General features: G+C 64.5%; 60 protein-coding genes (2 of these 60 running past the window's edge). 16 read left to right on the forward strand and 44 right to left on the reverse strand.

Going from position 1 to position 55,209, the window contains the following annotated elements; translation table 11 throughout:
- Positions 1-3,224 carry the 5' portion of a DUF3971 domain-containing protein gene (locus KVT37_RS22940; RefSeq protein ID WP_217577284.1) on the reverse strand. 178 nt of this gene lie to the left of the window's left edge, so the window shows 3,224 of its 3,402 coding nt (coding positions 1-3,224); its start codon is at positions 3,222-3,224; the stop codon falls past the left edge of the window.
- A 95-nt stretch (positions 3,225-3,319) separates the two neighbouring features.
- On the opposite strand from KVT37_RS22940, the gene KVT37_RS22945 reads away from it, so the two are divergent.
- Both KVT37_RS22945 and KVT37_RS22950 read left to right on the forward strand, forming a co-directional pair.
- A complete protein-coding gene (locus tag KVT37_RS22945; protein WP_217577286.1) occupies positions 3,320-3,787 on the forward strand; it encodes a peroxiredoxin in 468 nt (155 codons plus the stop codon).
- Between the two features lie 130 nt (positions 3,788-3,917).
- Positions 3,918-5,198 (forward strand): M23 family metallopeptidase, encoded by a 1,281-nt coding sequence (locus KVT37_RS22950; protein WP_217577288.1) that lies wholly within the window; start codon positions 3,918-3,920, stop codon positions 5,196-5,198.
- Between the two features lie 33 nt (positions 5,199-5,231).
- Here KVT37_RS22950 and KVT37_RS22955 read toward each other — a convergent pair whose 3' ends face one another.
- Together KVT37_RS22955 and KVT37_RS22960 are read right to left on the reverse strand one after the other, a co-directional pair.
- On the reverse strand, positions 5,232-6,458 hold the full coding sequence (locus KVT37_RS22955) for a M20 family metallopeptidase (protein WP_217577290.1): 1,227 nt from the start codon (positions 6,456-6,458) through the stop codon (positions 5,232-5,234).
- Complete coding sequence (locus tag KVT37_RS22960; RefSeq protein ID WP_217577292.1) at positions 6,445-7,623, reverse strand: M24 family metallopeptidase; 1,179 nt, start codon at positions 7,621-7,623, stop codon at positions 6,445-6,447. The genes KVT37_RS22955 and KVT37_RS22960 overlap by 14 nt, the downstream gene beginning before the upstream one ends.
- 260 nt (positions 7,624-7,883) lie before the next feature.
- Here KVT37_RS22960 and KVT37_RS22965 point away from each other — a divergent pair, with 260 nt between their 5' ends.
- The 12 genes from KVT37_RS22965 to KVT37_RS33830 all read left to right on the forward strand — a co-directional run bounded on the left by KVT37_RS22965 (position 7,884) and on the right by KVT37_RS33830 (position 19,051).
- Positions 7,884-9,320 carry an FAD-binding oxidoreductase gene (locus KVT37_RS22965; RefSeq protein ID WP_254634204.1) on the forward strand — a complete coding sequence of 479 codons (1,437 nt, stop codon included), beginning with the start codon at positions 7,884-7,886 and terminating at the stop codon, positions 9,318-9,320.
- Complete coding sequence (locus KVT37_RS22970; RefSeq protein ID WP_217577294.1) at positions 9,317-10,051, forward strand: FadR/GntR family transcriptional regulator; 735 nt, start codon at positions 9,317-9,319, stop codon at positions 10,049-10,051. Before KVT37_RS22965 ends, KVT37_RS22970 begins: the two co-directional genes overlap by 4 nt.
- Positions 10,052-10,053: 2 nt before the next feature.
- Positions 10,054-10,488 (forward strand): VOC family protein, encoded by a 435-nt coding sequence (locus tag KVT37_RS22975; RefSeq protein WP_217577295.1) that lies wholly within the window; start codon positions 10,054-10,056, stop codon positions 10,486-10,488.
- Between the two features lie 67 nt (positions 10,489-10,555).
- On the forward strand, positions 10,556-11,608 hold the full coding sequence (locus tag KVT37_RS22980; protein ID WP_217577296.1) for an ABC transporter substrate-binding protein: 1,053 nt from the start codon (positions 10,556-10,558) through the stop codon (positions 11,606-11,608).
- A gap of 100 nt (positions 11,609-11,708) precedes the next feature.
- Entirely contained in the window at positions 11,709-12,479 is a 771-nt protein-coding gene (locus KVT37_RS22985) for an ABC transporter ATP-binding protein (protein WP_217577297.1), read from the forward strand.
- Positions 12,476-13,231: an ABC transporter permease gene (locus KVT37_RS22990; RefSeq protein ID WP_217577298.1), complete on the forward strand. Its 756-nt coding sequence runs from the start codon at positions 12,476-12,478 to the stop codon at positions 13,229-13,231. Before KVT37_RS22985 ends, KVT37_RS22990 begins: the two co-directional genes overlap by 4 nt.
- Positions 13,232-13,469: 238 nt before the next feature.
- Positions 13,470-14,636 (forward strand): ROK family transcriptional regulator, encoded by a 1,167-nt coding sequence (locus KVT37_RS22995; protein WP_217577299.1) that lies wholly within the window; start codon positions 13,470-13,472, stop codon positions 14,634-14,636.
- Positions 14,633-15,397: an ATP-binding cassette domain-containing protein gene (locus KVT37_RS23000; protein ID WP_217577300.1), complete on the forward strand. Its 765-nt coding sequence runs from the start codon at positions 14,633-14,635 to the stop codon at positions 15,395-15,397. The genes KVT37_RS22995 and KVT37_RS23000 overlap by 4 nt, the downstream gene beginning before the upstream one ends.
- Positions 15,398-15,438: 41 nt before the next feature.
- A complete protein-coding gene (locus tag KVT37_RS23005; RefSeq protein ID WP_217577301.1) occupies positions 15,439-16,479 on the forward strand; it encodes a sugar ABC transporter substrate-binding protein in 1,041 nt (346 codons plus the stop codon).
- Between the two features lie 110 nt (positions 16,480-16,589).
- Positions 16,590-17,585, forward strand: a complete 996-nt coding sequence (locus tag KVT37_RS23010) for an ABC transporter permease (protein ID WP_217577302.1) — start codon at positions 16,590-16,592, stop codon at positions 17,583-17,585.
- Positions 17,586-17,598: 13 nt separating this feature from the next.
- Positions 17,599-18,369: an SDR family NAD(P)-dependent oxidoreductase gene (locus KVT37_RS23015; RefSeq protein ID WP_217577303.1), complete on the forward strand. Its 771-nt coding sequence runs from the start codon at positions 17,599-17,601 to the stop codon at positions 18,367-18,369.
- 421 nt (positions 18,370-18,790) lie between these two features.
- Complete coding sequence (locus KVT37_RS33830; protein ID WP_306797008.1) at positions 18,791-19,051, forward strand: hypothetical protein; 261 nt, start codon at positions 18,791-18,793, stop codon at positions 19,049-19,051.
- A 249-nt stretch (positions 19,052-19,300) separates the two neighbouring features.
- On the opposite strand, the gene KVT37_RS23025 is transcribed toward KVT37_RS33830, so the two are convergent.
- Positions 19,301-19,597 carry a hypothetical protein gene (locus tag KVT37_RS23025; protein ID WP_217577304.1) on the reverse strand — a complete coding sequence of 99 codons (297 nt, stop codon included), beginning with the start codon at positions 19,595-19,597 and terminating at the stop codon, positions 19,301-19,303.
- Between the two features lie 57 nt (positions 19,598-19,654).
- On the opposite strand from KVT37_RS23025, the gene KVT37_RS23030 reads away from it, so the two are divergent.
- The gene (locus KVT37_RS23030) at positions 19,655-19,942 is read left to right on the forward strand and encodes a hypothetical protein (protein ID WP_217577305.1); all 288 of its coding nucleotides are present in this window, start codon (positions 19,655-19,657) and stop codon (positions 19,940-19,942) included.
- A gap of 237 nt (positions 19,943-20,179) precedes the next feature.
- Here KVT37_RS23030 and KVT37_RS23035 read toward each other — a convergent pair whose 3' ends face one another.
- The 13 genes from KVT37_RS23035 to KVT37_RS23095 form a co-directional block, all read right to left on the reverse strand.
- Positions 20,180-20,710, reverse strand: coding sequence for a hypothetical protein (locus KVT37_RS23035; RefSeq protein ID WP_217577306.1), 531 nt, complete (start codon positions 20,708-20,710; stop codon positions 20,180-20,182).
- Positions 20,707-21,033, reverse strand: coding sequence for a hypothetical protein (locus KVT37_RS23040; RefSeq protein WP_217577307.1), 327 nt, complete (start codon positions 21,031-21,033; stop codon positions 20,707-20,709). The genes KVT37_RS23035 and KVT37_RS23040 overlap by 4 nt, the downstream gene beginning before the upstream one ends.
- 41 nt (positions 21,034-21,074) lie before the next feature.
- The gene (locus tag KVT37_RS23045) at positions 21,075-21,269 is read right to left on the reverse strand and encodes a hypothetical protein (RefSeq protein ID WP_217577308.1); all 195 of its coding nucleotides are present in this window, start codon (positions 21,267-21,269) and stop codon (positions 21,075-21,077) included.
- Positions 21,259-21,633, reverse strand: coding sequence for a hypothetical protein (locus KVT37_RS23050; protein ID WP_217577309.1), 375 nt, complete (start codon positions 21,631-21,633; stop codon positions 21,259-21,261). The genes KVT37_RS23045 and KVT37_RS23050 overlap by 11 nt, the downstream gene beginning before the upstream one ends.
- A 142-nt stretch (positions 21,634-21,775) precedes the next feature.
- Entirely contained in the window at positions 21,776-22,123 is a 348-nt protein-coding gene (locus tag KVT37_RS23055) for a hypothetical protein (RefSeq protein WP_217577310.1), read from the reverse strand.
- Complete coding sequence (locus tag KVT37_RS23060) at positions 22,123-22,614, reverse strand: carboxypeptidase (RefSeq protein WP_217577311.1); 492 nt, start codon at positions 22,612-22,614, stop codon at positions 22,123-22,125. Before KVT37_RS23060 ends, KVT37_RS23055 begins: the two co-directional genes overlap by 1 nt.
- Before the next feature lie 43 nt (positions 22,615-22,657).
- Positions 22,658-23,311, reverse strand: a complete 654-nt coding sequence (locus tag KVT37_RS23065) for a hypothetical protein (protein ID WP_217577312.1) — start codon at positions 23,309-23,311, stop codon at positions 22,658-22,660.
- Positions 23,308-24,204 (reverse strand): hypothetical protein, encoded by an 897-nt coding sequence (locus KVT37_RS23070; RefSeq protein WP_217577313.1) that lies wholly within the window; start codon positions 24,202-24,204, stop codon positions 23,308-23,310. Before KVT37_RS23070 ends, KVT37_RS23065 begins: the two co-directional genes overlap by 4 nt.
- A complete protein-coding gene (locus KVT37_RS23075) occupies positions 24,204-24,767 on the reverse strand; it encodes a hypothetical protein (protein WP_217577314.1) in 564 nt (187 codons plus the stop codon). The genes KVT37_RS23070 and KVT37_RS23075 overlap by 1 nt, the downstream gene beginning before the upstream one ends.
- 9 nt (positions 24,768-24,776) lie before the next feature.
- The gene (locus KVT37_RS23080) at positions 24,777-25,226 is read right to left on the reverse strand and encodes a hypothetical protein (RefSeq protein WP_217577315.1); all 450 of its coding nucleotides are present in this window, start codon (positions 25,224-25,226) and stop codon (positions 24,777-24,779) included.
- Between the two features lie 86 nt (positions 25,227-25,312).
- On the reverse strand, positions 25,313-27,079 hold the full coding sequence (locus KVT37_RS23085; protein WP_217577316.1) for a hypothetical protein: 1,767 nt from the start codon (positions 27,077-27,079) through the stop codon (positions 25,313-25,315).
- 3 nt (positions 27,080-27,082) lie between these two features.
- Complete coding sequence (locus KVT37_RS23090; RefSeq protein ID WP_217577317.1) at positions 27,083-27,523, reverse strand: hypothetical protein; 441 nt, start codon at positions 27,521-27,523, stop codon at positions 27,083-27,085.
- Entirely contained in the window at positions 27,520-30,612 is a 3,093-nt protein-coding gene (locus KVT37_RS23095) for a hypothetical protein (RefSeq protein ID WP_217577318.1), read from the reverse strand. Before KVT37_RS23095 ends, KVT37_RS23090 begins: the two co-directional genes overlap by 4 nt.
- 42 nt (positions 30,613-30,654) lie before the next feature.
- Here KVT37_RS23095 and KVT37_RS23100 point away from each other — a divergent pair, with 42 nt between their 5' ends.
- Positions 30,655-30,978 (forward strand): hypothetical protein, encoded by a 324-nt coding sequence (locus tag KVT37_RS23100; RefSeq protein WP_217577319.1) that lies wholly within the window; start codon positions 30,655-30,657, stop codon positions 30,976-30,978.
- Here KVT37_RS23100 and KVT37_RS23105 read toward each other — a convergent pair.
- From KVT37_RS23105 to KVT37_RS23240, 27 genes are all read right to left on the reverse strand, one after another.
- Positions 30,975-31,586: a DUF6441 family protein gene (locus KVT37_RS23105; RefSeq protein ID WP_217577320.1), complete on the reverse strand. Its 612-nt coding sequence runs from the start codon at positions 31,584-31,586 to the stop codon at positions 30,975-30,977. The genes KVT37_RS23100 and KVT37_RS23105 overlap by 4 nt on opposite strands.
- Positions 31,583-31,783, reverse strand: coding sequence for a hypothetical protein (locus KVT37_RS23110; RefSeq protein WP_217577321.1), 201 nt, complete (start codon positions 31,781-31,783; stop codon positions 31,583-31,585). Before KVT37_RS23110 ends, KVT37_RS23105 begins: the two co-directional genes overlap by 4 nt.
- A 2-nt stretch (positions 31,784-31,785) precedes the next feature.
- Complete coding sequence (locus KVT37_RS23115) at positions 31,786-32,178, reverse strand: hypothetical protein (RefSeq protein ID WP_217577322.1); 393 nt, start codon at positions 32,176-32,178, stop codon at positions 31,786-31,788.
- 3 nt (positions 32,179-32,181) lie between these two features.
- A complete protein-coding gene (locus tag KVT37_RS23120; RefSeq protein ID WP_217577323.1) occupies positions 32,182-32,697 on the reverse strand; it encodes a hypothetical protein in 516 nt (171 codons plus the stop codon).
- Between the two features lie 59 nt (positions 32,698-32,756).
- Positions 32,757-33,206, reverse strand: coding sequence for a hypothetical protein (locus tag KVT37_RS23125; RefSeq protein ID WP_217577324.1), 450 nt, complete (start codon positions 33,204-33,206; stop codon positions 32,757-32,759).
- The gene (locus KVT37_RS23130; RefSeq protein ID WP_217577325.1) at positions 33,206-33,556 is read right to left on the reverse strand and encodes a hypothetical protein; all 351 of its coding nucleotides are present in this window, start codon (positions 33,554-33,556) and stop codon (positions 33,206-33,208) included. The genes KVT37_RS23125 and KVT37_RS23130 overlap by 1 nt, the downstream gene beginning before the upstream one ends.
- On the reverse strand, positions 33,553-33,882 hold the full coding sequence (locus KVT37_RS23135) for a hypothetical protein (protein ID WP_217577326.1): 330 nt from the start codon (positions 33,880-33,882) through the stop codon (positions 33,553-33,555). The genes KVT37_RS23130 and KVT37_RS23135 overlap by 4 nt, the downstream gene beginning before the upstream one ends.
- The gene (locus KVT37_RS23140; RefSeq protein WP_217577327.1) at positions 33,879-34,085 is read right to left on the reverse strand and encodes a hypothetical protein; all 207 of its coding nucleotides are present in this window, start codon (positions 34,083-34,085) and stop codon (positions 33,879-33,881) included. The genes KVT37_RS23135 and KVT37_RS23140 overlap by 4 nt, the downstream gene beginning before the upstream one ends.
- Positions 34,082-35,869 (reverse strand): hypothetical protein, encoded by a 1,788-nt coding sequence (locus KVT37_RS23145; RefSeq protein WP_217577328.1) that lies wholly within the window; start codon positions 35,867-35,869, stop codon positions 34,082-34,084. Before KVT37_RS23145 ends, KVT37_RS23140 begins: the two co-directional genes overlap by 4 nt.
- The gene (locus tag KVT37_RS23150; RefSeq protein WP_368860636.1) at positions 35,866-36,810 is read right to left on the reverse strand and encodes a glycine-rich domain-containing protein; all 945 of its coding nucleotides are present in this window, start codon (positions 36,808-36,810) and stop codon (positions 35,866-35,868) included. Before KVT37_RS23150 ends, KVT37_RS23145 begins: the two co-directional genes overlap by 4 nt.
- 55 nt (positions 36,811-36,865) lie before the next feature.
- A complete protein-coding gene (locus KVT37_RS23155) occupies positions 36,866-37,015 on the reverse strand; it encodes a hypothetical protein (RefSeq protein WP_217577330.1) in 150 nt (49 codons plus the stop codon).
- A 722-nt stretch (positions 37,016-37,737) separates the two neighbouring features.
- A complete protein-coding gene (locus KVT37_RS23160) occupies positions 37,738-38,397 on the reverse strand; it encodes an FkbM family methyltransferase (protein WP_217577331.1) in 660 nt (219 codons plus the stop codon).
- A complete protein-coding gene (locus KVT37_RS23165; RefSeq protein WP_217577332.1) occupies positions 38,397-38,726 on the reverse strand; it encodes a DUF6527 family protein in 330 nt (109 codons plus the stop codon). Before KVT37_RS23165 ends, KVT37_RS23160 begins: the two co-directional genes overlap by 1 nt.
- Positions 38,723-41,617: a methyltransferase domain-containing protein gene (locus tag KVT37_RS23170; protein ID WP_217577333.1), complete on the reverse strand. Its 2,895-nt coding sequence runs from the start codon at positions 41,615-41,617 to the stop codon at positions 38,723-38,725. Before KVT37_RS23170 ends, KVT37_RS23165 begins: the two co-directional genes overlap by 4 nt.
- Positions 41,618-41,633: 16 nt before the next feature.
- On the reverse strand, positions 41,634-41,984 hold the full coding sequence (locus KVT37_RS23175) for a DUF2190 family protein (protein WP_217577334.1): 351 nt from the start codon (positions 41,982-41,984) through the stop codon (positions 41,634-41,636).
- 87 nt (positions 41,985-42,071) lie between these two features.
- Positions 42,072-44,105, reverse strand: a complete 2,034-nt coding sequence (locus tag KVT37_RS23180) for a ClpP-like prohead protease/major capsid protein fusion protein (protein ID WP_217577335.1) — start codon at positions 44,103-44,105, stop codon at positions 42,072-42,074.
- Positions 44,095-45,657 (reverse strand): phage portal protein, encoded by a 1,563-nt coding sequence (locus tag KVT37_RS23185; RefSeq protein ID WP_217577336.1) that lies wholly within the window; start codon positions 45,655-45,657, stop codon positions 44,095-44,097. Before KVT37_RS23185 ends, KVT37_RS23180 begins: the two co-directional genes overlap by 11 nt.
- A gap of 2 nt (positions 45,658-45,659) precedes the next feature.
- Positions 45,660-46,427 carry a hypothetical protein gene (locus KVT37_RS23190; RefSeq protein WP_217577337.1) on the reverse strand — a complete coding sequence of 256 codons (768 nt, stop codon included), beginning with the start codon at positions 46,425-46,427 and terminating at the stop codon, positions 45,660-45,662.
- A 6-nt stretch (positions 46,428-46,433) separates the two neighbouring features.
- Positions 46,434-46,631 (reverse strand): phage head-tail joining protein, encoded by a 198-nt coding sequence (locus KVT37_RS23195; protein ID WP_217577338.1) that lies wholly within the window; start codon positions 46,629-46,631, stop codon positions 46,434-46,436.
- Positions 46,632-46,635: 4 nt separating this feature from the next.
- On the reverse strand, positions 46,636-48,609 hold the full coding sequence (locus tag KVT37_RS23200; RefSeq protein WP_217577339.1) for a terminase gpA endonuclease subunit: 1,974 nt from the start codon (positions 48,607-48,609) through the stop codon (positions 46,636-46,638).
- A gap of 8 nt (positions 48,610-48,617) precedes the next feature.
- Positions 48,618-49,220: a winged helix-turn-helix domain-containing protein gene (locus KVT37_RS23205; RefSeq protein WP_217577340.1), complete on the reverse strand. Its 603-nt coding sequence runs from the start codon at positions 49,218-49,220 to the stop codon at positions 48,618-48,620.
- A gap of 271 nt (positions 49,221-49,491) precedes the next feature.
- A complete protein-coding gene (locus tag KVT37_RS23210) occupies positions 49,492-50,490 on the reverse strand; it encodes a hypothetical protein (protein ID WP_217577341.1) in 999 nt (332 codons plus the stop codon).
- Positions 50,491-50,826: 336 nt separating this feature from the next.
- Entirely contained in the window at positions 50,827-51,771 is a 945-nt protein-coding gene (locus tag KVT37_RS33510) for a DNA cytosine methyltransferase (protein WP_254634205.1), read from the reverse strand.
- On the reverse strand, positions 51,771-53,648 hold the full coding sequence (locus KVT37_RS23225) for a phage/plasmid primase, P4 family (RefSeq protein WP_217577342.1): 1,878 nt from the start codon (positions 53,646-53,648) through the stop codon (positions 51,771-51,773). The genes KVT37_RS33510 and KVT37_RS23225 overlap by 1 nt, the downstream gene beginning before the upstream one ends.
- Before the next feature lie 3 nt (positions 53,649-53,651).
- Complete coding sequence (locus KVT37_RS23230) at positions 53,652-53,951, reverse strand: hypothetical protein (protein ID WP_217577343.1); 300 nt, start codon at positions 53,949-53,951, stop codon at positions 53,652-53,654.
- Positions 53,952-54,293, reverse strand: a complete 342-nt coding sequence (locus tag KVT37_RS23235) for a transcriptional regulator (RefSeq protein ID WP_217577344.1) — start codon at positions 54,291-54,293, stop codon at positions 53,952-53,954.
- Positions 54,293-55,209, reverse strand: the 3' portion of a protein-coding gene (locus KVT37_RS23240) for a DNA methyltransferase (RefSeq protein WP_217577345.1). 103 nt of this gene lie beyond the right edge of the window; only the last 917 of its 1,020 coding nucleotides appear in the window; the start codon falls outside the window, past its right edge; it ends in the stop codon at positions 54,293-54,295. The genes KVT37_RS23235 and KVT37_RS23240 overlap by 1 nt, the downstream gene beginning before the upstream one ends.

Consider the following 55,209-nt stretch of genomic DNA (forward strand, 5'->3'; position numbering starts at 1 on the left):
AGCCCGTAGACCGGCATGAAGGTGCCGGTCATATCCATATTGTTGTTCGGATCGTAGAGCGTGCCCTGGAAGGTCGTGCCGATGCGCGGGCCGCGCAGCAGGCCGTTCGCCAGTTTCAGGTAGCCGGAACCCTTGTCGATTTCGGCGAAACCGCGCTCGAACTTCATCCTGGACGTATCGATGTTGCTTTTGACGGCCTCGTTCAGGCTGCGTGTATCGCCGGCCGGCGTCGTCGACACGATCGAGGCCAGCTTGGGCTCGTTGACCACATAGAAATTGCTGGCGTCTACCTGTCCCTTCATCGGCCCGTCGGCGGCGCCGGAGAGCGACAGGGTGATCGCGCCGCCTTCCATATGCTCGTAGACGTTGAGGAAACGCAGGATCGCGCCGGCATCGGCAGACTTCACCCTCAGCACGCGGCCGCCTTCGCCGGTGGTGTTGCTGATCGCGATCGCGGCGCCCGAGCTTGCCGCGGCGGTGACGTCGAGCCCGTTCACGCGCGATCCGGCGGCGCTGTATTCGAGCTTCAGGTTGGAAAGCACCTCGTCATGGAAACCGGTCAGCGACGCCACATCGGCGCTCACCGAGATGGCATCACTGCCGGCGCCCTTCGTGGCGGTGTCGACATCGGAGGTGAACTGCTTGATCAGCGAGCGGGCGTCGAGCGACGCGCCGCCGACATCGACCGCATAGCTCTTGCCGGAGCGCTTGACCGAGACTGCGATGTCATCGCCCCTGTTCAACGCGACTTTGCTGAAGCGGGCGGCTGACAACGCGCCGTTGACCAGCGTCACGCTGCCTTCGATCGAAAAGCTTTTTCCGTCGAGATCGAAATCCGTCAATGTGGTGGTGCTGCCAGACTTCGCCATGTCGAAAGTGACCTTGGCGGGAATGCCGGCGCCCTTGCTCCAGCCTGCCCAGGGAATGTCGAGCCTGGCGCTGGTCAGGTCGGCCGAGACCTGCTGGGCGCCCTCGCCGCTCTTGTCGATCGCCACCTTGATGGTTCCCGAAAGCAGGTCCGACAGGCCGGGCATGCTGGCATTGCGCGTCTTGTCGTCGAGAATAAGCGTAACCTTGCGGCTGCGCGCCGGCCCGTCATCGGCGAGCGGCTCGACCAGGTCGAGTTCCGCCGGAATGCCGTTGAGCTTGGCCTCGGCCGAAATCACCGCTTGCTTCGGGCCCACGGTGATGGAGCCGTCGGCCTCGGTCACCGTCTGGTCTTCGAACGGCTTGGCGAGAGACAGGTCCTTGTAGTCGAGCGACACCAGCCAATCGAGCGTCGAGGTGTCCATGCCCCTTGTCAGCGGAATGTCCGCCCTGACATGGCCGGTGACGGTGCCGGACAGGTCTTCCGGCGCCAGTCCGACATGGCGCATGGCATTGATCGGCTCATAGGAGGCAAGCTCGGCGATCGCCGGCGCCTCACCCGCGACATCGATGTCGAGCCCGCCGACCACGATCGGCCGGTTCGCGTTCTTGATCGTCAGCGTGCCGCCGCTTGCCGCCACGGTCCGGCCGCTCGGCATATAGACGGTGCCCGAGGAAAGCGCGATGTCGACATCGTTGCCGTGGAACGCGACGACGCCGACGGCGTCGCGGATCGGCGGAATGCGGCCGGCGGTATCGAAACGCGAGCCGTCGATCTGGAAGCGGCCGAACACTTCGTCGCCGGAAAGCGGCACGCCGTTGCCCAGGCGGCCCGGCGCGACCTGGAACTGCAGATTGGCATCGGTCACGGTGCCGCCGAACAGATTGCCCAGCACCCAAAGCCGCGCGTTGCGGGCCGAGAACCAAGGCCACAATTGCTTGACATGCGAGACCGGCATGTCGTGGACGTTGAGCGACAGCGACACACCGGGAGGGCCGTTGTCGATGAAGGCGACCGTCGCCGCGCCAAGCACCTCGCCCGATCCGCCGGACCGTACGCCGATCTGCTCGGCGACAAGCTTGCGGCTCTTCGGCTGGTAGACGCCGGCGATACGCGCCAGGAACTGAAGCGCCGGTTCCGGTGATTCCGAAGGCGCCAGCGTCGAGCCGTCGCTGGTGAGGTCATAGCGATAGGCGGGCTCTTGCCCCGCGACCGCCGGTTTCGGGCCGATCGATCCGGCAAAGTCGAAGCTGGAGCGGCCGGTCTTGATCAGCAGCCGGTCGACCGAGATCTTGTTCGAACCGGCCACAAGCGTGGCGTCGGCATCGACGTCGGCCGGCATCAGGCCGCGTTCGTCCAGGTCGAGCACCGAACCGGTCAGCGACAGCGAGGCCGCCAGGCGGGACGGGTTGTCGCCGGACGCTTCCGAGCCCGAAAGCTTCAGCGCGATCGAACCCAGCTTCGCGCCCCCGGCCGTCGGCGAAGCCCCGGTCGAACTCTCCTCACCGGAGGCGCCGGCAATCGCGAGGCTGGCGTCCAGCGACGCGATCCGCCTCGCCGTCGCATCGCGGGTCGCCGTGGCGGTCAAAGTCGCGTGCCGGCCGTCGACATCGGCGTCGTAGGAGAACTGCATGCTTCCCGTGCCGGTCTGCGCGACGGTGGCCGAGGTGACGGTCACCCGCTTGACCGGCCCTGTACCCGGCAGTTCGAACGCGACATTGCGCAGATCGACCTGGCGCATGGAGTCCTCGCGCACGGCATCCAGCGCGTCGTTGACGCCGACGAACACCGCCGCCGACACTTTCTCCGGATCGATCAGGCCGTCCCCGTTGCGCAGCGCCGCCGTCCAGTCACCACCGCCGGAGGGCATGGCGGCCACAACGATATGCGCGTCGGAAAATCTGGCGCTGGTCAGCCGGACATCGCCTGAAAGCAGCGGAAGCAGGCGCATGCCGAAACGCACGCGCCCGATATCGGCCATCGGCTTGCCGTCGGCTGTCTTCAGGCTGACATCGCTGACCTGCAGGGCGACGAAGCTCGATCCGTCGAGCGTCAGCCGCGCCGCGCCGACCGTGACGTCGACGTCGACGCCGGCCAGCTTCTCGATGGCCGTCTCCGCCTCGGCCCGCAGCCGTTCCGTGCCGATGCCCGAGGCGCCAAGGATATAGACGCCGGCCGCCGCCAGAAGCAGCAGCGCGCAAAGCCCGGCAAACACGCGCCCAACGAAGCGGAAGCGGCGGCGCACCGCTGCCCGGCCGAGCGGCGGCACGCCGCACGCGGACGGAAGCCTCGCCAGGTCGGTGATCTCGTCACGCCTGAACCTGATCTTCTCGTGCTGCGGTTCTTCCTGATCCAAGCAATATTCCGTTGTGACGAACTCGTCGTGGACGAATCCCCGCTTCACGTTATATCGATGATTTCCCGCGCGTAACCGCAAACAAGGGCATCGACATGGCTGATCTCGACGTGGGCGACGCAGCACCCCAATTCGATCTTCCGCGTGACGGCGGCGGCTCTATCAGCCTCGCCGCGCTCCGGGGCAAGCCCGTTGTACTCTACTTCTATCCGCAGGACGACACCACGAGTTGCACCAATGAGGCAATCGGCTTCTCACAGTTGAAACCGGAGTTCGAGAAGGCCGGCGCCGTGGTGATCGGGCTGTCGCCGGATAGCGTGAAGAAACATGACAAATTCAAGGCGAAACACGATCTTACCGTCGATCTCGTCGCCGACGAGGAGCGAAAGGTGATCGAGGCCTATCATTTGTGGGTCGAGAAGACGATGTACGGGCGCAAATATATGGGTGTCGAGCGCGCCACCTTCCTGATCGGCAAGGATGGCCGTATCGCCCGTATCTGGCATCAGGTTCGCGTCAAAGGCCATGCCGAAGAGGTGCTCGAGGCCGTGCGCGCGCTCTGAGACGGACGGACAACCGATCACGCGCAACACGCGAATTGGTTACGCAGACATTGCGGCCGGCAAAACTTTGTTAACCCTAATAATGTGTAATTCGGAGCTGTCGTTGGTGTCGTAACGAAAGCTCGGTCCCGTGAAATCAACCGGTCAGTCAGCGGTCTTCGGCAGGCGCAAGGAGCCCCACACGGTCATCATCGCCCGGGGCAACGAAATTAGGCACTTCACGATCCGACCCTGGCTCGCCGCCTTCATCGGCTCGGCGCTGGCGGCGATCGCCATCGGCTACCTGCTCGCCACCTCCTACCTCGTGCTGCGCGACGACCTGATCGGCGCCACCACGGCCAGACAGGCGCGCATGCAGCAGGCCTATGAGGACCGTATCTCCGCGCTGCGCGCCCAGGTTGACCGCATCACCAGCCGCCAGCTTCTCGACCAGCAATTGATGGAGACCAAGGTCAGCGAGCTGTTGGCCAGGCAGACCCAGCTCAGCGAGCGCCACGGGCGGCTCGGCCCGATTCTCGAGCGCGCCGAGAACGAGGTCGGCGACGCGCCTGCAACGAATGCGGCGGCACCTAAGCGTGACGAACACGCGGAGGTCACCGGCAGCCTTTCGCAGGCGCCGACCTATTCCGTCGCATCCTTGAGCGCTGGCGATACGAGACCCTTCTCGCTCTGGTCGACAAGGTCCGATCCGCTTGACGGCGAAACGGCCGCCGACCGCGCCGACAAGCTGTTCGTCTCGATCAATGCGTCGCTGAAATCCATCGAGAACCAGCAGTTGTCGCGCATCACCACACTTGCCGACAACGCCTATAAGAATGCGGATGGCATCGTGCAGGCGCTGGAAGCAGCGGGCCTGCCGGTCGACAGCGAACTCAACAAGAGCGATGTCGGCGGCCCCCTGGTTCCGCTTGATCCCTCGCTGGTTTTCGACAGCAAGGTCAAGGAGTTGGACGAAGCGCTCGACGCACTCGACGAGGTCAAGAAAGAGGCGCGCAAGCTGCCGCTCACCAATCCCGCCCCTGGTCGCACGGTGACGAGCCCGTTCGGTGTGCGCACCGACCCCATCCTTGGCACCGCCGCCCTGCATACGGGAATGGATTTCCGTGCGCCGATCGGCATGCCGGCCAAGGTCACCGCCGCCGGTGTGGTTACCAGAGCGGGCTGGGCCGGCGGCTACGGCCGCATGGTCGAGGTCGACCATGGCAACGGCTTCGCGACACGCTACGGCCACTTGAGTGAGATCGATGTCGCCGTCGGCCAGAAGCTTGCCGCCGGCGACGTGATCGGCAAGACCGGCAGCAGCGGCCGCTCGACGGGACCGCACCTCCACTACGAAGTGCGCCACGATGGCGAGGCGGTCGACCCGCTGCGCTTCCTGACCGTCGGCAAGAAAGTCGCGCAATATCTTTGACCGATCGATCCAAAGCCGGCGCCCGCGAGCTCGCTAAGCGCCAGGATTCTCCTGCCCGGCCAGATACATCGTTGCCGCCGAAACCACAGTAAGGACACCGTTCTTCAATGCGGCCTCGTCGACGCGAAATCTCGCGTGGTGGAGCGGATAGACCGATCCGACCTCTTCGTTGCGGATGCCGAGCCGGAAATAGACCGACGGGCGTTTCTCGCTGTAATAACCGAAATCGTCGGCAATGCTCCATCCGGGCATGGTGAGCGCGTTGTCCGCGCCGATGCTGGCCCTGGCGCCGGCAAGGATCAGCGCGGTCATCTGGGCGTCGTTGACGACGCCAGGTTCGCCGCGGTGGATCTCGACTTGCACGCTCGCGCCATGGCTTGCGGCTATCCCTTCCAACACCCCGCGAAGCCGGCGCCAGGCGCGCTCGCGGGTGGCGTCGCTGCCGCTCCGGATAGTGCCTTTCAACGCCACCTTGCCCGCCGTCACATTATAGGCATTGCCGCCGTTGATCGTGGTCACCGAGATGACCAGCGGGTCGTAGGGGTCGGTCTCGCGCGAAACGATCTTCTGCAATTCGCCCACCATGGAACAGGCCACTGTCAGCGCATCGATACCCTCGTAGGGTTTTGCGGCATGCGCCGCCGAGCCGGTGACCAGCACATCGAACGTGTCGCACGCCAAAGTGTAAGGACCGGACCCGACGGCGACCTTGCCGGACGGGGTATACGGATCGACATGAACGCAGATCGCGGCATCGACGTCGTCGAGAAGTCCCTCCTCGACCACCCGCCTGCCGCCTGACGGTTCATCTTCCTCGGCCGGCTGGAAGATGAGGCGGACGGTACCGCCGAAACTGTCGCGCGAGCGATTGAGATGCGCGGCCACCGCGAAGCCCATCGCGGCATGCGCATCATGGCCGCAGGCATGCATCACGCCTGGATTTTCCGACGTATAGTCGACGCCGGATTCTTCCTCGATCGGCAAGGCGTCGATATCGGCTCGGATAGCCACCTTACGGTTCGACGGCCTGCCGGTGCCGACGATGTCCACGGCAAGGCCATAGCCTGCGACATCGCGGATCTCGGCGATGCCTTCGCTGGCGAGCATTTCGCGCAAATAACGCTGCGTGCCCGCCTCGCGGTTCGAAAGCTCCGGATGGCGATGCAGATGACGGCGGATCTCGATTATCCGATCGAGAATCCCGGCATCGATCCCGGGCGCGGTATCGCTTGCTGAAGACGGCCGGTCAGGATTTGACATGGATATCCCGCGGGAACTTCGTCAGCGTCTCGTTGCCGGTCTCGGTCACCAGAATGGTCTCGCTGATCTCGATGCCCCAGCCGTCCATCCACATGCCCAGGATGGAATGAAGGACATTGCCGGGTTGGAGCACTGTTTTGTCGCCGGGCCGCAGGCTGATCGTATGCTCGCCCCAATCGGGCGGATAGGCAACGCCGATCGAATAGCCGATGCGCGATTCCTTCTTCAGCCCGTAACGCGCGATGACCTTGCGCCATGCCGCTTCGACCGCTTCGGCCGTGGCGCCAGGCCGCACCGTGTCGAGCACGGCATCCATGCCTTCGATCACCGCCTTCGCGGTGTCCGCGACGCGGGTCGGCGTCTGGCCGAGCTGCATCGTCCTGGCGAGCCCGGCGGCATAGCGGCGGCAGACGCCGGCCAGCTCAAGGGCGATCGTTTCGTCCTTCCCGAACCGCCGGTCGCTCCACATGATGTGCGGCGCCGAAGCATTTTCGCCGCCGAGGATCGTCGGCGGCAGCGCGGTGATGTCGCCGGCGAAATCCGGACTGCCGGCGATCTGCGCCGCCTGGATGGCAGCGATCGCGTCGCATTCGCGCACGCCCGGCGCAATGACGTCGTAGGCGCGCGCGACTGCCGCTTCGGCCAGTTTCGAGGCCTTGCGCAGATAGGCGATTTCCGGCGCCGATTTCACCGCGCGGATCCAGTTCACGAGCAGATCGGCGTCGTGCCATTTCGCATTGGGCAGTCCGGCAACCAGCCGGGCATGGGCCTTCGGCGAGAAATAATAGGCTTCGAGCTCAATGCCGATCTGACGGTTACCCCAGCCCTTGGCGACGATCCAGGCCGCGATCCAGTCCATCGGATGCCGGTCGGCGCGCTGAACGTGATCCTCCGGGAAGCCGACCACGTTTTCGGGCTTCATCCACGCCGTCAGCAAGCCGCCGGCCGCATCCATGGCGCGGCCGATCCAGACCGGCTCGGCATCCTCGATGGGAACAAGCACCACCTGGGGCGTGTAGAACGACCAGCCGTCATAGCCGGTGATATAGTGCTGATTGGCGACGTCGTTGACGATCAGGAGCTCGATGCCGCGTCTGGCCATCTCGGCGCGGATCTTTGCGAGCCGCTGCCCGTATTCTTCGCGGGCAAAAGGCAGTTCAATCATCTTTTCTCCTCGCCGGATCGATATGGTCGGGGACAAGCCGAAGCTCCCCTTTGTCGTCCACCTTTGCGGCGGTTTCGACCGACCGGCAATCGGCCAGAGCCATGCATAGGCAGGGCCTAATACCGGCCTCCTTGGGCAGCATCGTCAACTTGCCCGCCCCGTTTCGAGAGATCGGCGACTTTGTCCACCGATCATGGAAGCCGTTGACTCAAGTTAAGTTGTAGGATGATATGTATCACCCGATATCCAGACACGATCTTATGACCATCCATCGCCTCTCACCGGAAACCCTCAGCGCAATGGAAGGCGCCGTCGGACGAAACGGCATTGCCGTCGAAGCGGCCGGCATGGCGAAATATCTGGGCGACTGGGCCGGTGATTATCGTGGCAACGCGCTTGCCGTGCTGCGGCCCGGCTCGGTCGGCGAGGTCCAGGCCCTGATGCGCCTGTGCAGTGGGCTCGGGCTCGGCGTCATCCCGCAGGGCGGCAACACCGGACTGGTCTCAGGCGCGATCGACAGCGCTGGCGCCGGTTTGGTCGTCCTTAGCCTTGAGCGACTGAACAGCATCCGGCAAATCGACACCGAGAACTTCACATTGCGCGCCGATGCCGGCTGCGTGCTGCAAACGATCAAGGACGCATGCGAGGCGCAGGATTGCCTGTTCCCGCTGGCGCTCGGCGCGCAAGGCAGCTGCCAGATCGGCGGCAACGCAGCGAGCAATGCCGGCGGCGTCAACGTGCTGCGCTATGGCATGGCGCGCGACCTGATCCTCGGGCTGGAGGTCGTGCTTGCGGATGGCGAACTGTGGAACGGCTTCTCCGGCCTGCGCAAGAACAACAGCGGCTACGACTTGAAGCAGCTCTTCATCGGCTCGGAAGGCACGCTGGGTATCGTCACCGGTGTCGAGGTGAAGCTGTTTCCAAAGCCGGCTCAGATAGAGACAGCCTATCTCGGCCTCGCTTCTTTCGAAGCTGCCATCCAGTTGTTCAACCGCGCGCGTCGGGCCTGCTCCGATTTGATCTCGGCCTTCGAGATCATCGGCGCCGAATGCATCGAGCTTGCCCGGCTGATCGATCCCGGCATGGCGGCGCCGGTCTCGGCTCCCGTGCAAGTGCTTGTCGAATTGTCCTCCGGACCGGGCATCGATCTCGACGGCCTGTTGGCCGGCTTCCTCGCCGATGCCATGGAGAAAGGCCTGGTGACCGACGCGGTTCTCGCTGCAAGCAGCGTGCAGGCAAGGAGTTTCTGGGCGATCCGCGAAGGCCTGGTCGAAGGCCAGGCCAGGCGCGGCTACCATGTGCGCACCGACCTGTCGGTGAGGATTTCCGACATCCCGGCTCTGATCGAGCAAGCCCGCCGCTTCGTCGCGAATGAGCATCCCGGCTGGATTCCGCTGGCCTACGGCCACGCCGGCGACGGCAACATTCATTTCAACGTGCTGCCGCCGTCACATCTGGCCGATGCCGAGGCCCGCACTCGCGGCGCTGCGATCACTGCCGGGCTCTACGACACAGCCGTCGGCCTCGGCGGCTCGATCAGCGCCGAGCACGGTATCGGACGCAGCCGCGCCCACGAATTCTGGGCCGGGCTCTCGCCGGCGCATCGCCGCATGGTCGCGGCGCTGAAGAACGCCCTCGACCCCAACGACTTGATGAATCCCGGCTGCCTGTTGCCCGCGACGGAGACCTTTCCATGAAGCAAAGACTGGCCGCCATCGGCACCGTAGAGACCCTGCCGCATCGGGTCGCCGCCTTCCTCAGCCGCGAGATCGAATCCGGCGAACTGAATACCGGCGCGCGCCTGCCGACAGAGCAGGAGCTTTCCGAAAAATTCGGCGTCAGCCGCAACGTGGTGCGCGAGGCGATCGCCCAGTTGAGGGCCGACGGCATGATCGAGGCACGGCAAGGCATCGGCGCCTTCGTGCTGGCGCCCGAGCAGCGGGCGGCGATCCGCATCGACCGCGAGGCGCTCAAGGACACACACAACATGGAGCGGCTGTTCGAGCTGCGCTGCATCCTCGAGGCCGAATCGGCGGCGCTCGCCGCAACGCGGCGTGGGAAAGAACATCTCGATTCGATCAAGGCGGCGCTCGACCGCATGGGCGGAGAGGAGCGCTGGGAAGAAGGCAGTATCGACGCCGACCTGCTCTTCCACCGTGAAATCGCGCGCGCCACCGGCAACAGCTACATCCACACCTTCATTTCCTTCGTCTGCGAGCAGATCCGCCAGTCGATCCACTACGCCCGCCTGACCAACCCGCTGCACGACCTCGTCGAAATCAATGTCGGCGAGCATGTGCGCATCTATGACGCGCTGGTGGCGGGCGATCCGGAAGCTGCGGAAGCGGCGATGCGGGCACATATCATCGGCGCCGCCAACCGCGTCGGCGTCAAGCTGCCACTTTCGAAAACCGGCGGAGCGAAATAGCCATGCCGGCAAGCATCACCCGCATCTCCGACGTCTGCCTGCTGGTCGAAAGCATCGAGAGGACCGTCGACTTCTACGTTGAAAAGCTCGGCTTCCGCCTGCGCCGCCGCGCCGAAGGCTTTGCCGATTTCCATGGCCAGGGCGTGACGCTTGCCGCCTGGGAGCTCGACCACATCAACCGCCATACCGGCGTCTCCAACCTGAAGTCGCCGCGCCATGCGCACAAGGTCTGCGTCGCCGTGCAACTCGACACGCCGGCCGACATCGACCGGCTGTATGGCGAACTGAGCGCCAGGGGCGTTCCCTTCTACGGCCCGCCGCAAGACTGTGTCTGGAACGCGCGCTGCGCCTATTTCACCGACCCGGACGACACACTTTGGGAGCTTTACGCCTGGCTCGACGGCGGCCCTGGCGACTATCACGACGAACAGCCGTAGACGACGCCGCACTGGCAAGGAGCGGCGCCTGAAGAAGAGACGAGAAAGTCTGCAACAGGAGCGAAAAATGAGTGGGAACAGGGACTTCGCATTGAATCGTCGCGCTTTCGTGAAAGGCGGCATGGCAGCCGTGGCCGCTGTGTCTGCCGGCATGCAGCTGGTGCTGACGCCCGGCGCGAAAGCTGCCGGCAAGGTCGTCATCCAATATGACTGGCTGATGTCCAACGGCCAGATCGGCGACATCGCCGCCGTCGCCAATGGCTACTTCAAGGATGCCGGGCTCGACGTCGAGTTCAGCCCGGGTGGCCCGAACGCCTCGACCGTGCCGCCAGTCGTCTCGGGCTCGGCGCAGCTCGGCCAGTTTTCCGAAACGCCGCAGCTCTATGCCGCGCGCGCCAGCGGCGTGCCGGTGAAGATCATCGCCTGCGGCTTCCGTACCGGCCCCTACGCGCTGACCTCCAAGCCGGTCAAGCCGATCCGCGGCGTCGCCGATCTCAAGGGCAAGAAGATCGGCATCCAGCCGACGGCGCGCTTCGTCATCGACGAGATCCTGGCCAAGAACGGCATCGACCCGTCGGAAGTCACCATCGTCAATGTCGGCTTCGACAAGGCGCCCCTGGTGCGCGGCGATGTCGACGCCATCGGCGGCTGGATCACCAACACCCAGGCGCTGAGCGTCGTCGGCGACGACCGCATCGACCTTCTGACGCGCGATCTCGGGTTGAGCTCCTACGCCGATGTCTATTTCGCCACCGATGCCGCGATCGAGAAGGACGCCGACACGCTGGCCAAATTCATCGGCGCCGTCGGCAAGGGGTGGGGCTGGGTGCATGCCAACCCGCAGGAGGCGGTCAAGAAGATGGTCGCCGCCTATCCGGAAATGGATCTCGGCTGGGAGGAAAAGACCGTCAACCTGGTGCTGAAGCTTTCCTTCGACGGCGCGACCGCCAAGGATGGCTGGGGCACGTTCGATCCCGCCTCGATCGAGGAGCAATTGGCGCTGCTCGATAAGGTTGGCCAGTACCCGAACGGACGCCCGGCCGCCAAGGATGTCTACACCACCAAGATCCTGGAACTCTCGGCAGCCGACCGTCCCAAGCTCGACGCACCCGCGGCCTAGAGCATGATCCCAAAAAGTGGGAATCGGTTTTTGGAAAAGACCATGCTCCAACAAAGAATTAGATCGGCATGACGATTAAACCAAACGGCATGCCGATCTAATGGCGGCGATCGAAGCCCGCGCGCTGGATGTCGGCTATGGCGGCCGGCATGCGGCCGTCAAAGTGCTGGCCGGCCTCGACCTGACCGTCGCGGCCGGTTCCTTCCTGTCGATCCTGGGACCGTCAGGCTGCGGCAAGTCGACCTTGCTTCGGGTGGTGGCGGACCTGCTCGACCCGCTTGGCGGCTCGATCAGCGTGCTGGGCGAGACGCCGCACGCGGTGCGTTCGCGCCGCGATGTCGGCTTCGTCTTCCAGGATTCGACCCTCCTTCCCTGGCGCACGGTGCGCGACAACGTGCGCCTGCCGCTTGGCGTCGGTCAGCGTAGCCTGACCCGCAAGATCGAGGACCGCAGCACGGAGTTGCTGGAACTGATGGGACTCGGCGGCCTCAGTGAACGCCTGCCGCATCAGCTTTCCGGCGGCCAACGCCAGCGTGTCGCAATCGCGCGCGCCCTGCTTGGCGAACCAAAACTGCTGCTGATGGACGAGCCCTTCGGCGCGCTGGACGAGATCACCCGCGACCGGTTGAACGACGAGCTTCTGGCGCTCTGGCGGCGCACCGGCACGACCATCCTTTTCGTCACCCATTCGATCGCCGAGGCCGCCTATCTCGGCGAACGCGTCATCGTGCTGGCCGCCAATCCGGGACGCGTGGTCAAGGACCTCGACATGCGGTCCCTCAAGCAGGAAGGCAATCGCTGCAGGCGCGAGGATGCCGCAATCGTCGCTGCCATGGCCGAATTGCGCGCGGCGCTGGAGCGCGCGACGTGAGGCAGACGCCGCTCTCCCCGCAAATGACGATCGCGCTGCCGGTTCTTGGCGCGGCTTCGATCCTGATTGCCTGGCAATATATTCTGCCGCTGCTTGGCGTGCCGGCCTATATCGTGCCGACGCCGACGGCGATCTTCGGCGTCTTCCAGAGGAGCTTCGCGCTTCTCATCGACAATCTGAGACCGACCTTGATCGAGGCGCTGGCCGGCTTCGTGATCGGCAATCTGGCCGCCGTGCTGCTCGCCGTGCTCTTCGTCCACAGCCGCATCTTGCAGGCTGCCTATTTTCCGATCGTGCTGTTCTTCAACACCATTCCGATCCTGGCGCTGTCGCCGATCATCATCCTGATATTCGGTATCGGCATGACGCCGAAGATCGTCATCGCGGCGGTGATCTGCTTCTTCCCGACGCTGGTGAACATGATCCGCGGCCTCGATTCGGCCAGCGACAACGAGCATGAGCTGTTCAGGGTGCTGTCGGCGACGCGCTCGGAGATTTTCTGGGGCCTGCGCCTGCCGCGCGCGCTGCCGATGCTGTTCTCCTCGCTGCGCATCGCGTCGGCCACCGCCGTCATCGGCGCGATCGTCGGCGAATGGATCGGCTCGGACAAGGGGCTCGGCGCGCTGATCATCCAGGCGACCTTCAACTACCAGTCCGACCGCCTCTACGCGGCGATCGTGCTGTCGTCGTCGCTGTCGATCGCGCTGTTCTGCATCGTCGTCCTGATCGAGCGGCGTGTGATCCGCTATTAGGAAAAGTGCGCAGCACATACACCCAGAAATGTTCAAAAACAAAGGCTTGGAACGGTTAGCGACTCCATGAATCGCAGAACGCTCAAGCTCTCCCACTGACTCCAAGCGCTCAAGGCTTGGCGTTGCGAAACGGTGCTCGCGGCCGGCACTTTGTTGCAGCGCATCCCAAATATTTTTGAATTCCATTTGACTGAATAAATCTTCTCTGCAAGTCTCGCCTCATCTGGGAGCGCAAGGCATGGCATTGCGGGGGACCAATCAGGAGTTCGGGCGGCCGTACAACCGGCGCATCGTGCTCGAATCCATCCGGCGCTTCGGCCCGATCGCTCGCGGTGAGATTGCCGAGAGCGTCGGCCTCACCGTCCAGACCGTGTCGACCATCGTTCGCGAACTGGAGGAGCAGGGCTATATCCTCTCGGTTCGCGAGGAGCCGAAGGGCCGCGGCCTGCCGCCGGCGACGCTGCGCATCAATCCGGAAGGCGGTTATGCCGTCGGCATCCACCTCACCCCGCTCGGCATCGATGCGGCACTGATCAACCTCAGCGGCGACGTCGTCGAGAGCACGCACCGAGAGGCGCCCAACGCTGCCCCGGACGAAGCTTTTGAAGCGATCGGCGCCATGGTTGCCGAAATGACGGGGCGCCGCACGGGCGGCCGCGTCATCGGCATCGGCATGGCGCTTCCGGGGCCGTTCGGCGTCGAACCCATGAGCTTCGTCGGGCCTACCACCATGGCCGGCTGGCAGGACGTTCCGCTGCGCGAGCGGCTGACGGCAGCCACCGGCCTGCCGGCCTTCTTCGAGAACGACATGGCCGCCGCCGCGATGGGCGAACGCCTCTACGGCCTCGGCGCCAAGCATTCCGAATATTACTATCTCTATTTCGGCGTCGGGCTCGGCGGCGCCATGCTGCATGACGGCAGCGTGTTGCGCGGCGCTTGGGGCAATGCCGGCGAGATCGGCCATATTCCGGTCGTTCCGGGCGGTGAGCCATGCCCGTGCGGCAATCGCGGCTGCCTCGAACGCTACATCTCTCTGGACGCGCGCAGCCGCTGGAGCGGCGACGATGCCGGCTGGGTGGCCGAAGTCGCGCCGGTCTTCCGCAATGCGATCGCAATCATCGAGAACCTCTTCGATCCTGAAACGATCGTTCTCGGCGGATTGGCCTCGCCTGCCCTGCTCGAACGATTGGTTGCATCGGCGGAGCCGCTGCTCAACTCGGTTTCCGAGCGCAAGGATCGTGCAACGCCCCGCATCATGGTTGCGCAAGGCGGTCAGCACGCGGTGTTGCGTGGGGCGGCGGCACTTGCCGTTTCGGGTGTGCTCTCCCCGCGCTTCGGCCAGATCTTCACCGCCAAGCGACAGCGCGAGGGCGACCTTCTGAAAGGCGGAGACGTCGCGGCATGAGCGAACCCCTGCTGGTCCTCGACAACGTCACCAAGAACTACGGCGCCATCCAGGCGCTGCGCGGCATCAGCTTTTCGATCGGGCGCGGCGAGGTCGTGGCGCTGCTCGGCGACAACGGCGCCGGCAAGTCGACGCTGGTCAAGATCATCGCCGGCGGGCTCGAACCGACCTCCGGCCGCATGCTCTTCGAAGGCAAGGAATTCCTCGCCAGGTCTCCGGCCGAGGCCAAGGCCGCCGGCATCGAGACCGTCTATCAGGACCTCTCGCTCTGCACCAATGTCGATGTGGTGGCCAACTTCTTCATGGGCCGCGAAATCACGCGCAAGGTGCTGGGTGTTCCGGTGCTCGACGAGCGCGCCATGGAAGCGGTGGTTGGCAAGGCGCTGGCCAATGCCGGCACGCACATTCCCTCGCTCCGCACCAAGGTCGAGCATCTCTCGGGCGGCCAGCGGCAGGCGATCGAGCTCAACCGCTTCGTCCATTGGGGCGGCAAGCTGGTGCTGCTCGACGAGCCTTTCGCCGCGCTCGGCGTCGAGCAGACCCGCCGTGGCCTCGACATGATCCGCCAGGTGGCGAGCCAGGGCATCGGCGTCGTCATCATCACCCACATCATGCAGCAGGCCTTCCAGGTCGCCGACCGGATCGTGGTGATCCGCCAGGGCGTCGTGGCGGGCGATGTTGCCCGCAACAAGACAAGTCCCGACGCGGTGATCAACATGATCACCGGGGAGACGCTCGCCGGTGCCGGACCGGCAGGCTGAACGACACAATGAGGGGTCCGGCGAGAAGAGGAGCGAACGACATGAAGCGACTGCTATGTTCTGTCTTCGGTATCCTGGCACTGGCCATTGCCACGCTAACGCCGGCATTCGCCAAGTCCAAGGGTACCGTCTACTATCTTGTCCCGACATTGCTCGACGAATTCCAGACCGGCTCGGTGAGCGCGCTGGAGCTGTTCCTGAAACAGGTCGGCTACGAAATGAAGACGCTGAACGCGGACAACAAGACCGACGCCCAGCAATCGCAGATGAATGACGTGATCGCGCTGAAGCCCAAGGCGATCATCCTCGCCGCGGTCGATTTCAACGCGTTGAAGCCATCTGTTGAAGCCGCCCGCGCGGCCGGCATCCCGGTGGTCGAGTTCGACCGCCAGATCACCGCCACGCCGTCCGATTTCACCTCGGTCGCCGGCACGGTCGAGATCGGCCACATCGCGGCGGACCAGGCCGAGGCGCTGCTGAAGGCCAAGAACGGCGCGGTCAAAGGCAAGGTCCTGCAGGTGCTCGGCGATCCTGGCGACCCCTATACGCTCGATATCCAGAAGGGTTTCGAGGAGAAGATGAAGGCGTTTCCGGACGTCAAGATCATCTCGCTGCCGGCCATGCAGTGGGAGGCGAGCAATGCCGGCACCATCGTCGCCGACCAGATGCTGGCCAATCCCGACATCGACCTGATCTTCAGCCATGCCGCGCATCTTTCCGTCGCCGCCGTCGCTTCGCTGGAGGCTGCCGGCAAGAAGCCGGGCGACGTGATGCTGATGAGCTCGAACGGCGCGCCGGTCGGCCTCGACCTGATCCGAAAGGGCTGGCTGAACGTCGAGGTCGAGCAGCCGCTTTACGCGCAGGCCGCCGCCGTCGCCATGTTCATGGACAAGGTCGCCGGCAAGCAGGAGATCAAGCCCGGCGACTATGACGTGCTCGGCCTGAAATCGGTGGTGACCAAGGAAGCCTGGGGCCCGAACATCAAGATCCCGGGCGCCGCGATCACCAAGGCGAACGTCGACAATCCCGCCTTCTGGGGTAACCAGAAGCCGCCGACGGATACGGTGAAGTCGGTCGAATAGGCTTTCTCCGCAGAGCTTCGGGCCTCGGCCCGGAGCCTCCCGGCGCGTCCGCAGGCAGCGGCCGCGCCTCGTCCTGACGTTAATCTGATCGGCCCCAACCGGATCATCCGATGAGCCCACGCACCCGCTATAGTCTCGAGCTCGTGCTCGACAATCTCGTCTGGTTCATGCTGGTCTTCGTGCTGGCGGTGTTCTCGATCTTCATTCCCAACTTCGCCCAGCTCGGCATCTTCGCCAACATCATCGAGGCGTCCAGCGTGCTGGGCGTCATGTCGATCGGCCTGGCGCTGGTCATCATCGCCGGCCATATGGACCTGTCGGTCGAATCGGTCGCCGCGCTCAGCGCCATGGCGGTCGGCATCATGTTCTGCTCGTCCGGCATAGGCCTCGGCCTGCAATTGCATCCCGACTGGCTGATGGTGCCGGTGTCGCTCGCAGTCGCGCTTGCGGTTGGCGCCGTCATCGGCGTCATCAACGGCTTCCTCATCGTCAGGCTGAAGATGAGCGCCTTCATCATCACGCTTGCCTCCTACATCTGGGTGCGCGGCCTCGTGCTGGTGGTCTCGGGCGGGCGCTCGGCGCAGGATCTGGCGCCCGCGATCCGCTGGTTCGGCATCCAGCGCCTCGCCGGCCTGCCGCTCACCGCATGGATTGCCATCGGCTGCTTCGTGGTCTTCTCGCTGATTCTGGCCAAGACGCCGTTCGGCCGGCATCTGGTGATGATCGGCGGCAACGAGACCGCGACGTTCCGCGCCGGCATCCGCGTCAACCGCAACCTGATCATCGCCTTCGTGCTCGCCGGCGCCATTGCCGGGCTGGCCGGCTGGCTGCTTGCCATCCGCACCTCCGGCGCCACCGCCAATCTCGGCGTCGGCCTGCTCTTCAATGCCTTCGCCGCCGTCGTCATCGGCGGCGTCAGCCTGAAGGGCGGCGTCGGCACCTTGCCCGGCGTCTATGCCGGCGTGCTGCTTCTGTCGGCCATCAACACCGCCATCAACCTGATGGGCCTGCCGGCCAACTTCACCCAGGTCATCCACGGCCTCTTGGTGCTGGCGGCCGTGCTGCTCGACGCTTTCAAGCAAACCATTCGCCAAAGGCTGGCATGACAGGACGGCTCGCATGACTGGACGTATCGAAGGCAAGGTGGCGGCGATCGTCGGCGCCGCGCGCGGCATCGGCAAGGGCATTGCCCAACGCTTTGCCGAGGAAGGCGCCAAACTGGTGCTCGCCGACAGCGAGGCAGAAGCCGGCAAGGCGAGCGCCGACGAGCTCGGCGCCGCTTTCATCCATACCGACATCTCGAAGATGGCCGACGCGGAAGCCGTCGTGGCCCTGGCGCTGAAACGCTACGGCCGCCTCGACATCATCGTCCAGAATGCCGGCATCTACCCTTGGCAGCTCATCGAGAACACCAGTCCGGACGATTGGGACCGCGTCATGGCGGTCAATTTGCGCGGCAGCTTCAACACCGCCCGCGCCGCGCTTCCGCCGATGAAGGCGCGGCAGAGCGGCCGCATGCTCTTCACCTCCTCTATCACCGGGCCGCAGGTGAGCAGTCCCGGCCACGGCCACTATTCGGCCAGCAAAGCCGGCATCAACGGCTTCATCCGCGCCGCGGCGCTGGAGTTTTCCGGCTATGGCATCACCGTCAACGGCGTCGAGCCCGGCAACATCCTGACCGAAGGCATGAAGCTGCATCGCGATGCCGCCTTCATCAAGAGCATGGAGGATGCCGTGCCGCTCGGACGCCTCGGCACGCCCCGCGACGTCGCCAACGCCTTCCTGTTCCTGGCCTCTGACGACGCCAGCTACATCACCGGCACGACGATTGTCGTCGATGGCGGCCAGCTCCTGCCGGAAGGCCAGGATTTCCGCCTGACGCCGCCGTGATTCGCCACGGCTTCGACGACGGCCTTTCCCTGCAGGCGAGGTTGGCGACGGCCGCTCTTGCAATGGCCGGCTCGTTCATCGCCTATTCAAGCGGGCTGCGATAGGATGTCGCTTGCTTGAATCGCATGGAGGACAAATCGTGTCAAAAACCCCAACTGCCTTGATCCGAATGGCGTTTACAGTCATTTGCCTCGTTGGCCTGGCTGCGGTCGCCAGCGCCCTTTTCCCCGCTACCGCCTCGGCTCAACAGCTGCGGCGATGTGCGAGTGAAGGCGGCATCTGCCGCTTGCCCTACCCGACGCAAGTGGTTTACGGCGCCCGGGGCCGAACGACTTCCCGGTTTTTCGACCGCCGGGCCGTGCCTTGCTCAAATCGCGTTTTTGGTGACCCTGCCCCGGGCCGCGAAAAGGCTTGCTATTTCGTGGCGCGCGGTGGTGGCGACTATGGCGATGACAACGACTATGGCGACAACGATTACGGCCAGCGGCCGGACCGTGGCGAATGGGTCGCCTGCGCCAGGGAAGGCGAGTTCTGCGATTTCCGCGGCCGTGCGGTGGTCCGATTCGGCGCACGTGGCCAGTACACGCAGGACGTCTTCAGGAACGGTGTCGAGTGCAGCAACGACGCCTTCGGCGAAGACCCGGCGCCGGATGTCCAGAAGCGCTGCTACGTGAGGCAGTAGTCGGCTACAATGGTGGGGCGGTCGTTTGATCGCCCTACTTCCCACGCTCGGCCAATTCGGCGCCATGAACGACGAGATTGAGTTGCTTGGGACCCTCGGATTGGACCGGCATCTTGGATCATGGTGGGCGATGACGGGCTCGAACCGCCGACATCTTCGGTGTAAACGAGCGTTCAAACCCCGGAAACCGCGCAATTCCGGGCTTTTTCATGCCGTCTGCGCCCGCCTATTCCCGCCGAAACTGGGCGCTTATGGGTCGTATCTCGGCGGTTTCTGGGCGCTGCCCTTGCGCCATGCAGGCACGATGTCGCCGCGCGGGCTGGTGTCCGGCGTGTAGATCAGGCCGACGTCGATGCCGCCGCATCGGGCGCATTTGAGTTTCGGCCGCACATCCCATTCCATCGCCGGCGCGTCGGGACCGAAGCGGGCGCGCTGCTCGGCCAGGTCGAGCTTGCGGCTATGGTTGCAGGCCGGGTTGTGGCAAAACGCCGTCACCGTCATGCGGGCGTCGATGAGGCTCTGCCAGGTCCAGTGCTTGCCGATCATGCCGCGCTATCTAGCGCACGGCCTTGACGCGCGCCAGCGCCGCGCCAGAATCAAACTATGGCAAGGGGCATCAAGGTCGGCGATCAGGTCGCGATCACGGCGACGGTGCGCCGGCGCGTGACCGAGGATCACATCAGCCTGTCGGTTCCGTCCTACGGCTTTCCCTATTCGATCCGGGACAGCAAGTCGAAGGTGAAGAAGGGTCAGCCCTGGGAGCTCACAGGCGATGTCGTGCATGTCGACGAAGGCCGGGCGACCGTCAATCTCGGCGTTCCGGTCACGGTCGACGCGGACAAGCTCCGCCTGGTGATCTCCTACAAGCCGCCGGTCGACAAGCCGACCTGAACATTTATGCGTCGCCACGTTCGCGAAAAATAATGCAGCTCCAGTCCGAGTTCCGCTCTTCCTCGAACATCCGGCACCGGCCCACGTTCGGATTTGCGGACTGCTCCCAGTGCTCGCAGTTCAGGCAGCAGGCGCCGGGCGGGTGGTAGTGCGGGATCAGCGCTGCGTTGGGGACGGCAGGCAGCGCCGTTTCAAGGCGAGACATCGGCTGCAGGACTTTCGCTGAGCGCTCGGAAACTACGGATCAGGTGTCAACGGTGCTACCGATGCCGGCGCCGGCGTGATCATGAAGCGGATCGGCGGAGCATCCACAACGATCGGATAAGCCAGCTTCTGCAGCATGCCGCATGTATAGGTGAAGCGCGCGTCGTATCGTGCCGGGCCGACGGACGCCGCCAACGGAACCGTGATGGATCTGTGGTAGGTCTCGCGTCCTTCCGGCGGATAGCCTTCGATCAAGGCCTGCCTCCCCACGGTGTAGGTCGAGGGGACGTGAATGTTTCCGTCGACATCGGTGATGTAGCGCTCGACGGAAGCCGTGCAGAGCCTATTCTGGACGACCGTATAGCGGACGTCGAGCACGCCGCCCTGTGGAACTTCTGGGGTCAAGGCTTCGGCATTCTCGAAGACCGTCGGCGGGTCCCGGTCCAGCGCTGAAGAGATCATGCTGGCAAGGCCAACCCCGGCAAGGCCGGCGATGACGAACACAATGCCGGCCGCCATGTCGACCTTGCGCCAGAAGGCGTCCCACGACCGCCTGAAGATCACTGCTTGCCCCCGGAGGTGAAGTAAGACATCACCTGGTTGATCGCCACCAGGGTGCCCGCCACCAACAGCAATATCTTGGTCGCGAACTTGGCGATCCATGACACCTTGGTCCAGAGCTCGACGATCTGGAACCCCGCCTGGAACTTGTCCTTTTCGAGCGCGAGAAACTTGTCGAGACGATCGCGCTTTTCCTTCGGCAGGTGTCCGGCCCAGATCAACGCCATTCGTTCTTCCGTGGTCAATCTGTCGAGCCATCCGATGGTCTCCGGGTCCAGATCGAGGAGCCGGCGCGGCAATTGTCGCTCATTGTCGTCATGCTCCATCAATCGTTCACCCCGCCCCATGCACTGCTGCTGCGATGCTGCTATTTCACCAGCGCCTTGATGGTTGCCGCCTTGGCGTGGTTCTTCCGCCGGCAGTCGCCGAGCGTAGCCCGGTCCTTCGCCCAAAGCCGATTGGTCTCATCGGGCACCAGGTCGCGGTCAGGGATGTCCGCGACCGTTCCGCACTCCGCCAGCACCGACGGATCGACATGCGGCTTCGGCGGCTCAACGACCAATGGTGTTGAGCTGTGTTGACACCCCGCGAGGAGTGGAAACGCAAGCAGGCTGGCCTTCAGAAGGTTTCGCATTGGCCCTCTCTTTCGCAAGCTCGTCCTCGAGCGCGGTTATCTTCACGGCGTCGGTATCCTGCTGGTCGATATAGTCCTTGGCCGCGGCGTCGATGTCGGCCTGCCTGGTCTTCGCCTCCGCCTCCTGCGCGATGCGGGCCAGGCGCATCCTGTCCTGCCAGTCGGCGCGCTCATGAGCTTCACCGACCGCATAGCCCTGATTGAATTTGTGGGCGCTCCAGCCCCAGACAGCCCCGCCAGCGATCGCGGCGGCACCGCCGTAGACAATCAGGCTGGCGGCAAGCGTCTGCACGCCCAGCAGCCTCGCTACGAGCGCTATCATGCCCACACCATGTAGAGACCGAGCGCCAGGATCAGCAGCACGACGAATGGCGCGGCCCAAGCCCAGGCGGCCTTAAGCCGATCGGCGAGGTAGATCACCCAGGTCTTGCCCATCACGGTTGTTCTCCAGGTGGCGGTGGCATTGCCGGGCCGGTCGGCATCTCCGGCGGGACGACGGTGCGGGCCTGATAAACCTCTGTCGAGATCCCGCCGCCCATGCCGCCCATCTGGCCACCGATGTTGGTCAGGCTGCCCTTGTCGTCCCATACGGCGCCGAAGACGTAGGAGCCGATGACGGACGCCATCAGCAGCAGCAGGCCGTTCACCGCGGTTTCGGAAAGCTGGATCGGCCGGCCAAGGATCGAGAGGTAGGTCACCATCCCGCCGCACCAGAGCAGCGTGGCAATGATGATCCTGCGCCTCATCGTCCATGAGGAGCCGAGCGGGTTGCGCCTCGACATCAGTCGACCCATTCAGCCTTCAGCGCTTCGTCATAGTGCTGCGCGATGACGGCGATCTCCTGCGCCCTGTCCACGCCGTTGATGATGCGGCGGGCATTGACGAAGTCGGAATGCTGCAGGTCGATGAAGTCGTTGAGGTCGCGGCCGGTGAACCAGCCTTCCCGCATGCCGGTGACGGCGATCTTCGCCGCAATGGCAGGATTCAGCGCCAGCGCCGGGTTCTGATGCACCGGCGAGCCGGTCTCGGCCTCGGCGCGCTGGTAGTTCTTCTCCCAGGTGAGCTGGACGAAGCCGCGCCCATACCAGGGGTAATAGCGAAGGTTGTTGCGGCGCCAGTTCTCCGAGAGCCAGTAGGCCTCGACCACCGGCTGCATGGTGTGCGCGGTCTCCCAGAAGGCCGTTGCCAGCACATAGGCGCACTGGTTTCGCAGCAGGCCCTGCGCGCGGCACTCGTTGATGAGCATGCGGGTGCAGCCAAGGTTCAGATCCATGGCGGTTCCTTCCGTGATCGGGGATGTTGCTGATTTTTGGAGATCAGGCCGTCAGCGCCGGCAGTCCGCCTGCCCCGACCGGCGGGATCAGATCGAACGTGCGGATATAAACGGCGTCGTAGCTTTCGCGCGGCGACGGCAGGCCGCCCCAGGTCGCGACGACCATGGGATTGAGCGTGGTGTTGGCCGATCCGTCGATGCTGGCATCGCTGCCGTCGGTCGACACGGCAAGCAGCAGATTTGTGCGGGTGAAGGCCGCCTTATGAACGCCGCTGCGAAACTCGCCGTCATTGGAGGCATTGCGGATCGAAAAGCCGATGTCGCCCGCCTGCATCGATGTATAGACGTCGAGATAGATCGAGTGGTTGATGACATCCTCGTCGCAGACGAAGACCAGTTCGGCAAGCGTGCCGATGGTCACCTTCTCGAACTCGACGATCACCGTCCAGCCGGCGACGACCATGTCGGCGAGCAGATCGCCCAGCATCAGCACCGAACCGTCGGTGTCGTTGTCGAGGATCTCCAGCCCATTTACCCCGACACGCTCCGGCTTGTCGCAGATATCGGACAGCGCGACCGGCGACCCGTTCTTGAGATAGGTCCCGGTCAGGAAGTTCAGGCTCCACGAATTGGTGATCGCGGGACCGGAATCGGAGGTCCGGCGGCCAAGAGGCTGCGCAGCAACGCCGGGAATCATGCGGTTGTGTCCTCGCGTTCGGTCAGTATCCACAGGCTGCCAGGCGTGACGGGCGCCACCGTGTCGGCATCGGGCACGAAGGCGGCGCCGATGCCGCGATAGGTCTTGCCCTTGCGGGTAACGCGCACGCCGGAAACATCGATCGCCAGCGGCGAAAAGACGTAGTCCATGAAATCGCCGGCCTCGGTCCAGTTCTGGGTGACGCCGTATTTGCAGTAGTAGATGCCGAGCGAATAGGGATCGCGGCCGATCGTGCCGTCATTGCCGCCGAAGAAGCCGGTGCCCTGCAGCGGCGCATCGGTGAAGGTCGTGCCGCGCATCTGCAGCGTGGCGCTGGCAACGCTGTGGAATTTCTCGCTCGGATCGCGCGTCGGCACCGAGATCGGCAGCGCCTCGCCGCCGACCGGCTGATATTCGGCGCGCGGCCACCAGCTGAAGATCGAATGGCTGGTGACCAGCGCGCATAGCACCACGGTCCAGGGTGCCAGCGAATAGGCATGCGGCAACTCCGGCAGGCCGGTCACTTCGTCCAGTGTCGTCTCGTGCCAGGTGTCGTCGTTCTTGCGCAGCCTGTAGCAGCCATAGCCATGGCCGGGCGTCTCTCGTCCGGCATATTCATACTGGAAGCCGGTGATGAAGTTCACCGCGTTGGGCGTCTCGGGGTCGGCGTTGAGGGGCGATTCCTCGGCGACCGCCGTCCAGTCCCACGGCTGCTCACCACTGACCGTCTCACCATCGGCATGGCCGGGATAGGGATAGTCCTTCACCACCGAGCGCCGCACGATGTCGAGCCGCAGCGCGATGTAGCGGTCGGCGTTCCAATGCACCTCGACGATGCGACGGAACGGGTCATGGATGACTGGCCGCGCGACGGAACCGTAGGCGTCGGCCATCAGGCGGTGACGTCCTCAGCCGGACGACCGATTAGATCCCAGACGCCGTCCTCGACGAATTTCGCCCAGACGACCGAGCCGCGGCCGCCGGTGCGGTTGAGAAAGCCTTCCAGCCCATTGACGATGACGTCGGTCGAATCGGGGAAGATCAGCGCGCCATTCCCGACCTGTCGGAAGGCCACCTCGAAGCCGGCGCTCGCCGTCACCGGCAGGATGATCGTCACGTCGTCCGAACCGTCATAGCGCCAGTAGCGGTTGAAATCGCTGCTGCCGACCACATAGACGCCGTCGGTCGGCACATCGAGCACGCCCGGCACCGAAGGCCGGAAATTCGCCTGCGGCAGGGTGAAGGGGCCGAAGAACGAACCATCCTCCAGCCAGATCGTCATCTGGGTGCCGTCGACCTCGATGTTCGAGATGTTGAGCGGCGCCGGAATGTCGGCGATGATGGCGGCAATGCGCTGGGCGAGCTCCCAGATATTGCCGTCGCCCTCGGTCGAGAGCAGGCGGGAGCCTTTGCCGGCACCCCACGGGCCGTCAGTGCGGAAGGTCAGCGCGGCCATTCGCGGTTCCTATTTCGAGAGTTCTTTGGCTGATTTGAAATTCAGCGCGATGTAACGGCCATCGTCGCGACCGATGAAGATGACGCGCAGCACGTTGTCATCCATGACGTACTGCTCGGGATCATCCGGATTTTCGACCCGGTTCGTCTCCCACGACCGACAGTATTCGTCATACTCGACGATGTGGACTTCCTTCGGCTCGTCGTCCGGGTTGTTGTCGTCGGGCGGGAAGTTGTAGTGGACGCCGGGATTGGTCTTCTTTTCCGGCTGGGTCACGGTGAAGCTGGACGGACCCCCGATCGAGAAATCGGCATCGCCGGAATTGTCGACCGGCGGCACGCGCGCCAATGCTTCCTGCAGCACGCGCTCACCCGCCGACGGCCGCGTGATCGATTCGAACTTGATGACGCCGCGACCGCGGCGCAGATCGATGACGATGTTGGTACCAAGCGAGACCATTTAATCTGCCTCACGCGCCGCAGGCGCTCCGGCGGGGCGGCGCAAAGGCGCCGACGCCCGGTCGGGCTTGCGGACAGTCGTCCGTTTCATGCAGCCTCCAGATCGATCGTCTTGGGAACCATCAGTTGCGAGACCGTGACCGGATAATTGGTCAGGAATGGCGGATCGTCGCGGCCGATGGTGAGCTTCTTCAGGTCGCCGTCGAGACGGGTATAGACCTGGTTGAGCGCATTGACCGCGGCCGAGATGTCCGGCTTGAAGGCGTCGACCACCGATTGCTGCACCGGCACGCCATTGTAGACGACCATGCTCTCCACCATGTCGAAGGGCAGCATCTGGAAGAAGTCGACGCCGTCGTCGACCGGCTGGATCGCGCCGAAATCCTCATAGGTGATCTCGCCGGCCACCGGCATGAAGGTCTGCCCCTCATGCACCTGGTAATCGTCCTCGATATAATCGTCGTCGATATAGACCGGCTCGCCGGGAACCGTCGTCACCGTGTTGCCCTTGCCGACGCTGCAGCCGATGGTGATGGTTGCGGTGTGCGAACGCGCCACGCCGTTGAACTCGTAGCCGACGATCTTGCCGGCCGCCTGGCCGCCGGGAATGCGCGGATCGGCGCAACGCGCATTCTTGCGCAAGGTGACGTCGAGCCCATCACGGAACGGCACGGTGAAGCCGATCTGGATGGCGCGGGAACGCTCAAGGATATTGCCGCGCGCGAGAGCAATCGCATAGCCGAGGCTCTGCAATCCCCGCGCCGTCGGGAAATAGGCCCGCCGGCGCACGTCGCCGATCGGCATGGCGCCGCCGGGATTGTCGGTGTTGGCGGGATCGCAGGGCTCGTCGGCACTGCCGGATATCTTGATGGACAGGATCTCGTCGTCGCCGGCGTCGGCCAGCAGCGCCTGGCAGTCGGCTTCCAGCCTGAAGGTCAGCACCTCGGTCTTCGGCCGCGACACGTCATAGGCGGCGATCAGCGTCGGCTTCATCGACCAGACCGGGAAGCTGGCCGTGGCATTGTCGAGGATGACCTGATGGAAATCCTCCGGCAGGACGGAGCCATCGGCGCGCAGGATGACGCAGGCGCCCCATTTCCAGCCGCCGCCGATCGAGCCGTCAGGCGATGGCCATTTCTTCATAAACCCGTCGCCGGTCAGCGAGCGGATCATGTATTTCGAGCCGCTGCCGGCGGTCTGGAACGCCTTCAGCACCACCGGACTGATGTCGAGCGAGCCGGCCGCCACCTGGTCCCAGTTGACCGTCACTTCCATGTCGACGCGCCGCAGCGGCGGCTGGCCGATCGCGATCGACAGCGAATCCTTCAGAAAGCCGGTGTCGAAGTCGATCGTCCCATCCTCGCCATCCAGCATGTCGGAAACGGTGACGGAATGGTCGACTGGGTCGACATGGTAGCGCACCGTCATCGCCTCGATCACCGCGTCGGGATCGTCGCGGCTGTCGGGCTTCAGGAACATCGGATCGTAGGCGATCGGGTCGGCCTTCAGCGTCTCGGCCAGCGCTGCCTTGGTTGCGTCGTAGCCAGGCGGGCGGGCATCGAACTGCAGGGTGACCTGGTTGCCGAGCAGATCGGTCGGAATGCCGACCAGGCGGCCGCGGAACAAAAGCCGGGTGCCAGCCGTCGGATTGGCGTCGTCGCGCCAAGAAAACAGCAGCCATTGCTTACGCCCGGAGGCAAGCAGGCCGACGCGCGGATTCTTCACCGTCAGGTCGAGCGTGGCAAACTCGCCCTCCTGCTGCGCCAGCTTGTAGGAGACGACCAGCAGATCCTCGACCTCGTGCTCTGGACCGAACACGACATCGGCGCTGTCGACGAAGGCGAAATAGAACATGAGCTATTTCTCAATCAGATCGAGAGACCAGTTGCAGGCGGCACCCCATTCGTCGAAGCCGAGGCGGTAATCCGCCACAAGCATGGTCAGTCGTGGCCGATAGAAGGTGAATGCCCCTTCCGTGCGCGTCGCCGGATCATCTGTGGTTTCCGCCACGTCACGAGATGGAGAACCACCGGCCGTCATGAAGACGAACTCGGTTGCACAGTCGACAGTCAGTTCCATCCCCCGGATGACACCATCCAGCGCCGGCATTCCCTGGTCGGTGCATGTGATGCTCAGCTTGTATTTTTCGGGCTCGCCGACCGACAGGTCGATGAGCACATTGTTGACCGTGCGCGCGAGCTGAGCGTCACCGTCGAGCGAGAAATCCTCGGTGATGCCGCGCGCCGAATAAGGCGGGACGCCGATCGGCTCAATTCGGAGAAGGGTAAGTTCGCTCATGTGCCGCGCCTCGGAGCTCGGCCGGCGCTGACGCGCGCGCCGCGCAAGGAAACGGTCTGCAGCGTCTGCAGGGCATGTTCGCTTAGCCCGACTGCATCGACGACAACTTCCCGGCCGCCATCGAAGTGGAGATGAATGGGTGTCGTGGTCGGTGCCTGCGCCGCTGCCGCAACTACGCTGGTAGCAAGACCGCCTGCAGCCATGCGCGGGATCACCATCGATTGGCTGAAGCGCTGAGCAAGCCCGCCCATGTTGAAACCGCGCAGGCTCTTGAGCGACGGAATGAAGCCATTGTTGAGCGCATTGAGGAAGCCGACGCCTAGACGCCTGACCGCAGCAGCCTGCATGACGAACTCGCCGTTGGATAGCCAGGCAAGGATGCTGTCCGACTTCGGCCCTCCGGGACCGACGACATGACCGCCTTCGGCGAAGCCGCCATGCGAGCCGCCGCTGTCGCTAGCCGATCCGGCCTGCGCGCGCAGCTGCTGCGCCTGCGCGACGGCCGCCTGTAGCGCCGAGATGATCGAGGCGATTTCGCCCCTGATCTGCGCGGCAAGGCTACTGATGACCGACGACAGGTTGCCAAAGCCACCTTGGACGAGCGCACCAAGGCCAGAGAAAATGCCCGAGAAAACACCAGGCAATGCCTGGAACGGTTGTGCGAGGTTTGTTGCCGCCTGTTCTGCGCCGCTGGTATCGATCCCGGAAAGAGCGCTGTTGAGGCCGCCTACTGCTTCTGTCGCGGCATCCGGCATCCTCTGCACGTCTGTGACGACGCCGTCGACAGCATCGGATACAGCCGAATTCAGACCGCCTCCAACATCATCAGACGGATTGAGCGCCGCCTTAAGGCCGGTCGCCGCTTCATCGGCCGCAGGCGCGATCTTCTTGACATCGTTGACGACGCTGTCCACGGCTGCCGATGTCGCCTGTGGCTGAATAGCATCGGGCACCGATTTGACCGAATTGGCGACTTCCTGCGCCACCGTACGGACGTGGTCGCCAGCCGCCTGCGCGCTCGTGGCTACACCGTCAAGAGCGGCTTTCGACTGGTCCGCCCTCCTCGCAACGCCATCAATGACGTCAAAAGTTTCCTTGGAGATGCCGCCTCCGGCGCCGCCCCCGCGGAAGACCTGTATCGTGTGATCGAGGCTTTGGACCTTGCCTGCGGTCTGGTCGACGGCATTGCCAAGCTTGTTGACGCCATCGGCGCCCTGTGTGGCGGTCTGCCGAATGTCCTCGATGTTGCCGACGACTTTGCCGTCGAGTGTCTTCTGTATGTCGTCCAACTCGCGCGTCCGCTGGGCGAGCGTGATGTTCGCCCTCATGAGCGCTTCGGTCTGCGTATCGATGTCGGCTCCTAATGGCGCCGCGAACTCGCCGCCAGCTTTCATGGCGTCGACAATCTGCTGCTGCTGCGCGACCTGCGCTTTGGCGTCCTCCAACGCTGCCTTGGCGGAATTCAGATGCGCTTGCGCTAGGCGCTTCAGATTCTCCTCGGCGCCGGGAACACCGGCTTTCACGGCGTCAATTGCCGCTTTCAGTTGATCAAGCGCATTCTTGTGGGCATTGGTCGAGTTGATCCATGCGTCGCGCTTGGCCCGCTCATGGTCGAAGACTGCGACGAGAGCTTCTGCCGAAAGAACGATCCCGGCAATGACGCGGCCGAGCGGCGTCGCCAATGCGGCGCGGCTGAGCAGTGAAATCGCATTGATGGCAACGAATGCCGCGTCTTTTAGAAGCGTGAGCCCGCCGACCATCCGCAGAATAGCAACGGATAACACGACCTCGCCCGTGGTCAAGTTAGTGCCAAAAATGCCGTTGATGGCCTTGATGGTCTGATCGGCAGCTGCGCGAAGTTTCGACATCGCCGGAATGACGACATTGCTCGCGACATGGGCAAAGTCTTCCCCGAAGCCCTTGATGCCATCGCGCCACGCGATGATCCAACGATTGGAAGTCACCTCCGAATCCCGCCCGGAAAGAGCGGCGAAAAATTCCCGCACCAACACAGTTGCCTGCGCCAGTCCGGCCCTCGCAAAGTCGAGGATTGCTTCCTTGTTGCGCAGGACGACGTCGCGGAAGGCATTGAAGCCGGCCGTGAAGGACGGCACAAAGATCAGGCCGAGCTGGCGTAATACACCGCCTGCCGCCTGCTTCAATTCGTTGAGGGCATCGTTGAACTTCGCAGCCTGCTTGATCTGCTCATCGGTAAATACGATGCCGAGCTCGGCGGCTTTCTTCTTGAACTCCTCGATACCTGCCGCACCCTGGTCGAGCAAAGGAATCAGCTTCGCACCGGCCTCGCCGAAGAGCTTAAGAGCGATCTGCGACTTTCGCGCACCGTCCGGCATTTTCTGGAAGGCGTTCGCGACTTCGATCAGAAGTTGCTCATTGGTCTTCAACGTGCCGTTCGAATTCTTGACCTTAATCCCGAGCTCGTCGAACCCGGTCTTGGCCTGTGTCGTGCCTGCTTTGACTTTTGAGGCGGCGGCACCGAAACGGGTTACCTCAACGCCGATATCCTTGAAGGCCTGGACCGTGTAACCGGCGCCCTGAGTGATGTCGGCATTGGCTTCCTTGACCGACTGACCGAATTCCTTCACCGACTTGCCGGCGCCGCCGAGCTTGCCAGATGCCTTCACCGTCTCGTCAGCAGTCTTTATGACCTGCTTGTTGAACGTGTCGAAGGCGGTGCTCACCTGGTTCTGGGTGACGCCGACGCCTTCCGCTGCGAACGCCCATTCCTGGTAGGCTTTCGCCGAAAGTCCTGCCGCCTGCGCGGCCTTGCCGGCCTCGTCGGCCGCTTCCGCGCCGGACTTGGCCAGCAACAGCAGCGTCGCGCCGACACCGTCTGCCGCGACCTTCAGTAGCCCGAGCGCCACGACGGAGCGCTTGGCGAAATTACCTATGTCGCCGATCAAGATCGAAAGGTCGTTACCCAGACCGCCGAACTCGACCTTCTTGGCCGCGTCCTGGATCTGCTCCATGGCCTTTTCGCCGGTCTCTCCGAGCTTCTTCAGCTCTTCGGTCATGGCTTCGCCGCCGAGCAATTTGATCAGGACGGCAATTGCGTTGCGTTCGGCCAAGTTGCACCTTACTTTGCTAGACCATAGACGGGGAGAAGAGCCATGAACCTGCGAAATTTATTTGCGGGTGCGACAATATTGATATTGATCGGGTCGGCGGCGCCTTGTGCGTCTGCCGACACAACAAACCCAGCCTTACTGAAGGTTCAACTGGCAAATATCCGTGCATCTATCGTCGAAAAGGACGAAAAGACTAAACGCATTGCTCATGTAGACGCGGAGCTTGCACTGCTTGCCGTCGGCGAGGTCGAGCTAGAGTTGAAAAAGTTGGCTATAGACGATTCCGCGGATCAGAACGCAGCCGTGGACGCCGCTATCATCAACATGCGAACAGCAGTGAAACAATTCCTTGGGGCGTTGCCTTAACTGTCCCCATTGAACACGCCGGCGAAAATTTCCGGCATCTGATCCGCGACCTTGGCGGCGACCTCACGGATGCCGAACCGGTCACGCAACGTGACGCTGTCGATGCCGACGAACATCGGCACGGTGCGCAACTGGATGCCGCCGCGCTTGCCCTTCTGGCCGGTCCTGATCTTCGCGGCCAGCAAAGGCGGCTTGCCTTCCTGGCGGATCGTGAACAGCTTGCCGACATGCTTGGCATAGAGCGCCGGCGTGATGCGCTGCCTGCCGATCCGCTCCGGCGCATCCTTCAGCGGCAACCACAGCATCGGATGGCCGAAGATCGATCCGCCTTCCTCGAAAATCTCGGAATAGGCGATCTTGTGATAGAGCAGCACCGTCGGCTGCGGCGACACACCCTTTTGCGGATAGACGATCGTCGTCAGCGTGTTCTGCCATTTGCGGCTGAAACCGGCCGCGGCGATGTTGGCGCGACCTTGCTGCTTGGCCATGTCGGCGGCGATGTTCGCCGCCTTCATCGCCCCGATCGACAGATCGTGGGTTGCGCCAGCCATCGCCTTGTCGAATTGCCCGGCCGCCGCCTCGACGAAGACCTTGAGGCTGCTGGTCATTCGCGCAAATCCTCGATCTGCTTCGACACGTCCCTCAAATCACCACGCGCGGCGTTCATGCCGATGACGAGCTGATCTGCCATTTCATGTCGGCGGTCCAGTTCGCCATAATGCAGCCATCCCGCCATCTGGCGTGGCGTGTAGTGCATGATCGCATCGGATGAGTGGCCAAGGCGCTTCAAGCGCGCCGCGGCCATTGCTAGGCTGTCTCCGGCCCTGACGTTGCGGCGCTGTCTCTGCCGGTCAGCCTGGCCAGCGCCTCGAGGAAAGGGCCGGCTGGGCTCGGCACTGTCAGGAGCAGGATGCGTGAGATCAGTAGAGCGCGCTCGCCGGGCGAGAGGTTCGCCGCGTTTGCCTCGTTGAGACGCGGGACAGCCGCCGCGATCAGCGCCGCCTGCACGGTCTTGGACAGCGCGCCGATCGCTGCTGGGTTGAGCTTGGTCTTCGACTTCATGTCGAAGAGCGTCCCCATTTCCGGGAACCGGAAGACGATCTGCGCGATGTCTGCATACTCGACGCCATGCACTTCCACCTCATGGCCGCGCACCATCTCGGTGAAGGTGAGCGGCGCGATATCGATGAAGTCGGTCATGCATCAAGCCTGCTGACGGACAGTGAAGCGACCGTAGCGGCCATCCTTCTTGTTGACGTCGGCGACCAGCGGGATCTGGGCAAAGTCGTCGTTATCGGCCATCAGGTTGAAATCGCCCGACGGGCTGATCGTGACGTTGCCTTCGAAGTCGATCATCGGACCGATCGTGTTGACGGCGGTCAGCTTGATGTCGACGGTGAGGTTCGGCTGGGTCAGCGGATCGATGATCTCATCGCCGGCGGTGTTGGTGTCGACATCGGCCAGCATGAACATGGCGATATTGCGCGCCGTGTTCTCGTCGAGCGTCGCCTTGATCGAGGCGGCGACCTGGGTGACGGCGGTGAAGTCCTTGCCGCGCAGACCGCCGGATGCCGAGAAGTGCTCCTTCTTGGTGACGGTCGGCGTGTAGACGAAATCGACGAGATTGCCGGCGCTGACATAGGCGATGTCATCGGCCTTCTTGATTTCGACCGTCGCGGCCGGGATGCGGTAGTTGCCGGTATCGGGAGATGCAGGCATAGGTCTGTCCTTTCGGGAAAGTGCCCGTTCCAATCACGCAGGGGTTGGGCGGTTGAAAATCAGAGAGCGGCGGGGTCGAGGTAATACGGAATGGCGAAGGCCACGCCCATTTCGCCAAGCATCGAGCGGCCCCAGGCAAGAGAGGTCTGGGTCGAGTGCAGCCAGGGGCCGATCCGGTTGGTGGTCAGTGCAGCAAGGTCGGAATCGGTGGCCACGGCCTTGATGAGTTTCGCCCGAAGGCCGTTGAGCACCGTGCCGACATTCTTGGCCTCTTCCGGAAGGACGATCAGCATCTGCGGTGTCATGAGCATGCGACGCGGGCCGCGTGCGCCGCGGCTCTTCGGATCGTTCTCGTCACCCTGCTCGTCACCGTCGAGCACCAGGATCGCCGGCAGATTGGCTTCCGGCGGCCTCATGTTGTTGCGATAGACCGTCTTGATTCCATCGGCGGTCTTGAACGTCTCGGCAATCGCCACCAGGCGCTGCAGGATCGCTTCGCGGGCATCCATCAGCGTGCCTCGGTCAGGATTAGCAGGATCTCGCCGCCCGCCTCGCCGCTCGGCGCCGGACGGAAGGCGTGGTTTTCAACCGTCCAGGTCTTGCCGTTCATGGTCAGCTGCGCGCCGGCAAGCGCTGCCCTGTCGATGCTGTCGAGATCGGCGGCGCGCACGGCGGCGGCCGGCGAGATCGTCTCGACCTCGGCGCTGAAGCGACCGCCACCGCCGCCGGTCACGATGCCAGCCGTCTTGTCGATCGTCCTCAGTTCGATCGGCATATCACCGCAGGCCACGACAAGCACGGCGTCGACCGCGATCGGCGAGGCATAGAGCGCGTCGTAGTGGATGTCCCAGATGCTCATGAGCCGCGCCTCGTCTTGGGCGTGAAGGCGAATTCCCAATGGCCGATGCGATCCGCGCCGGCATCGGCATCGACATGGGCGAAATATTGTGTGCCGGCGGTGAGATCGAGCGTGTCCTTCAGGATGCCGCGGTAGTTGCCTTCAGGCTCGGTGCCGTCGGTCGACGTCAGCGTCAGCGGCCAGGTCTGGCCGGAGACGTTCGTGCCCGCCCCGTCCTTCACCGTCACCGTCACCGTGGCGTCGCCGATGAATTCGCCCTCCACTGCGCTTTTCAGCCCGAGCACCTCGATCAGGTTGGTGTTGGCGACATAGACGATGCAGTTCATTGCGCGTCAGTCCTGACTTTGGCCGAGAGAAGCGGCGATGCGTCGATGTCGGCGGAGATGGCCGTTTCCATTTCCACAGCGCCTGCCAGGGCCGGCCGGATGCGGATTTCACCGAGGACGAGAGTGGCCACGGGCGGCAACACTGCCTCGGCCCAGCTATGGCCCCAGGATGATCCCCACGAGCCGCCCCAGACGTCGCTCATGCCGGGCGCCACTCGTTGCCAGTCGTGCCGGCCCCCTGGACCGTCACGCCGTTGACCTTCTTGATGTCGGCCGACACAACGTCACCAGCATGGGCAAGCGGGTTGCCCTGGTCGTCCAGCACCCAGAGCTTGCCGCCGGTCATCACCAGGCTGTCGGTCACGTCCCGGATCGCCGCGATTCCGGCATTGTCGGGGTCGACCGTGGCGAAGCCGGTCGCCGTCGCCCAATGGGCGTCGCCATAGCTGGCGAGGCTGGTGAAGCTGGCCGAAATCCCTGACGACAGCGATGCGATCGCCGCCAGCGTGGCGTCATCGGCACCGGCAAGCGCGGTGGCGAGTTCGGCGTTGGTCGGCAGGTCGGAGACATCCGCCGTCGCCCACGCGCTGTCGCCATGGCTCTGGACGGCAGTCAGCGCCGCCGATGTCGCCAGCGAAGCGATTTGCGTGTCGAGGTTGGCGGATGCCAGCCCGAGCGCCGAACGTGTCCCGGCGGCGTCGAGCGGCGCTGTATAGCTGAACGTCGCCATGCGGCTCGAAATGTCGGCATCGAGATGGTCGAGCAGACCAGCGCGGGTATTCGTGAGGCGACCGAGCAGCGTCGCGGTTCCGGCCGTGTCGGAACCATCATAGGTCGACCGGCTGGACACGTCGGCATCCAGATGCGCCATACGCGTGTCGCCAAGCGCGGTCAGGCCGGCGCCGTTGGCGCCGATGCGGGCATAGGCATCGCCGGTCATGGCAGGGGCCGCCGAGCCTTTCCAATCGACCACGTTGACATCGACATGGTTCGCGACGGTGAAGGTGATTTGATCGGTCTTGGCCTTGATCGCGGCAACTTCCGTGTCGATGTAACCGGCAAGCGCGCCGAGCTGCGTGTCGAGATTGGCCGAGGCCAGACCGACGGCAGCGCGCACGCCGGCGGCATCAAGCGTCGAAAGCCCGCTCTGGATCTCGGTCACCGCCGAGGCCGCGAGCTCCGCCGAACCGATGGCATCGGTGGCAATTGCCGCATTGTCGATGGCGCCAGCCGCAAAGCTGCCTGAAGTGATGCCGCCTGTCGCGACGCTGCCGACCGATCCAGTGACATTGCCGCCGACATTGCCGGTCACCGAGCCGACCGATCCCGTCACGCTGGCGATGGTGACATCGCTGGCGACCTTGGCGTCGGTGATGGCGTCGGCGGCAATGGCTGCGGCATTGATCGCGCCGGTGGCAAAGGTCGCGGCATCGATCGCACCATCGGCGATCTTCGCCGCCGTGATCGCATCTGCGGCGATCGCCGTTGCGGTCAGCACGCCCGCCGCCATGGCGCCGACGCTTGCATCAATCCGGCCTGAAACCAGCGCGGCAGGCAGCACAGCCTTGACGGCGGCGATATCGGCCGCGATCGAGGCACCGGCTGGCGCCCCAACCCTCGAGAAGACAGGAGCAATGGCCAGCGTGAAGGTCGCCAGCACCTTCAGCACGGTCTGGCTGTTGACGGTCTCGGTGTCGGGATTGAGCACCACGGAGTAGCTGGCGCCGGCAACCCAGAAGGAGGCATCGCCCGTGTCGTTCGAGGTGTCGATCACCAGGCAGTGCAGGCCGGTGATGGAATCGAAGGGCGACGTCATCGTCAGCCCGTTGGTCGTGGTCTTCTGCGCCGCGTTGCCGTTCTTGTAGATCTTGACGTCGTCGGCCTCGAAACCGCTCGACGGCGCGACCGGCGCGCCGTTGCCGTCATGCGTGGTGAACAGCACCGTGACGGACGCAAAGTCCTCAGGGAAATCGCCGATATAGTTCATCCGACCAATCCCTGACTGTCGACCAATTGCACCGGCCCGCCGCTACCCGACACGTTGCCGTAGCTGATCACGATGATCTCGCCGCGCGCGCCTGCCCCGCCATTGCCGGCATTGACACCGTTGACCGTCGTGCCACCTCCGCCGCCGCCGCCGCCGGGTGCGCCGCCGTCACCGCCGTTTTCCGGTGTCGTGGCGCTGGAATTGCCGCCTCCGCCGCCCGATCCGGGATAGCCCCAGCCGCGAAGGCCGGCGGTCGCATGAGCCGATCCGGCCTGGTCGCGCGCCGCGCCACCAGCCGATCCTGTGCCATAGGTCGGTGTCGAGGTCTTGCCACATCCAGCGCCGCCGCCGCCGCCGCCGCGCGTCGCCGGCTGGCCGGCTGTAGGTGTCGATGCGGAATTAACTCCGGCCGCGCCCCCCGCACCCCCGAAGAACCCTGTATTCGCTGCCGCACCAGCTGCGCCACCATTGGCGCCAGCCGTGCCGTTCGTGGTGCCGCTGCCATTGCCGCCAGCCCCGTCAAGGCCGGCTCCAGCGCCGCCGCCCGTGGCCGCGCCGTTGGTCCCGCCAACACCGGCACCGCCGCCATAGGCGGTAACCGTTACGCCGTTGATAGTGAATGTCGTGTTGTTGCCGACACTGCCTTGCCCGCCGTTGGCATTGTCAGCGGTTCCGCCTGCGCCGCCAGTTTGAGATCCAGCCACTGTATACGTTTCAGTTGATGCCAATTGGTCAGCGGAATAGATGCGATCGATGACAGCGCCGCCGCCTCCACCTGCACCACCGGATGCGGCAGTCCCAGATGGCTTGCGAGCACCCCCACCCCCAGGACCGCCGCCGCCGATGAGAATGACGCGGATCACCTCAGCCCAGGTTTCCTTTGTCCAGGTCTGCGCTGTGCCAGACGTGAAGCGCTCGAATTTAATCGGTGCGGCCGTCATAGCACGCTCACCAGATCAGTGACGACCACGACAATACCGCCTCCGCCGGCACCGCCTACGCCAGCCGTTCCACCTGTGACTGAGGCACCGCCACCACCACCTCCGCCGCCTGGAAAACCTCCGGTGCCGCCTGCGCCAGCTGTCGTCGCGCTTGCGCCGCCGCCGCCGCCTCCAGAACCTGGCCAGCCCAACGTATCGATTTCACCGGACGATCCGGCCGTTCCTGTTGATGCGGCGGCACCTGGGCCACCAGGAATCACACCGCCGCCCGAAGTGCCGCCGGCGCCGCCCCCGCTGTAGGTTGGCGTACCGTTCTTACCGCCGCCGCCGCCGCCGCCACCTCCTCCTAGTACTGCTGAACCTCCAGCCAATCCTGCCGAAGCATTACTTGGATCGCCACCACCACCGCCACCACCTACCGAAGTGTTGGCTGTGCCTGCCCCACCGGAACCTCCAGCCACACCACCATTGGCGCCCGCGCTGCCTGCAGTGCTCGTCGTTGCATCACCGCCCACGCCAGCCATGCCAGCGCCACCGCCTCCGGCAGAGGCTGTAGAAGCCGAACCACCAGCGCCCCGACCGCCACCATAGGCGGTCTGGACTGCCACGACATTGCCGCCAAAAGTGGAACTGCCGCCCGCCGTGCCATTGCCGCCGCCTGTGCCGGTGCCGGCCGATCCGCCAGATGCACCAGAGCCTACGGCATATGGCTCCGTGGAGCCGAGTTCCGAGGCGTCGAATATCATTTCATGTCGGCCGCCACCACCGCCACCACCTCCTCCAGACGCTGGTGTGCCCGAAGCCTGCGTATCGCCACCGCCACCCGAACCGCCTGCGCCCACCAGGATGACGCGAACCGTGGTCGCGCCGGCCGGCTTGGTCCAATTGCCGGAACCGGATGTGAAGGACTGGACGTCGACCGGCATCTCAGACGCCCCACACCAGCGCCTGGTCGGCGGCGCGCACGAAGATCATGTTGGAGCCGCACCAAGAGTGCAGAACAAAGCCCTTTACCGCCATCAGGGCGGAGAGCTCGGCGGCATTGCTGCCGGAGCCGTTGTCGGCCTCGACGATGACGACCTTGGGCGGGCTCTGGCCGAAATCGGCGGACCGCAGCACATCGACGTCGAGACCTTCGATGTCGAGCGACAGGAGATCGGGCCAGATGCCGTCAAGTTCGCGCGCGACGATCTCGTTCAGCGTGCAGACGCTCACCTGTTCGGTGCGGGTGATGCCAAGCTCCATTGCCGTCGCCTTGTCGAAGGTGAAGCGGCCAGGATCTGCGTCGACATGATAGAAGGGCAGCGTGCCCCAGGTCGGTGCGACACCAACACAGAGAAACCGATCCTCCGGCCGCGCGTCCGCGAAGGCGTCGAACAACGCCTCATTCGGCTCCACGACGATCCCGCGCGAACCGCGCTCATAGAGCAGCGCCGTGTTGGACAGGTCGAACGGGTGATAGGCGCCGACGTCGAGATAGGATGGCTTCTCAATGCCCAGCCGCTTGAAGATGTTGAGCACGGCAAGATCGTCGCCATGCTGGGCATAGGTCCGGCCGCCGAACCACTGGTCGCGATGGCCGGTCATCAGCAGGAAACCCACACGCCGTCGGTCAGATAACCGTGCCAATGACCGACATGATGCACAGATGGTGTCAGCGTCGGCTTCTCTAGCGAGCCATTCCATTGCCACGACGGGCTGCAGGTAGGCTTCATGCCTTTGCCGACAAAGAGCATGCCGATGCGACCGCAGCCGCAAGGGCAGCAATAGTAGAAATCGTAGTCGCCATCCTCGTCCGGCCCCTCGACGCGGAATGACCCGGCGACAAGGCCGACGGATGGCCGCTCGCCCTTGCGGAAATCGTCCCACTCTGGAATGTGTTTCGCCTCGACGGGGCTGGTCTTGACCTCGCTCATGCGGCCCGTCCCTCCGCGATTGCGGTCTCGATCGTGTTGAAGGCTTCGCCGATGACCTTGTGATGGCCCTCGACGTCGACGAGGTCGGCATGCGCCGACTGGTGCGGCTGGCAGGCGACGACGTCGTCGAAGCCGGCGAAATAGAGGCAGGCTTCCAGCAGCGACTGCGTCCAGATCGCCTTGTGGCCATGGGCATGGATGATGGCGTGCATAGCGCCGCGGCGGTCGGCGCTCGGCGCCCATTTGCGCGCGAAATCGAAATAGGCCTGGTCGCCGCGCTTCCAGATATTTTCGAGGCTGGGGACCGCGATGCGGATCACGCCGCCCGGCTTCAGCACGCGCCGGCATTCGGCGAGGAAGCGCAGGCCCGCGTGATAGTCGACATGCTCGACCACATGCTCGGCATAGATGAAATCGGCCGAGCCGTCGGCGAATGGCAGCGGCTTCTCGATATCGATCTCGGCGTCGAAATTCTGCCAGCCTTCAAGCCTGTTGGTGCCGCAGCCGAAGTTCAGTTTTACGCGCGGCGCCTGTTCCCGCTCGATCGTCGCTTCGACCGGCGCCGGCATGGCGGCCTCGACGAAGGCGTCGAGCGCCTCCGGCGCGCAATGCGTGATCCAGTCGAAACCGGCGGCATTCGCCCCTGTGATCTGGCCGCGATCGCCGCGCTCGGCGTTCAACGGCAGCATGACGAGATCCTCGCCGAGCAGATCGAAGATCGCCTGTTCCGGGAACGGCCGGGGCCGGCGTTCGCGCCAGGCATAGCGCTCGATGAATTTGGACTGCCAGAGATAGTCGACGGAGAAGAACATCAGGCCGGTCTCGGCCCAGCCGGTCTCCTGCCTTTTGGTGCCGGCGACCGGCACCGATGCGGCCTTGATGCCATCCGCGAGCATGCGGCGGATGATCGGCAACACCGGCTTCAAGAACAGGCTGTCGCCCTCGACATGGACGACGTAGTCATATTGGCCGTCGACCGCGATCTCCAGGCCCTTGCAGAAGGCCCTGCCCCAGCCGTCCGCCCCGCCGCGCGCGAGATGGCCGATGTTGTCGGGAAAGGCATATTCCTGCACGCCATCCTCGACCAGCGGCAGCGGCAGGGGTGAAGCGCTGTCGACGAGCAGAAGGTCGACGTTCCAGCCGTTCACGGAGCGGTGCAGCGTCTGCCATTGCGCGGCCAGGCGCTGCTTGTCAGGCGTGTCGGTGAAGACGGTGCCGAACACCAGGACGCGCGGCGTCGCCGCATGGGCGGCCGCGAAGGCCTCGACCTTCGGCAGCGCCGCCTCCAGATCGATGGTCTTGTCGCAATTGTGGTGCCGCTCGAAGCACTCGCACGGCTTCACCGGCTCGATCGGCAGCGTGGGCGCCAGATGCGCGCCGACGATGTTGGTGTAGCGGAAGCTTTCGTTGCCGCCATAGACGACGATGTTGGGCGTGCCGACCGCCTGCGCCAGGATCGGCGTGAAGCCGGCATTGCCGAAGACAAGCGACGCTTCGGCGAACAGCCCGGCGAGCGTCTCGAAATCGGCCTCGCCGCGATGCAGCTTGAGATCCGTCGGCTGTTCCTCGCCGACGATCTGCTCGCCCTTCTGCGTCAGGTCGCAGATCGAGACGGTGAAGAACCGGTCCTTGATCGACTGATACAGCGCAGCATAGGCGGCCGGGTCGGGCGAGCGCGACGGGCACGGCCAGGTGCCATTGATGATGATCGGGCGATAGATCATCAGCGGGCGCCCGCCAGTATCCCCGACGAGCGCCCTCGCCGCCGCGCGCCACTCCGGTTTCACCGGCAGCGAAAAGTCGGGCCGCTCCGGCACTGGAAGGCCGGCCGAGCCGAACATGGCGGCGAGCAGCGTGCCGTGCTTCCTGGTCTGCGCATGGTCATAGCCGATGCGCAGACTGTGGTTGATCCGTGCCCGAGCAGCCCGGTTATCGTTTCCCTGATCGCGGATGCGCGGCGGCAGGCGGCCGTCGACCAGCGTCACCTTCAGCCCCTCGGCCTTCAGGTCGTGATACATGGCCGTGTAGAAGGTCTGCAACTCGACATCGTGCGTCTTCATCAGCTCGCGCACGACCGCGCGCTGGTGCAGGCAGTCGCCCATGCCGTACATGCCGAGCGCGACGAGCGAGGGCTTTGGCGATTGGCTGATCTCCCCCCTTGTGGGGGAGATGCCCGGTAGGGCAGAGGGGGGCGCGACAGGGCGCAGCGCCGGCGGGACAGCGCCCCCCTCTGGCTTGCCAGCCATCTCCCCCACAAGGGGGGAGATCAGCTTTGCCTGCTGCGCCTGCGCCATCGCGATTGCCTCTAGAAAATCAATCTTCGGCCAGCAGGAGAGATCGCTGACCGGTGAGCAGTTGAACACTTTGACGCCAAGCGCCGCGATCGAGGGCGCCAGCGACGCGAGCTCGGCATTGTGGCGGTCGAACCAGCCCTTCTTGAGCGGGTTAGGATAGCGCCCGTTGTGATGGTGCCGCCTGCCGCCCTCGCCGGTCTTGCCGTCGACACCGAGCAGGAAGACCGGCCCGCCGCCCCTGTGGACGGCGACATGCAGGCCGCCGGAGACCGAGGTCGCCGACAGCGCCGCGCGCCTCGGATCGGGAGAGATGCCTTTGTCAGGCTTGTCCTTGATCAGCCGAGTGACCGTCTTCGGCCCGATGCCGGAGGTGGTGATGATCTCGCCGGCGAAGGGCGGCTCCTTCGAGCCGACCAGCGTCCACCAGTCGGCGTCGGCATAAAACAACACGTCCGCCTGCGGATAGGCGAGATGCGCCGAGTTGATGGCGATGACGCGCTGGCCTTTCAGCAGCGAGAGATCCTGGCCGAGCACGGACGGCCCGCCCGCGAGAATGAAGACCGGCTGGCCTTCCCAATCGCGGACGAGCTGCCCCATGCGTCCCCTGCGCGGATCAGAGCGTGAAGGCGCCCGAGAGGCGGGCCTTGCCGACAGCCGCGTCGCTTGCCGTCGCCTCGATGGCGACGCCGACGAGCTTGTTCGACGAGGCGGTCGACGTCAGCTTGCCGCCGGCGGCATCCCAGTACAGGCGCTGACCGAAGGTCCAGGCCTGCGACGTCGTCTTCGGCAGTTCAAAGACGCCGGTCACGGCGAGCTCGCCGCTGTCGCCGACCGCGATGTCGCCCTGCGCGACGCCGAACAGCGAGCCGGCAACAACGCCGTCACCGGAAGCGACATCGGCAGCGCCGGTGACGTCGGAATTGGTCCAGGGAATGATGTTCCCCGGCTGGATGTAGTTTTTCATGATGGCCTCCTGATTGGGGCGGTGAAATGGAAACGGGCGACCAAAAGGCCGCCCGTCATGGGTCAGGCTGATCTATCGGCGGGCCGATCAGGCGCCGGTGGAGCGATAGAGGCCGCGGAAATCGAGCGGCTTGACGCCGGCGTCGATGCGGACCTTGAACTCGACGCCGTCGACGTTCCAGCCGTCCTTCTGCTCCAGCGTCGGCTGGCTGACGCCGTTGAGGTAGGACACCTCGACCGTGTCGGTGGTGCCGGGATTGGCGGCCAGATACCACTTGAGCGCCGAATCGGTGGACAGGCGCGCATCCGACACGACCTCCGCGATACCCTTGACGATGTTCGGGTCGGTCGTGGTGCCGGGCGCGTATTGCGACGCCATCAGGGCGGCGGCGGTGCCCTGCAGTTCGACCGGCACCAGCATATAGGCCGGGCGGATGTTGAGACCGCCTTCGGCCAGGTCGTCGGGGTCTTTCTGCAGCGCCATCTTGGTGCGTCCGGCATCGACATTGGCCATGTTGATGACGCCGGTGCCGATGTTCTTGTGGTTGGTGTGGAACAGTGCCACGCCGTCGCTCATGGCGGCATTGGCGGTCAGCACCGCATAAACCAGGTTGCCGATGGTGCGGATGGCGGCGCGGCCCATGCGCGACGGAATGCGGGTGAAGACGCTCATATCGTCGTTGATGATCGCCTGGCGGGTGATGGCGAACATCTTGCCGTAGGTGGCGAGCTGGATGCTCTCGCCGCGGTCGCCGATGGTGCCATAGGTGTATTCGCCGCCTTCAGGCACCTCGGCCAGCGTCGGGAACAGGTTGAGATCGACGCGTTTGGCCGGCTTGAAGTCCGACAGCGAGCCCTTCGCCGTCCATTTGGCGAACGTTTCGTCGGCCTCGAGATAGCCCTTCAGCATCGACTTGTTGGCGACATTGGCGAGCACCTCGACAAAATCGCTGGTGGTGTGCATGCCGCCGGCCATGACGAACTGGCGCATGCCGAGCGCGGCGCCGACCATGATCATCGGATCGCCGGTGACCAGCTTGACGCCGGCCTTTTCCAGGCTGGCGCGCGCAAGCTCGCGCAGGCTCATTGACGAGAATTCGTTGACCTCGCCGCCGGCAATCCCGGCCTTGGAGAGCAGCGACTTCTCAACGCCCTGACGGAAGCGGTCGCGCTCGTCGGCGGTAACGGTGGCGACGGGCGGCGTGTTGCGGCCCTTGTCGGGATCACGGTCGGCGACCGCGTCGATGATCAGGGCGGTCGCCTTTTCGAGGCTACCGCCGGCGTCCTTGATCAGCTTCTCGGTGTCTTCGAAGCTCATCTTGGCGCGGCCGGCCATCTGGTAAATCTTCACCGTCACCGCGTCGCCGGTCATCACCGGTTCGACGACAGGATCGGCAGTAGGATTGGCGGGCTGGTTTTTGTCCGCCGCAGGCGCAGGAGTGTTCATAGGAGGTTCCTTTCGTGGATTTTGCGGCGCGGCCATGACCGCCACCATCGGAAGGCTTGCGGCCTTGCGATCTGCTGACAGCGCGGCGAGGTGCGCCGGCGCATTCTTGTAGGTTCGGTAATCGAAGGTGGCATCGGCAACGACCAGCTCACCTTCCTCGGGTGATGCCGTGGCGAAGCCCTTGGCGACGGCATCGGTCGGCGACAGCCAGGTCTCGGCCTTCATCATGGCCCGCACGGCTGCATCGCTCTGCCCGGTGCGGTCGGAATAGACCTCGGCATAGACGCCCGTCATGACGTCGAGCGCGGCGGCATTCTTGCGGTGCGCGTCGGCTGGGCCGAGCGTGATGCCGGCCGGCTCGTGGATCATCATCAGACTGCCGAGCGGCATGGTGATGGTGTCACCGGCCATGGCGATCAGCGATGCAGCCGAGGCCGCGATGCCGTCGACGATGATGGCGACGGCGCCGTCGTGACGCTTCAGCGCGTTGTAGATGGCGGCACCCTCGGTGGCGACGCCGCCCGCCGAATTGAGGCGGACGGTGATGTCGCCGCTCATCTCGGCGAGCGCGTTGACGACATCGCCGGCGGTGAAGCCGGTGCCTTCCCAGAAATCATGGAAGCCGATCGGCCCATAGAGGACCAGCTCGCCGTTGATGATCAGGCTATTGTCCATTGCCAGCTCCTGTCGTGTCGTCCACCGGCGGCGCGCCGGATGTCGCGGCAGTCACCGCGTTGCCGGCCGCCGTGCGGTAGCGAGGATCTGAATCGAAGATCAGGCCTTTGCCACCATTGGCCTCATCGGCACGCTTGTTGTCGGCAGCGTTCTCGGCGTCGAGATCCTCGGGATCGTAGCCGAGCTTGCGCTGCTCCTCGGAGCGCGACGACAGGCCGGCACGGATCGCGTCGCGGGCAGCGCCGACCTCCTCCTTCGGGTTGACCATCTCGCGGCGTGGCGGCGTCCAGAGCAGCAAAGCCGCCGACAGATCGCGGGCCAGCACCAGCTGCGCGGCGTCGAGGAACCAGCGGCCGACCGTCGTGCAAAGCTGTGGGATCAGCATGAAATTCTGGGCTGCCGTGATGTTGCGCTGGAATTCCAGCCAGCCCATGCGGCCGGACGAGAAATTGACGCCGGCCAGATCGCCAGAAAGCGCCTCGTAGGACACGCCGAGGCCGACCGCGATGTCGCGCAGCTCGGCTGCCTTGTAGGCACCATACTCGCCGACCGAAGGCGGCGTGCCGAAGGTGACTTCCTCGCCCGGCTTCAGGCGCTGGATCATGCCCGGCTCCAGGCTTTCGACCTGGTAGACGCCGCCCGTGTCGCGCTGCGTCGCCCGGTTCGGATCGGCGGCCGGGATGACGGTCGAGATGTTCTCGTCGGACTGGACGAAGGCGGCGAAGCAGGCCGCCACCTTCTGCCGGATCAGTTGCGCGTCGGCATAGTCGGCTAGGTCGCGCATCTTCAGGATGACCGGCGCGAACCATGTTACGCCGCGCACCTGGCCGGGCCGGTCGGTGCGGAAGATGTGCGCGATCTCGGAAGCCGGGACCAGGCGGCTCTGGTAGGCGATACCTGAATAGGAACCGGGATGCTGGGTGTAGAGCCAGTAGCCGACCAGTCTGCCGATCTGGTCGAACTGCAGGCCCTGGATCATGTATCCGCCATCGCCGGCGATAGGCCCATCCTTGCTGCTGTCGATGTAATCCGGCTCCAGCACTTCGAGCTGGAACGGCAGCGGCAGGCCGTCCGACGAGCGGCGCGGCCGGCGACGCACCAGCGCCTCGCCGGATTCGGCGACCGTCGCCATGACCAGCCATTGCAGGCCATAGAAATTGGTGCGGCCGCGCGCGTCGATCGACGTGGTGTCGAGATGCTGCTTGATCAGGTCGAGCAGTTTTGCCTTGACCGTCTTCGGCACGCTGCCGGCGATCGACGGGATGATGCCGGAGCCGACGATGTTGTTGGCCAGCACTGACTTGCCGCGTGCGGCGTGCGGATTGTTGCGCACCATGTCGCGTGCCACGTCGCGCAGCCGAGACAGCGCCGGCAGGTTCTCGGCATTGGCGTCGGTCGACACGACCCGCCAGCCCTGAGCGCGACGGCCGCGCGTGGCGCCGTCGAAGGCCATCGTCGCCTGGCCGAGCGCCGAAAGGCGCGCGCGGCTCTGGGCGCGACGCTCCGCGATGGCCGGCGCGACGGCGGCGATGGCGCGATCGAGAAGGTTCATGGTCAGGCCGCCATCTTGTAGCGACTGCGCCTCATGCCGAGTGACGGATCGCCTTTCCAATGAGACGAAACGATCTCAGGCCTACCCATACGCCATCGCAAGAACGCGCGAACGAAATGAAGGCATTTACGCCCAGAGAGATGTGCCTCGATCTCGGCATTTTCCGCATTCGCTTTGCTGCCATCCGGCGTTGCCCAGAGCGTGATTTCGGTCCAGGCAAACAGGGGAAACTTCCCGGTCATGCCTTGAGCTCGAGCCAGCTTCTTCTGAAGGCCAGCGTGCGGAAGGCGGGTGATGTTGCCGAGCAATTTGGGAGTGTTGATCAGGAAAAGCTGATAAACGACACCGATCGCGATCAGAAGCGCGTCACGCATCGCAACATTTGTTTGCGAGGGTTGTGTAAACCAGACGTTTCCTTGCTGCCGCGAAGACTTCAGAACTCCGATAAATAAGAAGCCAAGCATTGCATCTGTAGCCGCATGCAATTCCATGCTCCCATCTGATTTTTCTAGGAGAAGAACACCAAACCGGTTGGTGGACTTCATCTCCAAAAAGGTTACTGGCGCTGGCGCGAAAATGCGACCCGCTTCATATAGAGGATCTGGATCAGGATTTTCTCTGGCCAGAGAAGTCATGAAGTCGCCCAAGGCAGAGCATTCAAAACACTTGGCGGCGGGCATGTGGCGCAAAACGTTGTCTGGGTCCTGCATCTGCCGGCTTCTGAGTGGCAGACACAAGTCATTGAGAATCTGAAGAGCAAGCGGTGTCATTTTTCCTCACAAGCCCCTGTCGAAGCCGGCGACGGTGCGGCGCGGCGGTACCGAGCCGCCGACCTCGGCTTCCATTTCGCGCAGCGCCTTGCGCATCTCGGAAAGCGACTGGTAGGTGGTCAGTGTCTCGCCGTGCTTGAAGGTCAGCACGCCGGAGGCGATGGCGTTCTTGAGGGCATCGATCTGGGTCTGGGTGTAGGCCATGATCCTATCCCTTCAACCAGTTGGAACGGGCATTGACGAAGCCTTCGCCTTTCGGAACCGACTTGGTCTCAACCGGCTTTGTCGACGCGGCGGGCGTTGCCTGCGCAAGCAATGGCGCCGGCGCGAACAGGTCGACATCGCGAGGCAGGCCGCGCTCGGTGGCGAGGTGCCGCCACTGCTCGGTCGTCATGCGCGACAGGCCGAGATAGTCGGCGAGCGCGGCGTTGTAGACCTCGCAGTCGAGCAGGTGGTTTTCCTCGCCTATACGGGGCTTCCAGACGCGCCGCACGCGACCCCGGAAGGTCTCGCTGGCGAGATATTCCGAGGTGATCTGGCGAAAATAGACCTCGTCCTGCCACCAGCCGAAATGGCAGTAGCCAGGCGGGTTTGACGCCTGGCCGGCGGCGATTCCTTCCTTGCGCAGCTGCGCATAGAAGGCGCCCTTCAACGGCCAGGTGCCGACCGCCCAGACCATCGCGCCGTGGCGTATGCGTTTTCCCCGGAAGTCGATGTCGACCGGCGTCGGCTGACCGAGCGCCGGGCGGCTCCAGCCGTCCTCGCCCTTCAGCGCGAAGGTCGCCGCCTTGCCGCGCACCCATGTGTAGACGACGTGGCTGCGATAGCCGGAATCGATGCCGAAGGCGTCGACCGTGCGCGAGCGGCCATGAGCGTCCGGCCATTGCGTGGTGCGGATCTTTTCGAGACCCACGAAGGCGCCGGCATGCGGGTCGTCGGTGCCGCCGGAAATATAGCCGGCGTCGACGACCCAGCTCTGCCCGTCCGGCGCCCAGGCCTTGATCGAATACCAGATGCCCAGCATCTGCACGTCGGCGGCGCCGGTGAGGATCAGGCCGGCCGGCGGGATGTGGCCCTGCTTCAGCGCCTTGTCGCGGCGCAACATCAGCTTTTCATGGTCGGGCGCGTCGCCCTTGACCTCGAATGGCAGGCCGAGCGTCAGGTTCCAGAAGGTCTTCAGCTTCAGCGGGTCGCCGGCGGTCTTGACGAAGCGCTCGGCGATCTTCTCCCACGGCACGAAGGGCGAGGTCAGCGCGTCGAAATGGTAGCTCGGATGCGCGCCGGGGCGTGTCGCCGTGGCGATCCAGCGGCCCTTCTTCATCAGCTCGACCTTGTCGGCCGCCTCGACGATCGCGCCGCAGCAGGGCGTCGCGTAGTAGGCCTTGTAGGGGAAGGTCTCCTCGAACTTGAAATACTGCTTGTCAAAGACGAAGCGGAACGGCGCAGCACAACCGGGGCACGGCATGTGCCAGTAGCGCTGGTCGCCGGCCTCGAAGCCGGCATCGATCTTCGAGGCACCCTTGACGGTCGGCGTCGAGATCTTGACCCGCTTCCACTCGCCCGACATCAGGAACGATTCCTGGCGCGCCTCGATCATGCCGAGCGGGTCGCCCTGGCCGTCGAGGTCGTCGGGATACTCGTCGACCTCGTCGAGCAGCGCCACCTTGATCGTCTTCGAACGCAGGTCGGCGGCCGATGTGGCGATCGCCAGCGTCAGCGAGCCGCCGGGGAAGACCTTCGATGTCGTGGTCGAGGCGTCACCGGCGCGGCTGGTTTGCGGCTTGACCTTGCCCTTCAGCGTCGGCGTCTTCTCGATGACCGGCGCCAGCTTCTCGCGATTGAAGTCGGAGAGTGCGCCACTGGTCGGCTGCACGATCATCGCCCGGCACGGGTCCTGCTCGATGATGTGCTTGACGGCGGCGAGGATCAGCGTGGTGAAGCCGGTCTGCGCCGACTTGCGGATGTCGAACTCGTTGACGCCGCTGTCCATCGCCATCAGGTCGAGCGGCTCGATGACATAGGGCGTCAGCGAGGAATCCCAAGGCTGGTTCGCCTGCGGGCCGTCGGGCACGACCATGCCCTTGGCCGAGGCGCTGGGCAGCATACGCTCGGGCGGCATGATGATGGCCGCCAGCGCGCCGGCGACGATCGCCAGCGCCGAGCGTTTCAGCTTGAGCTTCATGGTTTCCCTCAGTCGGCGCCGAGATCGAACTCGGTGCCGGAGTTGTCTTCGTCGCCCAGACCTTCCGAGCGCTGCAGCGTCAGCGCGTCGGCGGCGCGGCGGCGGAGCTGATCCTTGATGTCGCGCAGCTTGCGGCGCAGCGCCGGCTCGCCTTCGCGCGCCGCAGTCATGATCTCGCCGGCAAAGCTTGGTAGCTGCTCGATGGCGCGGACGATCGCCTCGCCCGCCCGCACCATCGCGGTCTCGACCTCGGCGACCGGCACCAGCTTGCCGAGCCGCTCGCTGACATCGAGGGCGGAGCGGCGCGCTTCCCACTGCGCCTTCTCGGTCTGGGCGTCGCGCAGTGCGCTCGGCGGGCCGGATGCTTCGGCCTTTTCCTCGCGCACCGTCTCGGCGGACTGCTCACGGTAGGCGTCGCCCGCAACGCCGATCGCCTTGTCGAAGGCCGCTAGGTCGACCAGTCGCTCGCGACCTTCGCGACGCGTTTCGAGCAGGCCTTCCTTTTCGAACTTGTCGACCCGCTTCTTGATCGCGACCTTCGAGACGCCGCGCATCGCCGCCAGTTCGGACAGCGACTTCCAGACGCCTTGCGGGAGCTCAGGGGCAGTCATCTGCGAAAGTCCCTGCGGCGTCTTTCAGGTTTACCGTTCACCGGCCATCGTTAACATCGTTAACCCGGTTTTCCGACCCGTCTCACTAGTCCCCCCTCGGACTACGCTGTCCCGCATACGGTTTTGAAGGGGGAAGGACCCGCGACGGGGTGGGTGGCGGCGCGTGGCTGGAACGAGAAAGCCCCGCGACCGGGTCTCGGTAGCGGGGCTTCGAAGCTTTTTATCCGTGACAAGAAATCCACCAAATTCCTGCGCGCGTCAAGCGGGTGCCTCAAGCTTTTTTGAAGAGCCTGAACCAGCGAGGGAAGCGTGCCTGCATCATGGCGTCGTGATCGTCCTGCTGTGCCTTGGCCAACGCCGCATCGCCGACGAGATCGGGTAGCACGCGCGGTGATAGTGTCGCCTGCATCCATGGCTGGGCAGGCACGGCGCAGGGCAGCATGGCCACATCCTCCAGCTCATGCGCCACCTGCTCATAAAGCACCGCCATGCAGGATAGCCAGATCTCGTGCTCAGCCCTAGCGATGATGGCATTGACCGGATCGGGGTCTAGATAGGGTTTGGTGTAGGCGCCAGGCATCGGATGGCCTCGCTTGTCGGTGCCATTGACCTCGATCTGCGTGGCCACCGTCTCGTCGACGCCATTGACCTGCCTGCCCGTCAGCTGGTGCTGCGTCACCTCGACATAGTAGCGCGGCTTGCCGCCGCCGCCGCGCTCGATCTCCTGGCTGATGCCCTCGATACGCATCGCCTCGGCGTCCCAGCCCAGAACCGCGCGCCGGATGATCAGCTCGGACGGCTTCAGCCTGAGCATCACCCTGTCCTGCCCGTCAGCCCAAGTCATGCGCCGCCATGCCTCGCTGACCGCCCTGACGCCCAGCCCGCCGAAGCGGTCGAGCTCGGGCGCCGGACGCCAGTCGTCGGGCAGGTCGAGGACGAAGTCGTCCATCGCCATCACCGCCTCGCCGATCAGGCGCGCATCATGGCACGGCCAGCTGTCGGCGGAGAAGTCCGGCACGGCGCCATACTGGTTGACGCCATAGAGGTCGACCAGCGACAGCAGCTCGGCGAAACGCCCGGTCTTGTCCCAGCCGCCGGCCATCTGCAGCGGCCCGTCCTGCCGCTTCGGCACCTTGGGCAACTCCTCGCGCCACGCCCAAGCGATGACATCCTCGACCGGCCCCGACCGCTTTCCCTCGGCATTGCGCTTCAGAAGCGGCGCAACCCGGCCCATCGACCCAAAACCGGGCTTATCGACCCACTTTTCCATTTATCGACCCTTTCAAGCCTTGAACTAAACCCATGCTTTCGCAGGCAAAAATCGAAATCATGGGACGCAAGGGACGATAGGGACGCAACGCCGCGCTACATAAAGCGCCATCCATCAAACCCCTATCCCCGATGCAGACCGCTCGCATGCGTTACCCGGCAAATATCGACCCTATCGACCCAAGCGGCCTAAGCATCTGATTTCCCTATCCCTTTGCTTGGGTCGCAAAAGGCCGGCGATAACGACATCGACCCAAGCGCCCCATTTTCGGGGACGGCAGGGCCGATGCCTGCCGTCGCGGCGCGTCAAGCTGACAAGGGGAAAAGGGACGGCGCATCAGATGCGGCCCTCGCAGACCAGCCGTTCCATCAGGTCGATGCGCTGGCCGATCCAGCGCATGACCGGCACCGCCATCGAATTGCCGAGCGCGTCATACCGCTTGACCTTTGTGGCATGCGTTATGTTGGTGTAGTCGTCGGGAAAGCCGAAGGCTCGCTCGATCTCTCGGGACGATGCCAGCCTAAAAGCGTTGCCGACCCAGATGACGTTATCTTTGGATGATCGATCCAGGCTTCCAATGCCTGTATCAAAGCAGTTGAAAGCTCTGTCTGATAGCGGCGCAGGATTCCCCTGCATGCCTTCGGGCTCAAATAGTATCGCCGCGGCACGTCGCCAGTCTCCAGAATATCCGACAACGAAGACACGCCGCCGTCGCTGGGGGACGGCGCGAGGGTAGCCGTCCACTCTGACATACTGAGCGTCAAGCACGCGCCATGCGAGCCCGTAGGAACCAGGAATTCCGGCGACGATGCCGGCGTTCTGCCATCCGCCTCTGGGGACGCCAATCCGCCGTCCGGCGAGGAAGCCCAGAAAGTCAGCAAAGTCTCGTCCATCGGCGCTGGAGAAGACGCCGGGCACGTTTTCCCAGACGACCCAGCGGGCGCCAAGGCGCTTAGCCAGGCGGACATATTCAAGCGCAAGGTTGCCGCGCGGATCATCCAGGCCGAGACGCTTTCCGGCGACGGAGAAGGACTGGCAGGGCGTGCCGCCGACAAGAAGGTCAACAGGTCCGGCATCGCCGGGGATCTTGGTGAAGTCACCATGGTTGGGCACTCCGTTCTTGGAAAGCGGCTCGCCCGGCAGGTTGGAGCCGTAATGATGCGCCAGCACCGCGCTCGGAAAGGCCTCGATCTCGGAAAAGAACGCCGGTCGCCAGCCGAGCGGCTCCCATGCGACCGACGCCGCCTCGATGCCGGAACAGACCGAGCCGTAGGTCAGCATCAGCGCTCATCCCCCTGCTCGGCGCGCTGCCGGTCATGGCTTGACGGTATCCATTCGGCCTTCACCTTGATGCCGCGATAGACGGTGGTGCCGCTCTTCGCCTTGGCGAAGGTCTTGACCGTGCCGTCCGGCCCCGGCCAGCTGCGGCCGGCGGCGCTGGCGAAGCGCTTGGCGAAGGTCGCCGAGTTGTACTTGAAGATGCCTTCCTGGCCGGCGAACTTGTCGTAGGCGATGTAGAGATCGAACGGCTTCTCCTCGTCGGACGGCTCGCCGGTGACGATGCAGGCCATGCGGATGAAGGTGCCGATCGGGTCGCTTTCCTGCCGGTATTCCTCGCTCGCCGCATGCACCGATTGCGGCACGTCGAGGCCGCCGTTGAGGTATTCGATCGCGCCCTCGACCATCCAGGCGAAGACGCCGTCGGCCTCGGCGCGCAGCTTGCCGGACAGCGCCCGGTCGACCTCGGCCGACGGGATCTGCACCGTCCACGGCACCAGCAGCACACGCCGCCAGATGCCGTCTGAATCGTCGTCGATGCGCGGTTTGTGGTTGCCCGACAGGATGATCTTGAAATAGGGCTCGACCTCGAAGAAGTCCTTGTGCAGACGCCTGACCGGGATCTTCTCGCCGCCGGTCAGCGTCTTGATCAGCGCGTCCTTGAGCCTGACATTGGCCTCCGGCTCGGATGCCGCCACCAGCCTGGCACCTGGCAGCCGCGCAAGGTCGGGCGTCGCCTCGCCGCCGCCGCGCTTGTTCTCGCCCGAGAAGCTGTCGATCGACAGGGTGACGGCATAGTCGCCGAGGATGTGGCAGAGAAGATCGACGAAGGTCGACTTGCCGTTGCGGCCGGCGCCGAAGAAGAACAGCATCACCTGCTCGATCGTCAGCCCGGTCAGCAGATAGCCGCAGAAGCGCTTCAGGAACGCGCGGATCAGCGGATCTGGCTGCACCTTCATCAGGAAGCGCCTGAACTCCGGCATGGGATCTTTTGCCTCGCGCCGCGCACCGGCGGCTTCGCCGCCTGCGGCTCCGGCTGGGCGCGCCATCGGGCGCGACGGCCGGTCGGCCTTGCCGGCTTCGCCGGTTTCCGGCGGCGACCAGTCCGCTTCCACCATCTTGGTGATGAAATCGGCCTGGCGGTGCTCGCGCAGCCTGACCTTCCAGTGGAAGCGCGGATCGTCGGGGTCGCTTTCCTCGTCCTCGACCTGGATGAACTCGATCGTGCCGCTGCGGCAGTTCACCGCCAGCCGGTTGGTGTTGAGCTCCTGCACTTTTGCCGCGACATAGGGCTGCGTCTCGACGAGCATGTTGTTGAGCTTCGACGAGCCGGCCGTCGACTTGGCGTGGCGGCGGCGCGAGGCGATGCGCGCGCCGATCTGCTCGGCGACACGGCCAGCCGCCTCGACGGCCAGCTCATAGTCGCGCTTGCGCGCCACGTCGCCGATCTCCGGCAGCCTTTTGCCCTTGTCGCCCATGCGCGCAAGCGACGCCTCGGCCACCTCGCCGGCGGCCATCACCGCCTGCTCGTCCTCGGTCGGCTCGATGACGCCTGCTTCCTTGCGGATGGCTTCCGCCGTGCGGTGCGCCAGCCGGCGGATCAGCGCGCCGTCCTCGTCCTCCTTCCAGCGCTGGCCGTCGAAGACATGCCAGCCGATATTGGCGACACAGATGGCGATCTTGCTCGCCGCGCCCTCATGCTCCGCGGCGAGGTCGCCGAAGCGGCGGCGGAAGCGGCGGCCGTTGCCGATGTCGGTTTCCGGTTCGGCGGCGCAGGCGAAAAGCAGCTTTTCGCGCGCCGAAGGACCGTCGCCGCCTTCATCGGGCGGCAAGTCGTCGTCCGGTGCCTGGTCCGGCGAAAAGTCCTCGTCCTCCTGCATGGGTCAGGTCGCCGACCTTTTAAGCGCAGCGATCCCGGCTTCGGTTAATCCGCCCTGTTCATCAAAGAACGGGCTCAAGGCATCGTAGCTGGCCTCTCGGAAATGATCAGCATCAACGCCACCCTCTTCGCGGATGACAGCCCACTCCAGCGCACGCACTTCCTCGGCTGTCAGCCTTAGTCCTTTGCCCTCAAGACTCGCTTGCCTTATTCGGTCTGACACATAGGACAGGACGGAACCGAATGGCCAAGGGGTGCCGTCTGACCGCTTCAGATTGTTGCGAACGCGCTTTGTATTGATCATCTAAACCCCCATCCGCCCCATGCGCATGCGCGTGGTCACCGCGCGCAGATATGGCCGTTCCTCGATCACGGCGCGGGGCGAACGCCAGCTCTGCCGGCCGCCCCTTTGCGCCCGGTCCTCGGCGCGGAAATTCGCCGTCATGCGGTTCATCGCCGTCATGGCGTGCAGCGCCTGCGCATTCGCCCGGTCGAAGCGGTGCGCCATGTAGAGGTCATAGAGCTCGGCGCCGCGTTTCATGCGCCGGTTGTTCCAGTCCTTGCGGCATTTGACCGAGCAGAACTCGCGGTTCGGCGCGCGCTCGAATTCGGCGCCGCATTCCAGGCAGGCGTCTAGACGCGCCATCAGGAAACCGCCTCCAGGTCTTCCGATGCCTCCGCGTCGCGCTCCGGTGCCGCCAGCGCCGCCAGGGCATCGCTCGTCGCTTCCGCCGGATCGCGCCGCATGTTGGTTTTGGCCTGCCTAAAATACTTGTCCTTCAGCTCGAAGCCAAAGCCGCGGCGGCCGGCCTGGCAGGCCGCCCACACTTCCGAGCCGATGCCGAGGAAGGGCGTGAAGACGATGTCGCCGGGATTGGACCAGAGGTCGATGCAGCGCTCGATGACGTCGAGCTGCAGCGGCGAGATATGCGCCTCGTCATGGCCGTCGCGCGCCGTGAGGTACTGCAGCGTGCGCGACTGGCGGATGTCCATCCACACCGGCGAGGCATAGCGCTGCCAGACCTCGATCGAGAACCAGTTGCGGCTGTCGCCGTCGGTCGTGAACTTGGCGAAGTCCGGCCCATCGCCCTCGCCGACATAGCGGCGCAGCGCACCGGCCACCGGCTCCGGGTTTTCTCCTGGCTTTCGGAAGGCGACGATGTAGTCGGCCAGCGCCTGGCCGGAAATGGTCGAATCCTTGACCAGCTGCTTGTGGTTCAGCCGGTGCGACTTCGAGCGCGCCTGCGCCACCACGGCATCCTTCCAGATGCAGACTTCGGAATGGAAATGCCAGCCGGCGTCCTGCCAGGCCCGGATGACTTCTCCCCTGAAGTCGCGCATGCCGATGAAACCGTCGCGCCGCTTCGAGGTCGGCAGCTGCATGACATGCACCGCATGGATGCGTCCAGGCATGGTGATGCGCAAGATCTCGGAAATCAGGAACTGGTAGTGCCGCCAGAAGGCATCGCCTTCCGAATTCGACAGGTCGCGGTCGGAGCCGGAGAATTTGTACAGCCCCTCGAAGGGCGGCGAATGCACGCCGAAATGCACGCTGTCGCCAG

This window comes from Mesorhizobium sp. GbtcB19 (genome assembly GCF_019091085.1).
Lineage (GTDB): Bacteria > Pseudomonadota > Alphaproteobacteria > Rhizobiales > Rhizobiaceae > Mesorhizobium.

What these genes read in the sequence shown, in the direction of transcription:
- KVT37_RS22945 (WP_217577286.1), top strand. Translation starts at nt 3,320, where the DNA reads ATGGCTGATCTCGACGTGGGCGACGCAGCACCCCAATTCGATCTTCCG.
- KVT37_RS22955 (WP_217577290.1), bottom strand. Translation starts at nt 6,458, where the DNA reads ATGTCAAATCCTGACCGGCCGTCTTCAGCAAGCGATACCGCGCCCGGG.
- KVT37_RS22960 (WP_217577292.1), bottom strand. Translation starts at nt 7,623, where the DNA reads ATGATTGAACTGCCTTTTGCCCGCGAAGAATACGGGCAGCGGCTCGCA.
- KVT37_RS22965 (WP_254634204.1), top strand. Translation starts at nt 7,884, where the DNA reads ATGACCATCCATCGCCTCTCACCGGAAACCCTCAGCGCAATGGAAGGC.
- KVT37_RS22970 (WP_217577294.1), top strand. Translation starts at nt 9,317, where the DNA reads ATGAAGCAAAGACTGGCCGCCATCGGCACCGTAGAGACCCTGCCGCAT.
- KVT37_RS22975 (WP_217577295.1), top strand. Translation starts at nt 10,054, where the DNA reads ATGCCGGCAAGCATCACCCGCATCTCCGACGTCTGCCTGCTGGTCGAA.
- KVT37_RS22980 (WP_217577296.1), top strand. Translation starts at nt 10,556, where the DNA reads ATGAGTGGGAACAGGGACTTCGCATTGAATCGTCGCGCTTTCGTGAAA.
- KVT37_RS22985 (WP_217577297.1), top strand. Translation starts at nt 11,709, where the DNA reads ATGGCGGCGATCGAAGCCCGCGCGCTGGATGTCGGCTATGGCGGCCGG.
- KVT37_RS22995 (WP_217577299.1), top strand. Translation starts at nt 13,470, where the DNA reads ATGGCATTGCGGGGGACCAATCAGGAGTTCGGGCGGCCGTACAACCGG.
- KVT37_RS23000 (WP_217577300.1), top strand. Translation starts at nt 14,633, where the DNA reads ATGAGCGAACCCCTGCTGGTCCTCGACAACGTCACCAAGAACTACGGC.
- KVT37_RS23005 (WP_217577301.1), top strand. Translation starts at nt 15,439, where the DNA reads ATGAAGCGACTGCTATGTTCTGTCTTCGGTATCCTGGCACTGGCCATT.
- KVT37_RS23010 (WP_217577302.1), top strand. Translation starts at nt 16,590, where the DNA reads ATGAGCCCACGCACCCGCTATAGTCTCGAGCTCGTGCTCGACAATCTC.
- KVT37_RS23015 (WP_217577303.1), top strand. Translation starts at nt 17,599, where the DNA reads ATGACTGGACGTATCGAAGGCAAGGTGGCGGCGATCGTCGGCGCCGCG.
- KVT37_RS23025 (WP_217577304.1), bottom strand. Translation starts at nt 19,597, where the DNA reads ATGATCGGCAAGCACTGGACCTGGCAGAGCCTCATCGACGCCCGCATG.
- KVT37_RS23030 (WP_217577305.1), top strand. Translation starts at nt 19,655, where the DNA reads ATGGCAAGGGGCATCAAGGTCGGCGATCAGGTCGCGATCACGGCGACG.
- KVT37_RS23040 (WP_217577307.1), bottom strand. Translation starts at nt 21,033, where the DNA reads ATGGAGCATGACGACAATGAGCGACAATTGCCGCGCCGGCTCCTCGAT.
- KVT37_RS23055 (WP_217577310.1), bottom strand. Translation starts at nt 22,123, where the DNA reads ATGTCGAGGCGCAACCCGCTCGGCTCCTCATGGACGATGAGGCGCAGG.
- KVT37_RS23060 (WP_217577311.1), bottom strand. Translation starts at nt 22,614, where the DNA reads ATGGATCTGAACCTTGGCTGCACCCGCATGCTCATCAACGAGTGCCGC.
- KVT37_RS23065 (WP_217577312.1), bottom strand. Translation starts at nt 23,311, where the DNA reads ATGATTCCCGGCGTTGCTGCGCAGCCTCTTGGCCGCCGGACCTCCGAT.
- KVT37_RS23070 (WP_217577313.1), bottom strand. Translation starts at nt 24,204, where the DNA reads ATGGCCGACGCCTACGGTTCCGTCGCGCGGCCAGTCATCCATGACCCG.
- KVT37_RS23075 (WP_217577314.1), bottom strand. Translation starts at nt 24,767, where the DNA reads ATGGCCGCGCTGACCTTCCGCACTGACGGCCCGTGGGGTGCCGGCAAA.
- KVT37_RS23080 (WP_217577315.1), bottom strand. Translation starts at nt 25,226, where the DNA reads ATGGTCTCGCTTGGTACCAACATCGTCATCGATCTGCGCCGCGGTCGC.
- KVT37_RS23085 (WP_217577316.1), bottom strand. Translation starts at nt 27,079, where the DNA reads ATGTTCTATTTCGCCTTCGTCGACAGCGCCGATGTCGTGTTCGGTCCA.
- KVT37_RS23090 (WP_217577317.1), bottom strand. Translation starts at nt 27,523, where the DNA reads ATGAGCGAACTTACCCTTCTCCGAATTGAGCCGATCGGCGTCCCGCCT.
- KVT37_RS23100 (WP_217577319.1), top strand. Translation starts at nt 30,655, where the DNA reads ATGAACCTGCGAAATTTATTTGCGGGTGCGACAATATTGATATTGATC.
- KVT37_RS23105 (WP_217577320.1), bottom strand. Translation starts at nt 31,586, where the DNA reads ATGACCAGCAGCCTCAAGGTCTTCGTCGAGGCGGCGGCCGGGCAATTC.
- KVT37_RS23110 (WP_217577321.1), bottom strand. Translation starts at nt 31,783, where the DNA reads ATGGCCGCGGCGCGCTTGAAGCGCCTTGGCCACTCATCCGATGCGATC.
- KVT37_RS23115 (WP_217577322.1), bottom strand. Translation starts at nt 32,178, where the DNA reads ATGACCGACTTCATCGATATCGCGCCGCTCACCTTCACCGAGATGGTG.
- KVT37_RS23120 (WP_217577323.1), bottom strand. Translation starts at nt 32,697, where the DNA reads ATGCCTGCATCTCCCGATACCGGCAACTACCGCATCCCGGCCGCGACG.
- KVT37_RS23125 (WP_217577324.1), bottom strand. Translation starts at nt 33,206, where the DNA reads ATGGATGCCCGCGAAGCGATCCTGCAGCGCCTGGTGGCGATTGCCGAG.
- KVT37_RS23130 (WP_217577325.1), bottom strand. Translation starts at nt 33,556, where the DNA reads ATGAGCATCTGGGACATCCACTACGACGCGCTCTATGCCTCGCCGATC.
- KVT37_RS23135 (WP_217577326.1), bottom strand. Translation starts at nt 33,882, where the DNA reads ATGAACTGCATCGTCTATGTCGCCAACACCAACCTGATCGAGGTGCTC.
- KVT37_RS23140 (WP_217577327.1), bottom strand. Translation starts at nt 34,085, where the DNA reads ATGAGCGACGTCTGGGGCGGCTCGTGGGGATCATCCTGGGGCCATAGC.
- KVT37_RS23145 (WP_217577328.1), bottom strand. Translation starts at nt 35,869, where the DNA reads ATGAACTATATCGGCGATTTCCCTGAGGACTTTGCGTCCGTCACGGTG.
- KVT37_RS23150 (WP_368860636.1), bottom strand. Translation starts at nt 36,810, where the DNA reads ATGACGGCCGCACCGATTAAATTCGAGCGCTTCACGTCTGGCACAGCG.
- KVT37_RS23160 (WP_217577331.1), bottom strand. Translation starts at nt 38,397, where the DNA reads ATGACCGGCCATCGCGACCAGTGGTTCGGCGGCCGGACCTATGCCCAG.
- KVT37_RS23165 (WP_217577332.1), bottom strand. Translation starts at nt 38,726, where the DNA reads ATGAGCGAGGTCAAGACCAGCCCCGTCGAGGCGAAACACATTCCAGAG.
- KVT37_RS23170 (WP_217577333.1), bottom strand. Translation starts at nt 41,617, where the DNA reads ATGGGGCAGCTCGTCCGCGATTGGGAAGGCCAGCCGGTCTTCATTCTC.
- KVT37_RS23175 (WP_217577334.1), bottom strand. Translation starts at nt 41,984, where the DNA reads ATGAAAAACTACATCCAGCCGGGGAACATCATTCCCTGGACCAATTCC.
- KVT37_RS23180 (WP_217577335.1), bottom strand. Translation starts at nt 44,105, where the DNA reads ATGGACAATAGCCTGATCATCAACGGCGAGCTGGTCCTCTATGGGCCG.
- KVT37_RS23185 (WP_217577336.1), bottom strand. Translation starts at nt 45,657, where the DNA reads ATGAACCTTCTCGATCGCGCCATCGCCGCCGTCGCGCCGGCCATCGCG.
- KVT37_RS23190 (WP_217577337.1), bottom strand. Translation starts at nt 46,427, where the DNA reads ATGACACCGCTTGCTCTTCAGATTCTCAATGACTTGTGTCTGCCACTC.
- KVT37_RS23195 (WP_217577338.1), bottom strand. Translation starts at nt 46,631, where the DNA reads ATGGCCTACACCCAGACCCAGATCGATGCCCTCAAGAACGCCATCGCC.
- KVT37_RS23200 (WP_217577339.1), bottom strand. Translation starts at nt 48,609, where the DNA reads ATGAAGCTCAAGCTGAAACGCTCGGCGCTGGCGATCGTCGCCGGCGCG.
- KVT37_RS23205 (WP_217577340.1), bottom strand. Translation starts at nt 49,220, where the DNA reads ATGACTGCCCCTGAGCTCCCGCAAGGCGTCTGGAAGTCGCTGTCCGAA.
- KVT37_RS23210 (WP_217577341.1), bottom strand. Translation starts at nt 50,490, where the DNA reads ATGGAAAAGTGGGTCGATAAGCCCGGTTTTGGGTCGATGGGCCGGGTT.
- KVT37_RS33510 (WP_254634205.1), bottom strand. Translation starts at nt 51,771, where the DNA reads ATGCTGACCTACGGCTCGGTCTGTTCCGGCATCGAGGCGGCGTCGGTC.
- KVT37_RS23225 (WP_217577342.1), bottom strand. Translation starts at nt 53,648, where the DNA reads ATGCAGGAGGACGAGGACTTTTCGCCGGACCAGGCACCGGACGACGAC.
- KVT37_RS23230 (WP_217577343.1), bottom strand. Translation starts at nt 53,951, where the DNA reads ATGATCAATACAAAGCGCGTTCGCAACAATCTGAAGCGGTCAGACGGC.
- KVT37_RS23235 (WP_217577344.1), bottom strand. Translation starts at nt 54,293, where the DNA reads ATGGCGCGTCTAGACGCCTGCCTGGAATGCGGCGCCGAATTCGAGCGC.